At 31.5% G+C, this 56,286-nt stretch carries 68 protein-coding genes and 1 pseudogene (1 of these 69 cut by a window edge); 17 read left to right on the top strand and 52 right to left on the bottom strand.

Going from position 1 to position 56,286, the window contains the following annotated elements:
* From OIF36_03475 to OIF36_03610, 28 genes are all read right to left on the bottom strand, one after another.
* Positions 1–570: the 5' portion of an asparaginase domain-containing protein gene (locus OIF36_03475; protein ID MCV6599520.1), read on the bottom strand. 501 nt of this gene lie to the left of the window's left edge; only the first 570 of its 1,071 coding nucleotides appear in the window; it begins with the start codon at positions 568–570; the stop codon falls past the left edge of the window.
* A gap of 96 nt (positions 571–666) precedes the next feature.
* Positions 667–1,038: a hypothetical protein gene (locus tag OIF36_03480; protein MCV6599521.1), complete on the bottom strand. Its 372-nt coding sequence runs from the start codon at positions 1,036–1,038 to the stop codon at positions 667–669.
* Between the two features lie 379 nt (positions 1,039–1,417).
* Positions 1,418–1,948, bottom strand: a complete 531-nt coding sequence (rplF, locus tag OIF36_03485) for a 50S ribosomal protein L6 (protein MCV6599522.1) — start codon at positions 1,946–1,948, stop codon at positions 1,418–1,420.
* 14 nt (positions 1,949–1,962) lie between these two features.
* Entirely contained in the window at positions 1,963–2,361 is a 399-nt protein-coding gene (gene rpsH / locus OIF36_03490) for a 30S ribosomal protein S8 (GenBank protein MCV6599523.1), read from the bottom strand.
* Positions 2,362–2,379: 18 nt separating this feature from the next.
* On the bottom strand, positions 2,380–2,682 hold the full coding sequence (rpsN, locus tag OIF36_03495; GenBank protein ID MCV6599524.1) for a 30S ribosomal protein S14: 303 nt from the start codon (positions 2,680–2,682) through the stop codon (positions 2,380–2,382).
* A 9-nt stretch (positions 2,683–2,691) separates the two neighbouring features.
* Positions 2,692–3,234: a 50S ribosomal protein L5 gene (rplE, locus tag OIF36_03500; GenBank protein MCV6599525.1), complete on the bottom strand. Its 543-nt coding sequence runs from the start codon at positions 3,232–3,234 to the stop codon at positions 2,692–2,694.
* A 12-nt stretch (positions 3,235–3,246) separates the two neighbouring features.
* Positions 3,247–3,561, bottom strand: coding sequence for a 50S ribosomal protein L24 (gene rplX / locus OIF36_03505; GenBank protein MCV6599526.1), 315 nt, complete (start codon positions 3,559–3,561; stop codon positions 3,247–3,249).
* A 1-nt stretch (position 3,562) separates the two neighbouring features.
* Entirely contained in the window at positions 3,563–3,937 is a 375-nt protein-coding gene (gene rplN, locus OIF36_03510) for a 50S ribosomal protein L14 (GenBank protein MCV6599527.1), read from the bottom strand.
* Positions 3,938–4,441: 504 nt separating this feature from the next.
* Positions 4,442–5,119, bottom strand: a complete 678-nt coding sequence (locus OIF36_03515) for a HEAT repeat domain-containing protein (protein ID MCV6599528.1) — start codon at positions 5,117–5,119, stop codon at positions 4,442–4,444.
* A gap of 71 nt (positions 5,120–5,190) precedes the next feature.
* Positions 5,191–6,141 carry a D-alanine--D-alanine ligase gene (locus OIF36_03520; protein MCV6599529.1) on the bottom strand — a complete coding sequence of 317 codons (951 nt, stop codon included), beginning with the start codon at positions 6,139–6,141 and terminating at the stop codon, positions 5,191–5,193.
* A 309-nt stretch (positions 6,142–6,450) separates the two neighbouring features.
* Positions 6,451–6,678: a 30S ribosomal protein S17 gene (gene rpsQ / locus OIF36_03525; GenBank protein ID MCV6599530.1), complete on the bottom strand. Its 228-nt coding sequence runs from the start codon at positions 6,676–6,678 to the stop codon at positions 6,451–6,453.
* Positions 6,678–6,872 (bottom strand): 50S ribosomal protein L29, encoded by a 195-nt coding sequence (gene rpmC, locus OIF36_03530; GenBank protein MCV6599531.1) that lies wholly within the window; start codon positions 6,870–6,872, stop codon positions 6,678–6,680. The genes rpsQ and rpmC overlap by 1 nt, the downstream gene beginning before the upstream one ends.
* Before the next feature lie 15 nt (positions 6,873–6,887).
* Complete coding sequence (rplP, locus tag OIF36_03535) at positions 6,888–7,298, bottom strand: 50S ribosomal protein L16 (GenBank protein MCV6599532.1); 411 nt, start codon at positions 7,296–7,298, stop codon at positions 6,888–6,890.
* Between the two features lie 9 nt (positions 7,299–7,307).
* Entirely contained in the window at positions 7,308–7,988 is a 681-nt protein-coding gene (gene rpsC / locus OIF36_03540; protein MCV6599533.1) for a 30S ribosomal protein S3, read from the bottom strand.
* A complete protein-coding gene (gene rplV, locus OIF36_03545; GenBank protein MCV6599534.1) occupies positions 7,988–8,365 on the bottom strand; it encodes a 50S ribosomal protein L22 in 378 nt (125 codons plus the stop codon). Before rplV ends, rpsC begins: the two co-directional genes overlap by 1 nt.
* A gap of 2 nt (positions 8,366–8,367) precedes the next feature.
* Positions 8,368–8,646: a 30S ribosomal protein S19 gene (gene rpsS / locus OIF36_03550; GenBank protein MCV6599535.1), complete on the bottom strand. Its 279-nt coding sequence runs from the start codon at positions 8,644–8,646 to the stop codon at positions 8,368–8,370.
* Positions 8,647–8,660: 14 nt separating this feature from the next.
* Positions 8,661–9,485, bottom strand: coding sequence for a 50S ribosomal protein L2 (rplB, locus tag OIF36_03555; GenBank protein ID MCV6599536.1), 825 nt, complete (start codon positions 9,483–9,485; stop codon positions 8,661–8,663).
* A gap of 17 nt (positions 9,486–9,502) precedes the next feature.
* Positions 9,503–9,811 (bottom strand): 50S ribosomal protein L23, encoded by a 309-nt coding sequence (locus OIF36_03560; protein MCV6599537.1) that lies wholly within the window; start codon positions 9,809–9,811, stop codon positions 9,503–9,505.
* 1 nt (position 9,812) lies between these two features.
* Positions 9,813–10,433, bottom strand: coding sequence for a 50S ribosomal protein L4 (rplD, locus tag OIF36_03565; protein MCV6599538.1), 621 nt, complete (start codon positions 10,431–10,433; stop codon positions 9,813–9,815).
* A 495-nt stretch (positions 10,434–10,928) separates the two neighbouring features.
* Positions 10,929–11,702 (bottom strand): 50S ribosomal protein L3, encoded by a 774-nt coding sequence (gene rplC / locus OIF36_03570; GenBank protein ID MCV6599539.1) that lies wholly within the window; start codon positions 11,700–11,702, stop codon positions 10,929–10,931.
* Between the two features lie 150 nt (positions 11,703–11,852).
* Complete coding sequence (rpsJ, locus tag OIF36_03575) at positions 11,853–12,161, bottom strand: 30S ribosomal protein S10 (GenBank protein ID MCV6599540.1); 309 nt, start codon at positions 12,159–12,161, stop codon at positions 11,853–11,855.
* A 116-nt stretch (positions 12,162–12,277) separates the two neighbouring features.
* A complete protein-coding gene (gene fusA / locus OIF36_03580) occupies positions 12,278–14,353 on the bottom strand; it encodes an elongation factor G (protein ID MCV6599541.1) in 2,076 nt (691 codons plus the stop codon).
* A gap of 21 nt (positions 14,354–14,374) precedes the next feature.
* Positions 14,375–14,848: a 30S ribosomal protein S7 gene (gene rpsG, locus OIF36_03585; GenBank protein MCV6599542.1), complete on the bottom strand. Its 474-nt coding sequence runs from the start codon at positions 14,846–14,848 to the stop codon at positions 14,375–14,377.
* Positions 14,849–14,861: 13 nt separating this feature from the next.
* Positions 14,862–15,233, bottom strand: coding sequence for a 30S ribosomal protein S12 (rpsL, locus tag OIF36_03590; GenBank protein MCV6599543.1), 372 nt, complete (start codon positions 15,231–15,233; stop codon positions 14,862–14,864).
* A gap of 338 nt (positions 15,234–15,571) precedes the next feature.
* On the bottom strand, positions 15,572–17,335 hold the full coding sequence (locus OIF36_03595) for an ABC transporter ATP-binding protein/permease (GenBank protein MCV6599544.1): 1,764 nt from the start codon (positions 17,333–17,335) through the stop codon (positions 15,572–15,574).
* Entirely contained in the window at positions 17,336–17,788 is a 453-nt protein-coding gene (locus OIF36_03600) for an SH3 domain-containing protein (protein MCV6599545.1), read from the bottom strand.
* Positions 17,781–18,239: an RNA pyrophosphohydrolase gene (locus OIF36_03605; protein ID MCV6599546.1), complete on the bottom strand. Its 459-nt coding sequence runs from the start codon at positions 18,237–18,239 to the stop codon at positions 17,781–17,783. Before OIF36_03605 ends, OIF36_03600 begins: the two co-directional genes overlap by 8 nt.
* 75 nt (positions 18,240–18,314) lie before the next feature.
* A complete protein-coding gene (locus tag OIF36_03610; protein ID MCV6599547.1) occupies positions 18,315–18,473 on the bottom strand; it encodes a hypothetical protein in 159 nt (52 codons plus the stop codon).
* A gap of 104 nt (positions 18,474–18,577) precedes the next feature.
* On the opposite strand from OIF36_03610, the gene OIF36_03615 reads away from it, so the two are divergent.
* From OIF36_03615 to pnp, 4 genes are all read left to right on the top strand, one after another.
* Positions 18,578–19,558 carry a glycosyltransferase family 4 protein gene (locus OIF36_03615; protein ID MCV6599548.1) on the top strand — a complete coding sequence of 327 codons (981 nt, stop codon included), beginning with the start codon at positions 18,578–18,580 and terminating at the stop codon, positions 19,556–19,558.
* Complete coding sequence (locus OIF36_03620) at positions 19,545–20,039, top strand: nucleoside 2-deoxyribosyltransferase domain-containing protein (GenBank protein MCV6599549.1); 495 nt, start codon at positions 19,545–19,547, stop codon at positions 20,037–20,039. The genes OIF36_03615 and OIF36_03620 overlap by 14 nt, the downstream gene beginning before the upstream one ends.
* A gap of 163 nt (positions 20,040–20,202) precedes the next feature.
* Positions 20,203–20,472, top strand: a complete 270-nt coding sequence (rpsO, locus tag OIF36_03625) for a 30S ribosomal protein S15 (GenBank protein MCV6599550.1) — start codon at positions 20,203–20,205, stop codon at positions 20,470–20,472.
* 428 nt (positions 20,473–20,900) lie between these two features.
* Positions 20,901–23,171, top strand: coding sequence for a polyribonucleotide nucleotidyltransferase (pnp, locus tag OIF36_03630; GenBank protein MCV6599551.1), 2,271 nt, complete (start codon positions 20,901–20,903; stop codon positions 23,169–23,171).
* A gap of 208 nt (positions 23,172–23,379) precedes the next feature.
* Here the strand turns inward: pnp and OIF36_03635 are convergent, their stop codons facing one another.
* Entirely contained in the window at positions 23,380–23,847 is a 468-nt protein-coding gene (locus tag OIF36_03635; protein MCV6599552.1) for a hypothetical protein, read from the bottom strand.
* 118 nt (positions 23,848–23,965) lie between these two features.
* On the opposite strand from OIF36_03635, the gene OIF36_03640 reads away from it, so the two are divergent.
* Together OIF36_03640 and OIF36_03645 are read left to right on the top strand one after the other, a co-directional pair.
* Entirely contained in the window at positions 23,966–24,556 is a 591-nt protein-coding gene (locus OIF36_03640) for a superoxide dismutase (protein MCV6599553.1), read from the top strand.
* 3 nt (positions 24,557–24,559) lie between these two features.
* Positions 24,560–25,459 carry a glucosaminidase domain-containing protein gene (locus tag OIF36_03645; GenBank protein MCV6599554.1) on the top strand — a complete coding sequence of 300 codons (900 nt, stop codon included), beginning with the start codon at positions 24,560–24,562 and terminating at the stop codon, positions 25,457–25,459.
* A gap of 2 nt (positions 25,460–25,461) precedes the next feature.
* Here OIF36_03645 and OIF36_03650 read toward each other — a convergent pair whose 3' ends face one another.
* Entirely contained in the window at positions 25,462–25,734 is a 273-nt protein-coding gene (locus OIF36_03650) for a hypothetical protein (GenBank protein MCV6599555.1), read from the bottom strand.
* Between the two features lie 309 nt (positions 25,735–26,043).
* Between OIF36_03650 and mraZ the strand changes: the two genes are divergently transcribed.
* Genes mraZ through OIF36_03675 form a run of 5 tightly spaced genes read left to right on the top strand, consistent with a single transcriptional unit; the run spans position 26,044 to position 30,957 of the window.
* A complete protein-coding gene (gene mraZ / locus OIF36_03655) occupies positions 26,044–26,499 on the top strand; it encodes a division/cell wall cluster transcriptional repressor MraZ (protein MCV6599556.1) in 456 nt (151 codons plus the stop codon).
* Positions 26,500–26,510: 11 nt separating this feature from the next.
* Positions 26,511–27,431, top strand: a complete 921-nt coding sequence (rsmH, locus tag OIF36_03660) for a 16S rRNA (cytosine(1402)-N(4))-methyltransferase RsmH (GenBank protein MCV6599557.1) — start codon at positions 26,511–26,513, stop codon at positions 27,429–27,431.
* 13 nt (positions 27,432–27,444) lie between these two features.
* On the top strand, positions 27,445–27,786 hold the full coding sequence (locus OIF36_03665; GenBank protein MCV6599558.1) for a hypothetical protein: 342 nt from the start codon (positions 27,445–27,447) through the stop codon (positions 27,784–27,786).
* Positions 27,787–27,788: 2 nt separating this feature from the next.
* Positions 27,789–29,489, top strand: coding sequence for a penicillin-binding protein 2 (locus OIF36_03670; protein ID MCV6599559.1), 1,701 nt, complete (start codon positions 27,789–27,791; stop codon positions 29,487–29,489).
* Between the two features lie 25 nt (positions 29,490–29,514).
* Entirely contained in the window at positions 29,515–30,957 is a 1,443-nt protein-coding gene (locus OIF36_03675) for a UDP-N-acetylmuramoyl-L-alanyl-D-glutamate--2,6-diaminopimelate ligase (GenBank protein ID MCV6599560.1), read from the top strand.
* Between the two features lie 52 nt (positions 30,958–31,009).
* On the opposite strand, the gene OIF36_03680 is transcribed toward OIF36_03675, so the two are convergent.
* From OIF36_03680 to OIF36_03725, 10 genes are all read right to left on the bottom strand, one after another.
* On the bottom strand, positions 31,010–31,723 hold the full coding sequence (locus OIF36_03680; protein ID MCV6599561.1) for a hypothetical protein: 714 nt from the start codon (positions 31,721–31,723) through the stop codon (positions 31,010–31,012).
* Positions 31,724–31,862: 139 nt separating this feature from the next.
* The gene (locus OIF36_03685; GenBank protein ID MCV6599562.1) at positions 31,863–32,780 is read right to left on the bottom strand and encodes a hypothetical protein; all 918 of its coding nucleotides are present in this window, start codon (positions 32,778–32,780) and stop codon (positions 31,863–31,865) included.
* A gap of 141 nt (positions 32,781–32,921) precedes the next feature.
* Positions 32,922–33,572, bottom strand: coding sequence for a nucleoside monophosphate kinase (locus tag OIF36_03690; GenBank protein ID MCV6599563.1), 651 nt, complete (start codon positions 33,570–33,572; stop codon positions 32,922–32,924).
* Positions 33,573–33,673: 101 nt separating this feature from the next.
* Positions 33,674–35,023: a preprotein translocase subunit SecY gene (gene secY / locus OIF36_03695; GenBank protein ID MCV6599564.1), complete on the bottom strand. Its 1,350-nt coding sequence runs from the start codon at positions 35,021–35,023 to the stop codon at positions 33,674–33,676.
* Between the two features lie 95 nt (positions 35,024–35,118).
* The gene (locus OIF36_03700) at positions 35,119–35,682 is read right to left on the bottom strand and encodes a DnaJ domain-containing protein (protein MCV6599565.1); all 564 of its coding nucleotides are present in this window, start codon (positions 35,680–35,682) and stop codon (positions 35,119–35,121) included.
* On the bottom strand, positions 35,672–38,653 hold the full coding sequence (locus tag OIF36_03705; GenBank protein ID MCV6599566.1) for a type IV secretion protein IcmB: 2,982 nt from the start codon (positions 38,651–38,653) through the stop codon (positions 35,672–35,674). The genes OIF36_03700 and OIF36_03705 overlap by 11 nt, the downstream gene beginning before the upstream one ends.
* Complete coding sequence (locus OIF36_03710) at positions 38,646–39,311, bottom strand: hypothetical protein (GenBank protein MCV6599567.1); 666 nt, start codon at positions 39,309–39,311, stop codon at positions 38,646–38,648. The genes OIF36_03705 and OIF36_03710 overlap by 8 nt, the downstream gene beginning before the upstream one ends.
* A 13-nt stretch (positions 39,312–39,324) precedes the next feature.
* A complete protein-coding gene (locus OIF36_03715; protein MCV6599568.1) occupies positions 39,325–39,681 on the bottom strand; it encodes a hypothetical protein in 357 nt (118 codons plus the stop codon).
* A 2-nt stretch (positions 39,682–39,683) separates the two neighbouring features.
* A complete protein-coding gene (locus tag OIF36_03720) occupies positions 39,684–40,055 on the bottom strand; it encodes a hypothetical protein (protein ID MCV6599569.1) in 372 nt (123 codons plus the stop codon).
* 24 nt (positions 40,056–40,079) lie between these two features.
* Positions 40,080–40,742 (bottom strand): hypothetical protein, encoded by a 663-nt coding sequence (locus OIF36_03725; GenBank protein ID MCV6599570.1) that lies wholly within the window; start codon positions 40,740–40,742, stop codon positions 40,080–40,082.
* A 200-nt stretch (positions 40,743–40,942) separates the two neighbouring features.
* On the opposite strand from OIF36_03725, the gene plsY reads away from it, so the two are divergent.
* Genes plsY through topA form a run of 3 tightly spaced genes read left to right on the top strand, consistent with a single transcriptional unit; the run spans position 40,943 to position 45,211 of the window.
* The gene (plsY, locus tag OIF36_03730) at positions 40,943–41,533 is read left to right on the top strand and encodes a glycerol-3-phosphate 1-O-acyltransferase PlsY (protein MCV6599571.1); all 591 of its coding nucleotides are present in this window, start codon (positions 40,943–40,945) and stop codon (positions 41,531–41,533) included.
* Complete coding sequence (gene dprA / locus OIF36_03735; GenBank protein ID MCV6599572.1) at positions 41,534–42,676, top strand: DNA-processing protein DprA; 1,143 nt, start codon at positions 41,534–41,536, stop codon at positions 42,674–42,676.
* A gap of 60 nt (positions 42,677–42,736) precedes the next feature.
* Complete coding sequence (gene topA, locus OIF36_03740; GenBank protein MCV6599573.1) at positions 42,737–45,211, top strand: type I DNA topoisomerase; 2,475 nt, start codon at positions 42,737–42,739, stop codon at positions 45,209–45,211.
* A gap of 49 nt (positions 45,212–45,260) precedes the next feature.
* Here topA and OIF36_03745 read toward each other — a convergent pair whose 3' ends face one another.
* Both OIF36_03745 and OIF36_03750 read right to left on the bottom strand, forming a co-directional pair.
* Positions 45,261–45,440: a hypothetical protein gene (locus tag OIF36_03745; GenBank protein MCV6599574.1), complete on the bottom strand. Its 180-nt coding sequence runs from the start codon at positions 45,438–45,440 to the stop codon at positions 45,261–45,263.
* A 9-nt stretch (positions 45,441–45,449) separates the two neighbouring features.
* Positions 45,450–45,827, bottom strand: coding sequence for a hypothetical protein (locus OIF36_03750; protein ID MCV6599575.1), 378 nt, complete (start codon positions 45,825–45,827; stop codon positions 45,450–45,452).
* Positions 45,828–45,977: 150 nt separating this feature from the next.
* Between OIF36_03750 and OIF36_03755 the strand changes: the two genes are divergently transcribed.
* Both OIF36_03755 and OIF36_03760 read left to right on the top strand, forming a co-directional pair.
* Positions 45,978–46,310 carry a YbaB/EbfC family nucleoid-associated protein gene (locus OIF36_03755; protein ID MCV6599576.1) on the top strand — a complete coding sequence of 111 codons (333 nt, stop codon included), beginning with the start codon at positions 45,978–45,980 and terminating at the stop codon, positions 46,308–46,310.
* A gap of 21 nt (positions 46,311–46,331) precedes the next feature.
* The gene (locus tag OIF36_03760) at positions 46,332–47,912 is read left to right on the top strand and encodes a hypothetical protein (protein MCV6599577.1); all 1,581 of its coding nucleotides are present in this window, start codon (positions 46,332–46,334) and stop codon (positions 47,910–47,912) included.
* 48 nt (positions 47,913–47,960) lie between these two features.
* Here OIF36_03760 and OIF36_03765 read toward each other — a convergent pair whose 3' ends face one another.
* The 8 genes from OIF36_03765 to OIF36_03800 all read right to left on the bottom strand — a co-directional run bounded on the left by OIF36_03765 (position 47,961) and on the right by OIF36_03800 (position 54,992).
* Positions 47,961–48,629, bottom strand: a complete 669-nt coding sequence (locus tag OIF36_03765; protein MCV6599578.1) for a hypothetical protein — start codon at positions 48,627–48,629, stop codon at positions 47,961–47,963.
* 12 nt (positions 48,630–48,641) lie between these two features.
* Positions 48,642–49,259 (bottom strand): ABC transporter substrate-binding protein, encoded by a 618-nt coding sequence (locus OIF36_03770; GenBank protein MCV6599579.1) that lies wholly within the window; start codon positions 49,257–49,259, stop codon positions 48,642–48,644.
* Between the two features lie 11 nt (positions 49,260–49,270).
* Positions 49,271–50,023, bottom strand: a complete 753-nt coding sequence (locus OIF36_03775) for a VacJ family lipoprotein (protein MCV6599580.1) — start codon at positions 50,021–50,023, stop codon at positions 49,271–49,273.
* Positions 50,024–50,027: 4 nt separating this feature from the next.
* Complete coding sequence (locus OIF36_03780; GenBank protein MCV6599581.1) at positions 50,028–51,419, bottom strand: nitronate monooxygenase; 1,392 nt, start codon at positions 51,417–51,419, stop codon at positions 50,028–50,030.
* Between the two features lie 21 nt (positions 51,420–51,440).
* A complete protein-coding gene (locus OIF36_03785; protein MCV6599582.1) occupies positions 51,441–52,433 on the bottom strand; it encodes a glycerophosphodiester phosphodiesterase in 993 nt (330 codons plus the stop codon).
* Positions 52,434–52,699: 266 nt separating this feature from the next.
* A complete protein-coding gene (locus OIF36_03790; protein MCV6599583.1) occupies positions 52,700–53,050 on the bottom strand; it encodes a hypothetical protein in 351 nt (116 codons plus the stop codon).
* 75 nt (positions 53,051–53,125) lie between these two features.
* Positions 53,126–53,569: a hypothetical protein gene (locus OIF36_03795; protein MCV6599584.1), complete on the bottom strand. Its 444-nt coding sequence runs from the start codon at positions 53,567–53,569 to the stop codon at positions 53,126–53,128.
* Between the two features lie 103 nt (positions 53,570–53,672).
* Positions 53,673–54,992 (bottom strand): hypothetical protein, encoded by a 1,320-nt coding sequence (locus OIF36_03800; GenBank protein ID MCV6599585.1) that lies wholly within the window; start codon positions 54,990–54,992, stop codon positions 53,673–53,675.
* A gap of 110 nt (positions 54,993–55,102) precedes the next feature.
* Between OIF36_03800 and OIF36_03805 the strand changes: the two genes are divergently transcribed.
* Positions 55,103–55,294 carry a hypothetical protein gene (locus OIF36_03805; GenBank protein MCV6599586.1) on the top strand — a complete coding sequence of 64 codons (192 nt, stop codon included), beginning with the start codon at positions 55,103–55,105 and terminating at the stop codon, positions 55,292–55,294.
* Between the two features lie 444 nt (positions 55,295–55,738).
* Here the strand turns inward: OIF36_03805 and OIF36_03810 are convergent, their stop codons facing one another.
* Together OIF36_03810 and OIF36_03815 are read right to left on the bottom strand one after the other, a co-directional pair.
* On the bottom strand, positions 55,739–55,876 hold the full coding sequence (locus OIF36_03810; GenBank protein ID MCV6599587.1) for a hypothetical protein: 138 nt from the start codon (positions 55,874–55,876) through the stop codon (positions 55,739–55,741).
* A 57-nt stretch (positions 55,877–55,933) separates the two neighbouring features.
* A pseudogene (locus OIF36_03815) lies at positions 55,934–56,251 on the bottom strand (phage portal protein).
* Positions 56,252–56,286: the final 35 nt, after the last annotated feature.

The raw sequence follows: 56,286 nt of genomic DNA on the forward strand, positions 1-56,286 counted from the left end.
TGAGAATATATTATTTGTTACAGCAAAGTCATCTTTATTAAAACTAGAAAAAGAATCCAAACTGATTCTAGAAGTTCTAGTTGCCCTAGTCCCTAATATTATTTTACTCCCGAACACAACAAAAACTCCCGATAGATTTGTTATAGCAACACAAAGTGAATTAATTAAATTAATTTTAGCATCTGTTTTAATCTCATATATTGAATTTCTTGCTCCAGTTAATATAATAGGCTTACCTAAGTTCTGAATAACAAATGAAAGAGCTGAAGATAAATACCCCATAGTATCTGCCCCTGTTGTAATGACAAAACCATCATATTCATTATATTTTTCTTCAATAATATTAATTATTTTATTCCACTTATCAAGTGTTACATTATGAGAAAAACCTTGAGAAACGACTTCTACATCCATAGAAGCTATATGATCAATACCTGGAACATGATTCATTATATCTTTTGCTACATCATTATCTTCAATCCTACTATCTAAGACAGGACTATCATCAACAGATGGCTTCATTGTTATCACACCACCACAAACCAGAACTAAAACTTTTTTATTAAACAATTTAATCCTCCTGTTTTTTTAAATTATACTTATACAAAATAAATAATTTTGCAAGAAAAAATTATTTTTTATAAAATAAAATGATTAAATAAATATTTAAGATTTAGAAAAATATATAACTCTGCTACTATCTTTTTTTCTTTTGATGAAAATGCCTTTTTTTCTAAGAGATGACTCTCTGAACTTATCATCTGCATTTTTTATGAATTTATCAAATTTTGCTTTATTAGTTGAGGTGTTAGCATTACCAGAAACACCCATTTCTCTAAAGTAAAATTTAACACCACTAGCTATAATAGATTTAAAATATTTAAAGTCTTTATGAGACATCGATCTACTATGATTATCAAAATGCTCTTCAACAGAGAATCTATCTTCTGACATTTTTATAGTGCTATTTCTCAGTTTAAAAGTTACATTTTGAATCTGATTATCATAAATTTGAACATGTATAGTTTTATTTTGCATTTTTACCTCTTATATAACTAATATTAAAAAGCTATAATATCATAAAAAAGAGCTTTTTTCAACAAAAGATATGTCATTTAGCATAAAAAATGCAGAAATTAATTTTAGCATCAAACATATGATTTATGATATAAAAAAACATCCATTAACAGGGATACTCCCTTAAATATAAAAAATATATTTATCTGAATTTTAGATTTGATTTCAACGACCGCGGTGTAAAATAAATTAACCATAAAAAAATCCCAACATAATGTCGGGATTTAGTTCTTTGGAAAGAAATATATTTATATAAATTTCAGATTTTGTTTCAATGGCCGTGGTGTAGAATACACTACATGAGTTAGCCATTGAAACAAAAAAATAAAATCTATAAAAACTATTTCTTTTTACCTTCTTTTCTGATAATAACTTCATCAGAGTATTTAACACCTTTACCTTTATAAGGCTCTGGTTTTCTCCATGCTCTGATATCAGCTGCTACTTGACCAACTTTTTGTTTGTCAGCACCAGATATTACTAATACAGTTGGTTTTTCAGCTTTAGCTTCAACACCTTCTGGTAACTCATAGTTAACATCATGTGAGAAACCTAAGTTTAGTTTTACAACTCTACCTTGAACTTGAGCTTTATAACCAACACCATTGATTTCTAATGTTTTTGAAAAACCTTTTGAAACACCTTCAACAAGATTATTAATTAAAGCTCTTGTTGTTGCCCACATTGGAGTAGGCTTTGCTTCATTTGCTGGTTTTACAACGATTTCATTTTCGTTTTTCTCAACAACAGCATCAGCATGTATAGGCATTGATAATTGACCTAATTTCCCTTTAACAGAGATTTCGTTATCAGCAATAGTAACTTCTACACCTTCTGGAATAGCTACAGGACGATTTCCAATTCTTGACATAATCTTCTACCCTCCTAAAATACTTTTGCTAGAACTTCGCCACCTAAGTGAGCTGCTCTTGCATTGTGGTCACTCATAACACCTTTTGGTGTTGATACGATACAGATACCAAGTCCGTTATAGTATTTTGGTAAATCTTTAATTTTTGAGTAAACTCTTCTTGAAGGTTTTGAAACTCTGTGAAGTTCTTTAATAGCACCTTCATCATCAAAGTATTTTAATACTACTGAGATTTCATCGAAACCTTTATCATTTTTAGCTACTGAATAATCAGAGATATAACCTTCTTCTTTTAACACTGCTAAAACAGACAGTCTTAGTTTTGAAGATGGACTTGTAATTGTTTTTAACTTAGCTTGCTGGCCGTTTCTAATACGAGCTAGCATATCGCCTAATGGATCTATAATTGCCATAATTTTGTGCTCCTTTCCTTACCAGCTTGATTTCTTAACACCTGGAAGTAAACCAAGTGAAGCTAATTTTCTTAAACATATACGACACATGCCGAATTTTCTGTAAACAGAATGAGGTCTACCGCATATACGACATCTTCTTTGATATCTAATTGGATTTCCATCTTTTGGAAGATTATTTAATTCTTGACAAGCTGCGAATACTTCAGCTGGATCACCAGATCTTTTAATTTTAGATTTGATTCTTGATCTTTTAGCTTGTTGCTTAAGAATTTTAACACCTCTTTTTTTATTTTTATCAGCCATACTTACTTTTGACATAGCTACCTCCTAATTTTTAAATGGAAGCTTGAACTTTGATAACAAAGCTTTTGCTTCTTCATTTGTTTTTGCAGTTGTACAAATCACAACGTTTAAACCACGGATTTGATCAACTTTATCAAAATCGATTTCTGGGAAAATTATTTGCTCTTTGATACCCATAGAGTAATTACCTCTACCATCAAAAGCTTTTCCTGAAATACCACGGAAGTCTCTAACTCTTGGTAAAGAGATAGTAACTAGTCTATCTAAGAAATCATACATTCTGTCTTTTCTTAGAGTAACTTTAGCACCGATTGGCATACCTTCTCTAAGTTTGAACTGAGCTATAGATTTTTTAGCTTTAGTAACAACAGCTTTTTGACCAGCAATTAAAGTTAGCTCATCAGCAGCATTTTGCACTTTTTTCTTATCATTAATTCCTTCACCAACACCCATGTTTAACACGATTTTAGTGATTTTTGGAATTTCCATAACATTTTTATAACCAAATTCTTCTTGAAGTTCTTTAGCTATTTTATCGTTATATAATTCTTTTAATCTTGATGTCATTTGCTATTCTCCTTAATCAATAACTTCGCCAGATTTTTTTGCAAATCTCACTTTTTTACCATCTTTAAGAACTTTAAATCCAACTCTTGTTGGTTTTTTAGTTTTTGGATCGATAATAGCAACATTTGAAACATCAATAGCCATTTCTTTTTCAACGATTCCACCAGCAGACATTGGAGATGGTTTTACATGTTTTTTCACCATGTTTACACCAGCAACAATAACTTTGTTATCTTTTGGTAGAGACTTAACAACTTCGCCTGTTTTTCCTTTATCTTTACCAGATAAAACAATAACATTATCACCTTTTTTAATTTTAGAAGCCATATTATAGCACCTCCGAAGCTAGTGAAACGATTTTCATCATACCAGGAACTTCTCTCATTTCTCTTGGGATAGGTCCAAAGATACGAGTACCAATCATTTCTTTTGAGTTTTTATTAAGAATAACAGCTGCATTATTATCAAACTTGATAGTTGAGCCATCTTTTCTTTTAATTTCTTTTGTAGTTCTAACTACAACAGCCATAACTACATCACCTTTACTTACTTTACCGTTTGGAGCAGCTTCTTTAACAGATGCCATAATGATATCGCCCACACGAGCATATCTTCTATGAGATCCACCTAAAACTTTAATGCACTGCACTCGTTTTGCGCCTGAGTTATCAGCAACGGTCAAGTTGGTTTGCATTTGAATCATATTTTTATTTCCTAATCATTATTAAATGCACGAATAAATGCAGACAGAAAAAAGAAATATTTTGTCAAGCAGTCAAATACCTATATGTATGTGACACTTGCCAAAACTTTTTTTGTATACATTTCTCGCACATTTTCTAACGATTAACCATGCAAAAATTGCAAACAAAATTCTTTTCAGCGAACACATTTTTAAACTAGTCTCTAATAACAATTAACCTTTCTTAGTTAGTTTTAAAAATATTTATAGATTATCTTAGAGTAATTCTAAAAAAATCTAACTTGTTGCCATTTTAAGGTTGACAAAACCTTTATTTTTTTCAAAAAAAGAATCTTAAGAAAAACCAGCTACAACTTAAATTGCACGATGTTAATCTTATTATTCTTTTATTATCAATGACTTAAGTAAGATGAAAACCTCACAAAAACCATCTATTTGATTAAAGAAAATATACTATATTTTAGATTAAAAGTCAAGAGAAATACAAAATTATATTTAGAGCGCCTAAGGATATATATTAGAAGAAATAGAGCTTTTTGAAGTTACAAGTAAATGATCTTTTGAATACTTTGATATATATTTTAATGCTAATTTTACTACATCAGAATCACTATCTTTTAACTTTTGCTTTACAGCTAAAAAAACTCTTTCATCATTTATCTCTGATGATAAAGATTTTAATGCAGACTCTCTAACAAAAAAATCATCATCATTTAAACTATTCAAAAGAGCTTCTTTAATATTTTTTCTATGAGATACAGGAGATAAAGCTTGTACTATATTTCTTCTTACATCTGCATAAGAGAATTCATCCCCTAATTCTTGCAGTAAACATTTTTGGACATTTTCATTATTTACATTATAAGAAAGAGATTTTATTGCAGCTCTCCTTATAAGAAAATCATCATGCCCTGCATTATACTTAATTTTATCAAAGATTTCTTTTTCACAACTCACTGGCGATAAAGCTATTAAAGCACACTCAAGCATATGAGAAGAAGATGTTTCATCAACAATCTTAATAAGAGCATCTCTAATCTCTCTATTATCTTTAACAAATAAAGATAATTCAGCAAATAACTCGTTTCTTTTTTCAGGAAAAAATATAGGATTTATGCTTTTTAACCTCTGCAGAAGGTGCTTGTGTTTATTTTTATCATTTTTCAATACTCTCTCCTCCATAAAAATCTCCTTAATAAACATTATAATAACATAAAAGAATAAAATTTTCAAATGTCTAATATTAAAGCATTCTAAGCCTTATTAAGCAAAGCAGAGTGAAGCATTAAGTTAACCAAGTTTCTTTTATTTATTCCAAAAGATTTAGACTGACATGGTAAATCACTAGTATTTGTCATCCCAGGCAATGTATTAACTTCTAATACATAAAACCTACCCTCTTCTGTAAGTATAAAATCAACTCTTGAAAATCCCGAGCAGCTTAACTCTTTAAAAGCTTTTACAGCTATACTCTTTATTTCATTACTTATAAAGCTATCTATATTTGCTGGAGATGTATGTATTAAAGCTCCTTCTGTATATTTATTATTATAATCATAATTACCATTTTTAACTTCAACCTCTAATATATCAGTTGCAAAAATATGATTATTTAACTGCAAAACACCTACAGTTAACTCTCTACCAATTAATAACTCTTCTATTATAGGCTTAGAATTGCAATTCTCCACCTCTTTTAATATAGTTTGCAATTCTTGTTTATTATTAGCTACACCAGAAGCAAGGCTTGAGCCCTGATCTATAGGCTTACAAAAAACAGGATAATTTATCTGACTAGAGTCAGAATATGACTTAGGAACTAAAACACCTGCTTTATTTAAATGTTTTTTAGTCTTCTCTTTATTCATACATAAAGAACTAGCTAATACTCCTGAGCCTGTGTAAGGAATTCCAATATTTTCTAGAATTGATTGAATATAACCATCTTCACCATATGTTCCGTGTAATGCAAGAAAAGCTATATCTATTTCAAAGCATTTGAGTTCACTTTTATAATCACCTTTTAAATCAACTATAAAAGAATTATAATACCCTAAACCTTTAAGAGCCTCATAACAATTCTCACCACTTTTAAGAGAAACTTTTCTTTCTCTTGATTTTCCACCACATATTACCGCTATTTTTGCATTTTTACTTATATCATTTAAATTATTTATAACATTTAAAAGTAATTCTTTTTCCATATAAAATCTCCTTAATAAATATTAATAACATTATATTAATAACTTTTTTAAATTCAATAATAAAAAAATAAATAAATTATTTATTGTCGCGGAGATGTATTAACTTCATAATAAAAAATTATATAGACTAAATATAAAAAAAGCCCCGCTATCGCTGAGGCTTTTATTATTTGTAATATCTAAAAAAAGTTTCTAACTTAATTTATTAAGTAATTTTTAAATTGATTTAGACTGTGAAGCGAGCCCTTGCCTATACATTAAAGTATTGCTATGAGGGTAAGCTTCACAAAAATAAATCAAGAATAAAAACTATTTAATAACTTTAAACTTTTTCTTTTTAGAAATTGGAGCACATTCTTCAATTCTAACAACATCTCCCACTTTACATGAATTATCTTCATCGTGAGCAGAATATTTTTTAGATTTCTTAACGAACTTCTTGTATAAAGGATGCATAACTTGTCTAGTTACTAGAACTGTTACTGTTTTATCAGCTTTGTCTGATACAACTTCTCCTTGTAGTATTCTTTTAGGCATTATTTTTCACCTTTCTTTTCTGATAATACTGTTTTGATTTTTGCTACAGTTTTTTTAACTTCGCTCATTCTAGCAGTATTTTCAAGTTGGCCACTAGCTTTTTGGAATCTAAGATTGAAAAGTTCTTTTTTCAAAGAAACGATTTCCGCTTTTAATTCATCGATGCTTTTAGCTCTAATATCTGTAATTTTCATTTTTAAATTCCCTTTCTAGTGGTTTCTAGTTATGAATTTAGTGTTAACAGGAAGTTTAGCAGAAGCTAAAGCAAAAGCTTCTCTTGCGATTTCTTCTTCAACACCGTCTAATTCAAACATAACTCTTCCAGGTTTAACTCTAGCTACCCAATGATCTACAGAACCCTTACCTTTACCTTGTCTAACCTCTAAAGGTTTTTTAGTCACAGGAACATCTGGGAAGATTCTAATCCATAATCTACCTTTTCTTTTCATGTGTCTAGTAATAGCTCTTCTAGCAGCCTCGATTTGTCTTGAAGTAATTCTCTCAGGAGAAAGTGCTTTAAGACCATAAGCCCCAAAGTTCAGAGTAGTTCCACCTTTAGCGTTACCATGAATTCTACCTTTATGAGCTTTTTTAAATTTAGTTCTTTTTGGTTGTAACATTTACTTCTCCTATCTTACTTTGCTATTTTTCATAGCACGATTGTCTCTAGCTTGAGGGTTATGTTCCATAACTTCACCTTTGAAAACCCAAACTTTAACACCGATGATACCGTATGTTGTTAAAGCTTCTGAGAAACCATAGTCAATATCAGCTCTTAGAGTAGCTAGAGGAACTCTACCTTCTCTGTACCATTCTGTTCTAGCAATCTCAGCACCGCCAAGTCTACCTGCACAGTTAATTCTGATACCACCAACACCTAACCTCATCGCTGACTGTTGAGCTCTTTTCATAGCTCTTCTGAAAGAAACTCTTCTTTCAAGTTGGTTAGCAATTGTTTCAGATATAAGTTGAGCATCTGTTTCTGGTTTTCTGATTTCGATAATGTTTAGAGCTACAGGAGTTCCAAATTTCTTAACGATTTTCTTTTTAAGAGTTTCGATATCTGCACCTTTTTTACCGATAATAATACCAGGTCTTGAAGTGTGGATATTTACTTTAACTTTATCAGCTGCTCTTTCGATTACAACTCTAGAAACACCAGCTTGCTTAAGTTCTTTTTTGATAAATTTTCTTAGCTCTAAGTCTTGGTGAATTTTATCTGCATAGTCTTCTTTACCTGCATACCAAAGACTTTCCCAAGTTCTGTTGATACCAAGTCTAAGACCGATTGGATTTACTTTTTGTCCCATTATTTTTTCTCCTCAACTTCTTTCACAACAATAGTAAGATTACTGAATGGTTTCAAAATTCTAGCACCACGACCTTTAGCTCTTGCTCTAAATCTTTTCATAACGATAGATTTACCAACGAAAGCTTCGCTCACGATTAATTTATCAACATTTAAGTTGTGATTGTTTTCCGCATTAGCAATAGCTGAGTTTAAAACAGCTTTTACTTCATTTGCAACTCTTCTTTTACAGAAGTCAAGAGCTCTTAAAGCTTCAGCGACATTTTTACCTCTAATTAAAGCTGCTACTAAGTTCATTTTTCTTGGGCTAGTTCTAATGTGTTTAGCAAAAGCTCTAGCTTCATTTTTCTCTACTCTTGGAGCATTTGTTTTCGCCATAACTAACCTCTTTTCGCTTTCTTGTCTGCACCGTGACCATAGTATGTTCTAGTCGGAGCAAATTCACCAAACTTATGTCCAATCATATCTTCAGTCACTAGAACAGGAATAAATTTCTGCCCGTTATGAACACCGAATGTTAGACCAACGAATTGTGGTAAGATTGTAGATCTTCTAGACCATGTTTTAATAACATCACTTCTTCCAGATTCTCTAACTTTCTCAGCCTTTTTAAGTAAGTAGCCATCAAAGAAAGGCCCTTTCCATATAGATCTTGTCATAATAAAATACCTTTCTATTTAGTTCTTCTTCTGATAATGTATTTATCAGTTCTCTTATTTTTACGAGTTTTGTAACCTTTTGTTGGAACACCCCATGGAGTAACAGGATGTCTACCACCAGAAGTTTTACCTTCACCACCACCGTGAGGATGATCTACCGGGTTCATAGCCACACCACGAACTTTAGGTCTATTACCTTTCCAACGGTTTCTACCAGCTTTACCCATATTTTGGTTAGAGTTATCAGCATTTGATACAGCACCAATTGTTGCCATACAATCTGAATGAACTAATCTTAATTCACCTGAAGTTAGTTTGATTTGAGAGTATTCTCCATCTCTACCAACTAGTTGAGCATAAGCACCAGCAGATCTAGCTAGCTGACCACCTTTTTTGATTTTCAATTCAACATTGTGAATAATAGTACCAACAGGTATACCTTTTAGAGGCATAGCATTACCAGGTTTAATATCAACTTTTTCACCTGCTATAACTTTATCGCCAACATTTAGTCTTTGTGGAGCTAAAATGTATGCTTTTTCACCATCTTTATACTCTATAAGAGCAATGAAAGCTGTTCTATTTGGATCATATTCAATTCTAGTAACTGTAGCTTCGATATCAAATTTTCTTCTTTTGAAATCAACAAGTCTATATCTTTGCTTGTGTCCGCCACCTTTACCTCTTACTGTAAGTCTACCTTGAGAGTTTCTACCACCAGTTCTTTTTTTACCAACTGTTAGAGATTTTTCAGGTCTACCTTTCCATAACTCAGATCTGTCAATTAACACTAATTGTCTTTGACTAGGAGTCATAGGTCTATATTTTCTTAAAGCCATTTAATTTTCTCCTTTTCTTAAACATTAGTGCCAAGATCAAGTTGAGCTCCGTCTTCTAATCTAACGATAGCTTTCTTGTAATCAGATCTTGTTCCTAGATGTCCTTTAAATCTTTTTGTTTTACCTTTAACGTTAACTGTGTTTACAGAAACAACTTTAACACCAAAGATGCTCTCAATAGCCTCTTTAATTTCAGGCTTAGTTGCTTTCAATGATACTTTGAATACAACTTGATTGTTTTCAGAACCCATAGTTGCCTTCTCGGTGATTACCGGAGAAAGAAGGATATCATAGCTTTTCGGGTTCACTTCTTTTTTCTTTACCATTTTAGTTTAGTCTTTCTTCTAATTTTTTAACAGCATCTTCTGTTAATACAAGAGTATCTCTTCTTAAGATATCATAAACATTTGCACCTTGAACTGGAAGAACATCAATTAATGGGATGTTTCTTACAGATTTAGCAAAGTTTGTATCAACTTCTTCACCACAAACAAATAAAGCAGAATTTAATCCTAATTTATTCATAGCTACAGCCATTTCTTTAGTTTTAATATTTTTAGCAACCGCTTTATCAAGGATTACTATTTTTTTCTCTTTTGCTTTTGCTGACAGAGCAGTTTTTAAACCTTTAATTCTGAACTTTTTAGTTAAGTCATGAGAATGAGATCTAACAACTGGACCGAAAGCAATACCACCACCTCTTCTTTGAGGAGCTTTTTTATTACCAGCACGAGCAGAACCTGTACCTTTTTGACGGAACATTTTCTTAGTAGTTCCAGCAACCTCACCTCTTTGTTTAGTTTTGTGGTTACCAGATCTTCTTTTAGCCAATTGCCAGTTAACCATTCTGTGAAGAATGTCAGCTCTTGGTTCCAAGCCGAAGATATCTTTAGATAAAGTAATATCTCCTACTTTTTCGTTTTGTAAATTTACTACTGCAAGTTTCATTTACTTACCTTTCTTTATTGTCTTCAATTTACTTGCCGTGAAGACTTCAGCAATATTTTAAGTTTCTCGTCCCTAGAATCGGTGCTCTAAGGATATGTTATCCAAGAAAGCTTAAAAGGTTTACCCAATTTTCACAACAAATAAAAAAGATTTTATCGTGCGAAAACAACATCTTAGCCCTTAATGTCATAAATACATCAGAGTTGTAAGATGTTGGGAGATTGAAATATAACACTAAATTATTAAAAATGCAAGCTTTTTTTAATAACTTATAATCGATATTATATTATATATTATTCAATCAAATACATCTCTCAAATAACAGCTTAATACAACTATAAAACAAAACTTATACCCCTACCCTTTCTTAAAAAGACTATATAAAGAATTCTAAAAAATAAAAAAAAAGAGTCGATTCAAAAATCGACTCTTTAATTATATAAAATAAATTATTTTTACATCGTTTTAAATTTTGAAAAACGAAAATAAAACTATTTATTCAGCTGTTGTTTCAGCTACTGCTTCTTCAACTGGAGCTTCTGTTTTTTCTTCTTTAACTGAAGCTTCTGTTTTTTCTTCTTTAACTGGAGCTTCTTTAACTTTTAAACCAGCTGGGAATGGTAGACCTTCTTGGTTTAGTTTTTTGATAGCATCTTTAACCAAAACGAATTTACCTTTTGATCCAGGGATACAACCTTTTACTAAAATTAAGCCTTCATCAGCATCTGTAGCAACAACTGTTAAGTTATGAGCAGTTCTTTGAACATCACCCATGTGACCAGCCATTTTTTTACCTTTGAAAACTCTTCCAGGGTCTTGACATTGACCTGTAGAACCGTGAGATCTATGTGAGATTGACACACCATGAGTAGCTCTTAAACCACCAAAGTTATGTCTTTTCATACCACCGGCAAAACCTTTACCAATTGATACACCAACAACATCTACATATTGACCTTCTACAAAGTGACTAGCACATAGCTCATCACCAATATTTAATAAAGCATCTTCTGACACTCTAAATTCAACTACTTTTTGCTTTGGTTCTACTTTAGCTTTAGCAAAGTGCCCTTTCATAGGAGCAGAAACATTTTTCAGTTTAGCTTTACCAGCACCAAGTTGAACAGCAGTGTAACCATCCTTTTCAGCTGTTTTTAAAGCAGTAACTTGACAGTTATCAACTTTAAGTACAGTTACAGGAATATGATTTCCGTCTTTATCGAAGACACGAGTCATACCTACTTTTTTTGCGATTAATCCTGTTCTCATCTTTTTACCTTTCGTTATTAATCATTTTCTGTTTTAAATTTATTTTACAACAAATCTAAACATTGATTTTTGAAGTATAAAACTTCATTTTTTAATTATATATTTATGTGAATAATTAGATGAATTAATCATATAATTATTACATAAACCTTATAATTTGATTTCAACATCAACACCAGCAGCTAGGTTTAGCTTAGATAAAGCTTCTATAGTTTGTGGAGTTGAGTTAACTATATCAAGCAATCTTTTATGAGTTCTCATTTCGAATTGCTCTCTTGAATTTTTGTTTACATGTGGACTTCTAATAACTGTAAACTTGCTAATTTTTGTTGGTAGAGGAATAGGACCCTTAACTTGAGCTCCTGTTCTTTCTGCAGTATTAACAATTTCACCAGTTGCTTGATCTAGAATTCTATGATCAAAAGCCTTTAGTGTAACTCTAATTGTTTGTGTTTCCATTATTATTTTCCTTTTTAAAATTTCAGGGATAGTAACATATTTTTCATAATCTTACAACCCCTAAATGAGTTAAAATTGAATGCTAGCTTGACTGATGCCAAGCTAGCATTTAAATATTATTTTCTTTTTTCTTTAATTTCTTCCATCACGTTAGCAGGAACTTTTTCATAATGATCGAATTGCATTGTGTATTGAGCTCTACCTTGAGACATAGATCTTAAAGTATTAATGTAACCAAACATATTTGCTAAAGGAACTTTAGCAGATATAACTTGAGCATTACCTTGAGCTTCCATACCAGCAACCTGACCTCTTCTTGAGTTCAAATCTCCGATAATATCACCCATGTACTCTTCTGGAGTAACGATTTCAACAGCCATCATTGGCTCAAGAATCACAGGGTTAGCATGAGGAATACCTTCTCTGAAGGCAGCTTTAGCAGCAATTTCGAAAGCCATAACAGATGAGTCAACATCATGATATGCACCATCTATAAGAGTTGCTTTAAAGTCAATTGTTGGATAACCAGCTACAACACCATTGTCCATTTGCATTTCTAGACCTTTTTGAACACCTGGGATATATTCTCTAGGAACATTACCACCAACAATTTTAGATTCAAATTCAAATCCAGAACCAACTTCACCTGGCTCAAGAATCAATTTAATTCTAGCAAATTGACCAGCACCACCAGATTGTTTTTTATGAGTATAATCAACTTCATAAGATTTAGTGATTGTTTCTCTATATGCAACTTGTGGAGCACCGATGTTTGCTTCAACTTTAAATTCTCTTTTCATTCTATCAACGATGATATCTAAGTGAAGCTCACCCATACCAGCGATAATTGTTTGTCCACTTTCGTGATCAACTTTAACTCTGAAAGAAGGATCTTCTGCAGCCAGTCTTTGTAAAGCTATTGACATTTTTTCTTGGTCACCTTTTGATTTAGGCTCAACCGCAATGTTAATAACTGGATCTGGGAATTCCATTCTTTCAAGAACAATAGGCTTATCAACTGCACATAAAGTATCACCTGTTGTTGTATTTTTCAATCCAACTAGAGCAACAATATCACCAGCATAAGCTTCTTTTATTTCTTCTCTTGAGTTTGAATGCATTAATAACATTCTACCAATTCTTTCTTTCTTACCTTTTACTGAGTTAAGAACATAAGAACCAGCTTCTAATTTACCTGAGTAAACTCTGAAGAATGTTAAGTTTCCTACGAATGGGTCGTTAGCAATTTTAAATGCTAGACCTGAGAAAGGAGCATCATCGCTAATTTCTCTTTTATCTTCTTTTTCTCCATCAACTGAAGTTCCTTCAACAGCATCAACATCAACTGGAGAAGGTAAGAAATCAACAACAGCATCTAACAATGGTTGAACACCTTTGTTTTTGAAAGCTGTACCTGAAAGAACAGGAACTAATTCATTATTAATAGTACCTTTTCTGATACATGCTTTTAGAGTTGCTTCATCTGGCATTACACCTTCGAAGTAAGCTTCCATAGCAGCATCATCTTGTTCAACAGCCATTTCAATCATTTTTTCTCTAGCTTCTTCTGCTTTAGCTTTTAATTCTTCACGAATTTCTCTTTCTTCATAAGAAGCACCTAAATCTTCAGCTGTCCAAACGATTTCTTTCATTTTGATAAGATCGATAACACCTTCGAATTCTGCTTCAGCTCCAATTGGTAATTGAATAACTAATGGATTACACCCTAGCCTTTCTACCATTGTTTGGATACAGTAATCAAAGTTAGCACCAATTCTATCCATTTTATTAATGAAACACATTCTTGGAACACCGTATTTATCTGCTTGTCTCCAAACTGTTTCTGATTGTGGTTGCACACCAGACACAGATTCAAAAACTGCAACAGCACCATCTAGAACTCTAAGAGCTCTTTCAACTTCAATTGTGAAGTCAACGTGACCAGGTGTGTCAATAATGTTAATTCTATGATCGTTCCAGAAACAAGTTGTAGCAGCTGAAGTAATTGTAATACCTCTTTCTTGCTCTTGTTCCATCCAGTCCATAGTAGCACCACCATCATGAACTTCACCGATTTTATAAGACTTACCTGTGTAATACAGGATTCTTTCTGTAGTAGTAGTCTTACCAGCATCGATGTGAGCCATGATACCAATATTTCTATAGTTTTCTAAACTAGTTTTTCTAGCCATAATTTAATAACTCCTTTTATTTTACCATCTAAAGTGAGAGAATGCTTTGTTAGCATCTGCCATTCTATGTGTATCGTCTCTTTTCTTGATTGCATTACCTCTTTCGTTATAAGCATCCATGATTTCATTAGCTAGTCTTTCTTGCATTGTATGCTCAGATCTTTTTCTTGAGATTTCAACTAACCATCTAAGAGCAACCACTTGAGCTCTATCAGCTTTAACTTCAATTGGAACTTGGTAAGTAGCACCACCAACTCTTCTTGATTTAACTTCAACTTTTGGTTTAATGTTATCTAGACCTTCATGAAATACTGCTAGAGATTCTTTACCTTGAACTTTTTCAGATATAAGGTCCAAAGCACCATAAACAATTTTCTCTGCAACAGATTTTTTACCATCAAGCATAATAGCATTGATTAGTTTTGGAAGAACTATATCTCCAAATTTAGCATCTGGTAAAACTTTTCTTTTTTCAGCTTGTCTTCTTCTTGACATATTTTAGTTCTCCTTATTTCTTCTTCTTAGTTCCGTATTTAGATCTACGTTGGTTTCTATCAGCAACACCTTGAGTATCAAGTGTACCACGAATAATATGATATCTAACACCTGGTAAATCTTTTACTCTTCCACCACGAATCATAACAACACTATGTTCTTGTAGGTTATGACCTTCACCTGGAATATAAGCAGTTACTTCAAAACCATTTGTTAATCTTACCCTAGCAACTTTTCTTAAAGCTGAGTTAGGTTTTTTAGGAGTTGTTGTGTAAACCCTAGTACAAACACCTCTTTTTTGAGGACAAGCTTCCATAGCAGGAGTCTTGCATATTTTTCTTTTATCTTTACGTCCTTTACGAACTAATTGATTGATTGTTGGCATTTAATTTTTCCTTTTTCAACAATTTTAACTTTGAAGCCGGCACAACCAATACAGACAAGTTAAAAAAACTCACGAGGTTAAACAATCTATTTTACATAAGCTTATTCAACCTGCCTGTAGCGATTCGTGGATCGACTCCGCTATTCTATTAGCTAATCGGGCTCATAGAACAATAAAATAAAACATTAGGTAACCCACTGATTACCAATGTTTTTTATCATTATTCAACGCCGACTAAAACCGACAAAGCGAGTTTAAGTATCGACTATATGAGAATCTTTTCACTAAAAGATTGTCAATTTTATATCATTTTATTTTAAAAAAGTCAAGTTATTAAATTATTTTTGAAGCAAGTATAAACCTTCGTAAATACCCTTATGCTTAATCAGCTCATTGTGAGAACCTTTTTCTACAATCTTACCATCTTTAAGCACATATATCACATCACTATTAACAATAGTGGAAAGCCTATGAGCAACAACTAAAGTAGTTCTATTAGTAGCTAAACTATCTATAGCCTTTTGCACTTCTCTTTCTGATTCTGTATCTAAAGCAGAAGTCGCCTCATCAAGAAGTAATATTGGAGCATTCTTCAATAAAGCCCTAGCTATTGATATTCTTTGCTTTTGTCCACCAGATAAATTACTACCAGACTCACCAAGAACAGTATCATAACCATCTAATAAATCATTAGTTATAAAATCATGTGCATAAGCAGCTTTAGCTGCAGCAATTATCTCTTCTTCTGATGCAGAAGGTTTTGCATATGCGATATTATTTCTTACCGTATCATTAAAAATACAAACATCCTGAGATACCAAAGCAATATTTTCTCTTAAGGACTTAAGCTTAACATCTCTAACATCTTTCCCCGCAATTTTAATAGATCCTTCCTGTAAATCATAAAACCTGGGCACTAAATTTAATAGAGTTGATTTACCAGAACCACTACCTCCTACAAAAGCAACGGTCTTACCTGCAGGAACCTTTAAAGAAACTCCATCTATAGCTTTATCATCCACACCATCATAGGAAAACTCAACATTATTGAATTCAATCTCCGGAGACTTAGAAATAAGCAAATCTTTAGCACCCTTTTTATTTTTTATTTTTGGCTTATTATCAATAATTGCAAAGACTCTTTCAGCAGCACCTAATCCTGTTTGAATAGATGAGTTAACATTAGAAAGTTTTTTAATTGGCTCATAAGCTAAACCAAATGCTGTTAAAATTGATGTCAATTCACCAGGAGTTAAAGCTCCAACCTGACCATATTCTTGAATAATTCTATACCCACCATAAAAAATAAGCACAGCACCCGCTCCACCGCTTAAAAGCTCATTAACAGGAGTTGTTAACTTAGATATTTTAAAAGACTTATTAGCATATTTGAATAACATATTTATAATCTCTTTTGCCTTGCTTTCCTCATGCTTTTCCATACAGTATGACTTAACCTGCCTTATACCTTGAAAAGTCTCTGTTAAGAAGCTAGCAAAAACCCCTTGTTGAGCAAGGTTTTGTTTTGAAATCTTTCTTATTCTTTTACCTATCCAAGCAATAGTAACACCCGCAATAGGAAAAACAAAGAAAGTCAATAAAGACAACTTCCAATCCTTATACAGCATTAACCCAACCAAGAAAACAAGAGTCAAACTACTTTTTGCTAATTTTGTAATACTGTCAGCAACTGCACTTCTCATTGTATTAGCATCAGCAACCATATTAGCCACAAGATTACCAGTATTATTACTATCAAAGAAAGACATGTCTTCTCTTATTATATGAGAATATAATTGTTTTTGAATATTAGCTACAATTCTTTGACCTACTCTATTCATAATTGTATTATGACCATAAGTAGCAATCCCCTTAAAGAAAAACACACCAATCATTGCCAACGATATAAATCTTAACATATTTATATCTCTATCAATAAGAACATCATTAGTTATCTTCTCCATAATTGAGGCAGTCATGGCAGTCATCAAACCAGAAACCAACATCAACAATATAGATATAAACACTTGAGGCAAAAACGGCTTCAAGTATTCTCTCATAATCCTTTTTAACAAATCTTTACTTTTATTATCCTGTTTCATTTATTTATTACCCCATATGGATGCCTGAGGAACAAATCCCTCCCAACCATCTACATCAATTTTACAAACATCTTTAAAACACTCATCAACGAAACCAATAACACCTTTTTCAAGCTTTGCTATATGTCCTGACTCTTTATTTGCATTTTTATTTAAGAAAACCTCTTTATCACTAACTATAAATGACTTTCTACCAGAAACCATAGTTGGGTGCAACCACCCTTGAGCTCCTTCTATATCTTCAACTTTAATCCAACTATCATAAATAGCTATAACCTTCATAGGCATTCTTGCTCTTTTATAAACCCACTTAATAGGATATCTTTTACCAGGACCCGTTCTAACATTAACAGTATTTGACTTTAAAGAGCACCATTTCGCACCTTTGTCCAGAGCAAAACTATTTAAACAAACACTAAAACTAAATACAAATATTAAAAATATTTTAAACATTAAAAAAATCCTTTATAACCTTTCTATAACAATCTTTTTTAAATTCCACAGCAGATTCTATAGCCTCTTCTGGAGACACCCACTTATAATCACAAAACTCTATCTCCTCAGGATGAGTTTCAAAATCTATTTCACTTTCATCACCTGTAAACTCCATTAAAAACCAAGTTTGCTCTTGACCTTCATACTTACCAAAAGGCAACAAAACATCTGGGAACCTATACCTAACCTTTTCTTTCATCTGTTTTAGAACTTTAAAGTTCTTTATACCAGTTTCTTCTCTAAGTTCTCTTTTAGCAGCTTCTAACAAATCTTCATCCGAATCAATTCCTCCTTGAGGGAATTGCCATAATTTAACTTCATCTAATTCTTTTGATACATTCGTTCTTTTAAATAAAAGAACTTGATTGTCCTCATTTTTTAAAACGATCCCAACACCTTGCCTAAACATAAAAACTCCAATAAAAGAAGATTAACCCTGTCTTTTATATATAACATATTTTGTTTTTCGTCAATTTTTAATTACTTATATATGTATCTTTTCTTTAAACACTCTTGTAAACTCTAAAAGCACATCATCTATAAAAACTTTAAAGCTCGCACTCTCTGAATAACCCCAAACTATAGCTATCACCACCAAAGCCAACAAAAACATCCAAAAAGCAAACTCTAAGAACCTAAACATAGCAACCTCCTAAAAACTATATACTTTATAGTTATACAATAAAAACAAATTAAAAATCAATATATTTATTGAAAAATAAAACATAAAGTGTTATTAATTTTGCCATGAGCGAGTTTTTAAGTATTTTAGCATTCATATTAAGTTTAGTAACAACTAAACTAAGCATAAGCTTTTTTAATCACAAAAAAATACTCGACATACCTAACAATAGGAGTTTTCATTCTAAGCCAACTCCAACTGGTGGAGGTTGGGCAATAATCATACCTACAATAACTCTTGCAATTATAAGCAAAGCAATGACTCCGTCAATTCTAATAGGAGCCCTTATATTAATATCCATATCATGGTTAAACGACTTAAAACACATAAAACCTTCTGTTAGATTAATATTTCACTCTATAGCCATAGGAATAGCATTATTATCATTAGACTTAACAGGAAATATATTACTGCCAAATAATATACCTAATTTTATTGATAGAGCTATAATATTTACTGCTTGGTTATGGTTTATAAATTTATATAATTTTATGGATGGAGCTGATGGTATGACCGCTTCAGAAACACTATGTTTATGCTTTGGAGTTCTATTTATATCTCTATTTATATTTATGCCAACAAGTATAATTAACTTATGCTTAATACTAATAGGAAGCTGCTCTGCCTTTTTGATATTCAACTGGCATCCAGCAAAAATATTCTTAGGGGATACTGGTGCTATATTTATAGGCTATATAGTTGGGTATATTTTACTAACTATAGCTAAAAATGGATATATCGCCATAGCTATTATACTACCCTTATATTATATAATGGATACCAGCTTAGTTTTATGTAAAAGAATCTTAAAAAGAGAGAAAATATTTGAAGCTCATCAAAAACAATATTTTCACAGATCTATAATTAAAGTAAAAAGAACTCATTGCCAAACAGTTAAAAAAGTTATACTATTTAACATATTATTAATACTGACTGGGATATATTACACAATCACAAAAAGCTATATTGTTTTTATATTAGCTGTACCCGCAACATACATATTTATGAAATACTTAGCAAAAGGAATTAAAAATGAACGAAATTAAATCACCAAACAAATATAATAGAGATAAATTCTCTGTATTTTTAGCTGGAAGTATAGAAGGCGGTACTGCAGAGAATTGGCAAGATAGAGTTTCTAAAGCTTTATCTGATTTTGACATACAAATACTAAACCCTCGTAGAGATGATTGGAATTCATCTTGGAGCGAAAGCATAGAGAATGAAGAATTTAAAAAACAAGTATTCTGGGAGTTAAATGCTCAAGAGCATGCTGATTTAATAGTTATGTATTTTGACAAAAACACATCCTCTCCTATTACCCTGATGGAGTTAGGCTTATTTATTAAACAAACCCCTATTATAATCTGCTGCCCAGAGAAGTTTTGGAAAAGAGGAAATGTAGAAATAGCTTGCAGAAAATACAAAGGCATATTTACTGATAACGAGAACGATTTTATCAAAGAGATAAGCAAAAGACTAAAAGATAAGAGTATCCGAAGACTAAGCGAGATCAAAAAACAATAATATTATTTCTTGACTTTTTTCATAAATCAAGTTATAAACTAATCTCTTAATCTTTAAAGGAGATAACTAAACATCTTAGCTATCGATATTATGGCTGTTTGCTTGGTTCCTTTTTCAAGAGATTATGAATAAACTAAAAAACAAAAGAAAGGTAAATATCGACATGTCTATAGAAGCAAAAGTAAAGACAAAAATCATGAAAGAATTCGCTACAGTTGAAGGAGACACAGGTTCTCCAGAAGTTCAAGTAGCTGTTTTAACAGAAAGAATTAAAAACCTAACAGAACATGCTAAAGTTCACAGAAAAGACAATCATTCAAGAAGAGGTCTTTTAATGTTAGTTAGTAAAAGAAAAAAACTTTTAGGTTACCTAAAATCAAAAGATGAAGAAAGATATCTGACTCTAATCAAAAAATTAGGATTACGTAAGTAATAACTTTCAAGATTCAATAAAAAAAGCCTCTTATGAGGCTTTTTTTTATTTTACACATAAATACTATAGTTGTAATACCTTAGATAAAAAAATAAATAAAACAACTTATATTATATTTATAATCAATTATGACTGTACAAACTATTAATTTGACTTTTGAACTCAAAACCTGTATACTCTCGCCTGAGTTTTAATTAAAGAAATATGTTTGCTGGATTTATTTAAGACCCTAGCAATGTCATCTTAAGCGAAGTGCCATAGGCACTAAGTCGAAAAGCCTCACAAATCACAAGAGATTTCTCCACTAGCCGTGCTTGGTAGAAATGACATAAAGGTTTTTAAACAAGTTCAGAAAAACAGATTTCCAAAATTAAAAATTATATTAACCGTTAAAGCAATGGGGCTTTAACACATAGAAAGGAACTTTAATGTTCAAAGAATTTAAAAAAGAAATGCAATGGGGAGGCAAAACTCTATCTATTGAAACAGGTAAAATTGCTCGTCAAGCAGACGGTGCTGTTTTAGTTAAATATGAAGGCACAACAGTACTAGCTACAGTTGTTGCAGCCAAAAAACCAATGGAAGGTGTAGATTTCTTCCCTTTATCAGTTCATTATCAAGAAAAAAAATATGCTGCTGGTAAAATTCCAGGTGGATTCTTCAAAAGAGAAGCTAGACCATCTGAGAAAGAAACATTAATCTCAAGACTTATTGATAGACCAATTCGTCCTCTATTCCCAAAAACATTCAAGAACGAAACTCAAGTTATTTGTACAGTTGTTGAACATGACGGAGAACATGATTCTGATGTTGTAGCAATGATTGGTGCATCAGCTGCTCTATCTATCTCAGGCATTCCATTCATGGGACCTATTGCTGGAGCAAAAGTTGGTTACAAAGATGGAGAATATATCCTTAACCCAACAATGTCTCAATTAAAAGAAACAGAACTAGAGCTATCAGTTGCAGGAACAAACGAAGGTGTTCTTATGGTTGAATCAGAAGCTAAAGGACTAACTGAAGAAGTTATGCTTGGAGCTGTTATGTTTGGTTGGGAATCTTTCCAAGATGTTATCAAAATGATTGAAGAGTTAAAATCAGAATGCGGTAAAGAACAAAGAGAAATCCCTGCTCTACCATATAATGAAGCTGAAGTTAAAGCAAAAATGAAAGAATTAGTAGATGCAGATTTACAAGATGCTTTCACAACTGCTGATAAAGTAGCTAGAGGTAATAAAGTTGGAGATGCTCATGCTAAAGTTCTAGAAACAATGATTGATGAAGAGGCTGGATTAAATGAATCTGCAGTTTCTTCAATATTCAAATCTGTTGAGTCAGATGTTGTTAGAGGAAATATCCTATCAGGTAAACCAAGAATTGACGGTAGAGATACAAAAACTGTTAGAGCAATTAAAGCTGAAGTTGGAGTGCTACCAGGAACTCACGGTTCTGCTTTATTCACAAGAGGAGAAACTCAAGCTATTGTTGTAACAACTCTAGGAACAGGTTCTGATGAACAAATAATCGATGGTCTAACAGAAGAATATAAAGAAAACTTTATGTTACACTATAACTTCCCTTCATACTCAGTTGGAGAATGTGGAAGAATGTCTGGACCAGGAAGAAGAGAAATCGGGCATGGTAAACTAGCATGGAGAGCAATTAAAGCTCAAATGCCAAGCAAAGAAGATTTCCCATACACAATCAGAGCTGTTTCTGAAATCACAGAATCAAACGGATCATCATCTATGGCTACAGTTTGTGGTACATCTCTTGCTCTTATGGATGCAGGTGTGCCAGTACCAGCTCCAGTAGCAGGTATTGCTATGGGTCTTATTAAAGAAGGTGACGACTTTGCAGTTCTTACAGACATTCTAGGTGATGAAGATCACTTAGGTGATATGGACTTTAAAGTTGCTGGTACTAAAGAAGGTATTAATGCTCTACAAATGGACATTAAAATTACTTCAATCACTAAAGAAATTATGGAACAAGCATTAGCTCAAGCTAAAGATGCTAGAATCCACATCTTAGGTGAAATGGCTAATGCTATTGAGCAATCAAGATTAACAGTTGCTGCTAATGCTCCAAGAATTGAAAGCATTACTATACCAGCTGATAAAATTAGAGAAGTTATCGGTACTGGCGGTAAAGTTATTAAAGAAATCGTTGAAGTATCTGGTGCTGTTGTTGAAGTTGAAGAACAAGGTAAATACGGTATCGTTAAAGTTGCTTCGTCTGATGCAGAAAGCCTAAATACAGCTCTTAAAATGGTTAATGACATCGTTGCAGAACCAGAAGCAGGAACAATATACACTGGTAAAGTTGTTAAGATTATGGACTTTGGTGCATTTGTTAACTTTATGGGTAAAAATGACGGACTTGTTCACATTTCTGAAATTGCTCAAGAAAGAGTTAATAAAGTTGAAGACTACTTAAAAGAAGGTCAAGAAGTTAAAGTTAAGTTTGTTGGAACAGATAATCGTGGTAAATTTAAATTATCAATGAAAGTTGTAAACCAAGAAACTGGCGAAGAAATTAAAATTGAAAAGCCTACTAGAGATGATAAAGGTGGTAAAGGAAAAGGCGACAAAGGCGGTAAAGCTCCTTCAAAAAAGGAAGCTCCAGCTAAAGTAGCTAAATCTGAAGAGAAAGTTAAAGAAAAAACTGAAAAAAAGCCCCTAAAGCCTCACTTCTAGGCAAAATACTTAAGAAGTAATTAGTCTTATTTTGACTAAACAAAAAGCCTTGTTTTTTAGCAAGGCTTTTTTGTTTATATAAATATTTGATACTATGAACTTAACCGTTTTAAATAAGACATATATTAAAATAATTTAAAAACTCCTCACTATATAAATAGTGAGGAGTTTTGTTTACAATAATAAATTTATAATATATTAAAGAACTTTATTTTTGCAACCAATAAGTAACAGCTAAATTACCACTATTAATAGAGAAATCATTAACAGTTGCTCCACAAGTACTGTTCACTATAAATTCACTATCCATACCATCTCTTAAATCAGAAAAACCTTCTTTAGCAGCACTTAAATAAGCACCAGAAAAACAAAAGTAGTATCTTCTTGTTCCTGTAAGCTTACCATAAGACCAGTCAAAACCATTTTTAAAGCTTTCGGGTACATGTATTTTTGAGGAAATAGAATTTAATTCGTTTTTCCAATCAGCAACACTAGGTCTCTCTTTTCTATAAGAAACATTCATATCATATAAAACCTTTAGGTTTACAAACCCTGATTCTGCATAATGTTTATACTCTTTTGCTTTAAAAACATCCGTATTTACATACATCGCCCCCATAGTTGAGACAATAACTGCTAGAGATATACACATTATAGTTATTATTAGATTAGACATTAAAAGCCCCTTTCTTTGTTACAAACCCTATCATAAAGAAAAATAAAAAACAATAAAAAAACACTTTACTTTTGTTTCTAAAAATATGATAATAATTAATATAGCAAAGGAGGATGTTATGAAATTTGAATTACCAGAACTAAAGTTCTTACCTGAAGACATTTCTGATTTCATGTCTGAAGATACAATATTTTATCATTATGAAAAACACCACAGAGCTTATGCCAACAAGGCTAATGAAGCAGTAAAAAACACTCCTTATGAAGCTCTAGATATAGATTTAATCTTAAAGGATACTTATAGAAAGAACTCGTTTATATTTAATAATGTAGCACAATTCTATAATCATAATTTATTTTGGGAGATTATAGGAAATTCTAAAGATAAGTCTCCAAGTAAAGAATTTAAAGAAAAAATATCAAAAAAGTTTGGCTCTTTTGAAAAATTTAAGGATGAATTTTGTGCTCTAGCAGCTTCTCAGTTTGGAAGTGGTTGGTGTTGGCTAGTTCAAGAAAAAGATGGTGCTTTGGAAATTTATAAAACATCAAATGCAAAAAATCCTTTGATTTACGATCAAAATCCTTTAATGTGTTGCGATGTATGGGAACATGCATACTATTTAGATTATCAAAATGATAGATTGAAGTACATCAAAAGATTTCTTGATAATGTAGTAGATTGGAAACAAGTAGAAAAGAGAATGAAATAATTAATGAGAAAACCACTTATTATAACAATAATAACTTCAACACTATTGTCAGCTTGCCATAGTGTAAAGGTTCACAGTAACAAACATCACTCTAAAGATAATATAACCATATCTAAGGAAGTTACGAAGCCAATAGACAATGAAAATAAAATTGATTCTATAGCAAAAAAAGATATAAAACCTGTTAAAAAGTATGAAGAAGTAATAAAATCTGAAATTAAAGTTAAAAAAGCTTCATTCCCTAATGGCATAGAAGTTAAAAGCATAAAAGACTTACAAAAACTTTTTAATAGCAGTGATTATGACATTGATGCCAAAACATCTAACTTAATAATATCAAACATATCTAAAGATTTATTTAAAACAAAAGATGTTAAGTTAAAGAAAGACATGTTCTTTAAAACTATATACCCTATTGCTTATCAAATAAATAAAGAAATAGAACAAGAAAGATATGATTTAGATCATAATAAGAATCTAGTTCAATTAATGATGAAATACAAAGTGAAGAATATTGAAGACTTACGATTAAGATTAAACACAATTCCTATACCTATGCTATTAGCTCAAGCTGCTATTGAGAGTGCTTACGGCACTTCTAGATTTGCTGAAGAAGGTAATGCATTATTCGGGCAATGGACTAGAGATAAAAACGGGATGACACCTAAGGAAAAACCTAATTCTATTTGGAAGGTAGCTAGGTTTGATACACCGTTAGACTCTGCTAGAGCTTATGCTTTTAATATGAATACTAACAGAAGCTATGCTAAATTTAGAGAGCTTAGAAATCAGGGTAAAGACCCTATATTTGGCTTAGCTAAATACTCTCAAAAAGGTGAAGAATATATAAATATTGTTAATTCTGTAATAAAAGTAAACAATCTAAATAAATATAAATTCTAGTACTAGATACTATAGCAAGCTACTTTCTTTAAGAAACTGTTTTTAGTTTTTTTATTTGAATGAATAAATCTATTACCATCTTTAGTATAATACACTTTTCTTTTATTATGCACAGCAACATAAACTCTACATCCCATAACTTCTCCTGTTTTAACAACTTCTTCAGAGTTATTTACGATCCATTTTTTTAGAAAAGGATTACATATACCATGACGAATTTTTTTTAACTCATTTTGATATTTAATTGATGTATGGAAAATACTAAGATTTTGCATTCTATTTCTTTCTATTTTTAAAAACAAACAACCATTTATTGATAGATAAAAACTCTATTAAAATCAAGAAAAAAATTATTTTCCTGAAAAAATAACCAATTGAATAATAAGGATTTTTTTAAAAACCATTAATTTTTTATGTTTTTTTAATGTTTTTCCCTTGACATCCCATTCTTTCCCATGGTATCCCATAAGTATCTAGAGGGAAAAATTAAACACTCTTTACACTCTTAATTATGTTTATATACTCTCTTTTTGCATGATTTGTTTTAATCTTTCTCTCTAGACATTTTAATTAGGAGTTACAAAATGAAATTATTTTTATCAACATATATAAATAAAATTGATAAAAAAGGCAGAGTATCTGTACCTGCTTCATTTCGCAGTGCTCTAAAAGATGAAAATTTCAATGGAATAATCCTATTTAAATCACATAAAAAAGAAGCTTTAGAAGGATGGAGCTACTCTCGAATAGAGCAAATAAGTGAAAGTCTTGATAACTATGATGTATTCTCAGAAGAACAAGACTATTTAACAACAGCAATATTCTCAGAGTCCCAACAATTATCGTTTGATAAAGATGGAAGAATTACATTACCTTCAACCATGATAGAATATTTGGGAATAACAGATAAGATTGCTTTCGTAGGATTAGGAAAAACATTTCAAATATGGAATCCAGATAATTTAGATAAACATAAAGAGAAATCTAGAAATCAATTAAAAAAACAAGGCATAACAATAAAAATTAACAATACAAACTAAGGAGAAAAAAAATGACAACATATGAAAAACATTATCCAGTGATGTTACCTGAGGTTGTCGAGGCTCTGTCTCCAAAAGATGGAGAAGTTATTGTTGATGGAACATTTGGAGCTGGAGGATATTCAAGCAAATTCTTAGATATATCTAACTGCCAAGTTATAGGCATAGATAGAGATTTAAATGTTATCAATGAAAGCAAAGAATTAATCTCTAAATATGACGGGAGATTAAAATTACTTAAAGGTAGATATAGCCAAGCTAAAGAATTATTAAAAGCACAAGGTATATTTAAAGTTGATGGCATTGTTTTAGACTTAGGAGTTTCATCAATGCAAATTGATAGAGCTGAAAGAGGATTCTCTTTAAAACAAGATGGACCTCTTGATATGAGAATGTCTGAAGATGGTCAAACAGCAGCAGACTTTTTAAACTCTGCAGATGAAGAAACTATAGCAAATGTAATATACAAATATGGAGAAGAGAGAAAATCTCGACAGATAGCTAAAAGAATTGTAGAACATCGCCCTATTTCTACAACAAAACAACTAGCTGATATAGTTCATAGTGTTGTAAAGAAAAAGCCTAAAGATACAGGAGATACAGCAACCAGAACATTCCAAGCTATAAGAATATATATAAATGAAGAGTTAAAAGAATTAGAAGATCTTTTAAACTCTGCAAAAGAACTTCTAAATCCAGGAGGAAGGTTAGTTATAGTAACATTCCATTCTTTAGAGGACAGAATAGTTAAACATTTCTTTAAAAAAGCTAGTGGTAATATAGCAAATGCAAATAGATATATGCCTGATGTACAAAAACCAGAAGCATTTTTTAAATTAACAAACCGAAAAGCTATTTTACCTAGTGAAAAAGAAGTTGAAGAAAATTATAGATCAAGAAGTGCAAAATTAAGATTTGCGATAAAATTGTAGAAAGGAGTTTATTATGAAAAACAAAGTATTATTTAGTCTTTTTTTATTAATATCAATATCAGCTTACCAAACAAGCATTTCTACAAGAGAGAAAACGAAAGAGTTAAGTATAATTAAGGAAACTCTTAGAGTAGAAAGAAATAGAAAAAATGTATTAATAGCTGACTGGGCTTATCTAAATAGATTAGAAAGACTAGAGAAGTTATCAAATAAGCATTTAAATCTTACTAGCATAAAACCTAGTCAAACTCTTACTTTTTCTGCAGATAACAAATCTATAAACTTTTCTAATTTAGGGTTTAAACAAAAGCTAGCATTGGCTACTCCTAGTAAAAAACCTAAGAAGCTAACATAAATATGAATAAAGCATATAGAGATTTTGCTCCGTCTATAATAAAATCTCAGGGTGGAACATCCTTGAGTGCTACTGATTATCATCATTATAAAGAGGCAAAATTAAGAGTCTATATAATAGTTTTATGTTTTATATTATGTTATTTAATTGGAATGCTAAGAGTTATAAGTTTATCTCTTAGTGATTACAAACCTAGAGACTATGCTTCTACATATAATAAGAATCTAATTGAACACAGAGCTAATATAACAGATAGAAATGGAAATCTTTTAGCAACATCTCTTAAAATACCTTCAGTTTATGCAGACCCAGCTAAGATTATTGATTTAGATGAGGCTGTATATAAATTGCATTCAGTTCTTAAAGACATACCTTTATCTACATTAAGAGAAAAGCTAAAAAACCCAAAGAGAAGGTTTGTTTGGATTAAGAGAAAAATAACTCCTGAGGTTCAATATAAAATAAACAAACTTGGCATACCTGGAGTATTCTTTAAGGAAGAAGAAAAAAGATTTTATCCTCAAGGGCATTATATGTCTCAATTTCTGGGGTTCACTGATGTTGATAACATTGGTATATCTGGAGTTGAGAAAAGCTTAAACGAACAGATAAAGGACTCTTATGAAGATTTAGAACTATCAATAGATACAAGAGTTCAAAATATTTTAACAAAAGAACTAAAGTATGCGATTGATAGATTCTCTGCCATAGGAGGAGCTGGTATTGTCATGAATATTCAAAGCGGTGAGATATTAGGAATAAGCTCACTGCCCGACTTCAATCCAACAAATATTAAAAAAGCATCTAAAGATCAAAAATTTAATAGAGCGACCTTAGGAATATATGAATTAGGATCAATATTTAAGATTATAAACAATGCATTAGCCCTTGAAAATGGGATTACTATGGAAGACACTTTTGATGTAGGTCAACCTCTAAAAATAGGTAGATTCCGTATAAAAGATTATCATCAAGAGAAAAAAGGAACAAAATTTAACCTCTCAGAAATTTTAAGAGAGTCTTCTAATATAGGTTCTGCCAGAATAATAGATCAATTAGGAGTAGAAAAACAAAGAGATTTCTTTAGAAAATTAGGCTTGTTAGATAAAGTAGATATAGAAATTCCAGAGGTTGGCTCCACTATAACCCCATATAAATGGAGGCTTGCAAATGCAATGACAATGAGTTATGGGCACGGTATAGCCGTTTCTCCTTTATCTGCGACCACGGCTATTGCTAGCATATTAAATGATGGACTTGAAGTAAAGCCAACTCTATTAAAAGGTAAAAAAGTAGAGTATAAAAACAGAGTAGTATCTAAAAAAACATCTAATCTAATCAAGAAGATGATGAGAATAGTCGTTAGAGAAGGAACCGGTTCTCAAGCAGAATCTAAAGGATATTTTATTGGAGGCAAAACAGGTACAGCAGATAAACTTGATGAAAATGGAGGATATAAAGGTAAAGAAGTAATATCATCTTTCATTGGGGCTTTCCCTATGAATAAACCTCAATATATAATATATATAATGGTTGATGAACCTCAAGATAGAAAAGACACTTGGGGATTTGCGACAGGTGGTTGGGTTGCTGCTCCTGCAGTTAAAAAAGTAATAGAGCAAATAGCTCCTATACTCGGCATTTTCCCTGAAAATAATGAATTTGATATTGCAAATATAGAAAAAAATCTTATAATAGAATAATTAATAATAAAAGAAGGTATAAAATATGATTTTGTCAAAATTATTAGATAACGATAACTTACCAAAAATAGAAATCAAAGATATAACTTGCGATTCAAGAGCTGTTAAAGAGGGATCTTTATTTTTTGCTCTAACAGGTGTAGATACAGATGGTACAAAATATATAGAACAAGCTTTAGAAAAAGGAGCTGCAGCTGTAGTAGCTAGATATGGTGCCTTTAATAAAGATATGAATAACCTAATAGAGTCAAGAAATCCTAGAGCAGATTACTCAAAGGCATGCTTTAACTTTTATGGCAAAAAACAGCCTGCTCATTTAATAGCAGTAACAGGTACAAATGGTAAAACATCTATAGCTAATTTTACTAGACAAATATGGGAATTACTTGGCTATGAATCTGCAAGCATAGGAACTATTGGAGTTGTAACAAGAGATTCATATAAATATGGCGAAAGAACTACTCCAGACTCTAAAGAGTTATATAAAGAAATAGCAGACTTAACCGATAAAGGTATAACTCATTTGGCAATTGAAGCTTCATCTCATGGTATAATACAAAATAGATTAGATGACTTACATATATCAGGTGCTGGGTTTACAAACTTAACTCCAGAACATCTAGACTATCACAATGATATGTCTAGCTACTACCATGCAAAAGCTAGATTGTTCTCTGAGATATTGCCCTCTGGTAAATATGCTGTCCTAAATGCAGATATAAAAGAATATAAAAGCTTGAGAAATATCTGTTTATTAAAAGGTGAAAAAGTTATAAGTTTTGGAGAAAATGGTGATGATATAAAAATATTAGAAACTACTCCTCTAAAGCATGGGCAAAAAGTAAAACTTAATATATTTGGCAAAGAGCACACTGTAGATTTACAATTAATTGGAAGTTTTCAAGCTTCAAATCTTGCTTGTGCCATAGCTTTAGCTATTTCAACAAATCCAGAATTTATTAACAAAACTGATGAAATAGCTAAAACACTTCCATTAGTTAAAGGTGTTGATGGAAGAATGGAGTTTATAGGTAAAAAGTCAAATGGAGCTACAATATATGTTGATTATGCTCATTCTCCAGATGGTTTAGAAAACATGCTTAAATCTATTAGACCACATGTTGAAAGCAATGGAAGGTTAATTTGTGTCTTTGGTTGTGGTGGAGATAGAGACAAAACTAAAAGACCTATAATGGGAAAAATAGCAAATGATTTATCTGATATAGCTATTATTAGTGATGATAACCCTAGAACTGAAGATGCAAGCATTATAAGAGAAGAAATTAAATCCTCTTGCCCTAAAGGCATATCTATAGGCAATAGAGCAGTAGCAATAAAGCAAGCTATAGAAATGTTAGAAGAGCATGATTTATTAATTATAGCTGGTAAAGGTCACGAAACTGGTCAAGTTATTGGCAAAGAAGTAATACCTTTTAATGATAAAGAAGAAGTATTAAAAAATATATAATATTAAAATAATAAAAATAGGTGCTTTTCAGCACCTATTTTTATTCCTAATTTTAGAATAAATGATCTAACAATCTATCCCCACCTTTTTTATAAGCCTTATCTAAAAACTTATTTTTTCTTTTCTCTTGCTTTCTGATATCTTGTTTTTTCGCTTCAATATGAGCACCTCTTATTACAGCATTTTCTTTTATATCAAGTTTAGCATTACTATGAACTAAAGCTTTATCTCTTTCTTCTTGAATTAATTCATCATAGTATCTTAAAGGTATTCTTTCTTTGTTCCCTCTAGAATCCATAAAATAAATTTTATCAGGCCTATATTGATATAAATAATCCTTAGCACTATGTCTTTCAAGATTCCAATGTGAAATAGTATTGTTATAAAAGTTCTTACTAAAATAATAATTATGATAAACATTATCACTAGAATCTTCTCTTAAAACAACAATCATATCCTCTTTTTGCTTAGGATCTACAGAAACCTTTTCTCCAGCAACATTCCTATGACTAACATTGTTATTATCAATTTGGTCTAATTTAGATATTTGTTTATTAGGCTCAACAGATTTTACACCATTATACTGAGCAACGGCTTCTTCTTTATTTATTATTTTAGGTTTATTTAAACCATACTTATCTGCTACACTATCAGTCGCTAACGATAAACCACCATAAACAATAGCAACAGCTGAAACTGTTTTTGCAGCAAACCACATAGATCCTGCAACAAAACCGTATTTACCTATATCATGCATAAGATTCATAATTATCTCCCTTTTAAAATCTTTTTCTTATAAAAACAATTATATCATAAAATCGACAAATAATCAACATCTCAATAAAATATCATATCCAAAACAAATTATTTTATGGAAATAATATTTTAACACCCTTAATTTTATCTTATGGATTAAGAGTTTTCTGATATTCAAGTGCCTTATAATAATTATCATCTTTTAATCTAAGCGACACTCTTTCTTGATAAACTTTGTTATGATTAAACATAAACAAAGATTTATAAACATCACTATCAATAGACTCTTTTTTACCATCTTTTATAACACTTACCTCATCTATACTAGCCCCAAATAAATATCTAGGGTCTTGCTTCAAATAAGAATCTAAGTTTCTTAAGAATTTATCATTAAAACTATATTTAGTATAAATAGAATTGCTCTTTTCATCTAGTTTGAAATTCACTGTTAATCTATTTCTCTGATTATGATCAACACTATAGGGTGAATCATCCCCCTCTATAGATTTTTTTATATCTCTATATAGAGCCCCTCCTGTTTTATTCTGAGAAATAAGATTATCATACTCTTCAAATGAAACAGATCTTTTTGCTCCATTTTGATATACAATAACTTGTTCTAAATCCACTCCATAAAGCTTGTCTTTAGAATTATCAATAGATTGTGGATTATTAAAATAATCTAAACTAAATCTAAAATGAGGAGAACTCTCATTATCTTTATAAATAACTAATAAAGGCTCTTCTTGACTATTTGATATTGAAAACCTAGAACCCTCAACATATGAATATTTATCTTTATTAGATAATTCCACATCCTTAAAATCTGCAGATTTCAAATAACCTGTTTCTGCTATTATAGTCGGTTTATTAATAAATTCACTTACAGGGACATCATTCTGATTACCAACATTCTCTTTTTGTTTTAACTCATTTGTTTGTTTATAAACATCTTTAACAAAGTCCCCATCATCATCTGAATCAAACAAGTTATAACCCGCCAGAAAAAGACCTGCAGTAATAGTAGTTTTAAAACTAAAATTTGCTACCTTTTTAAAAACCCCCATTATTCCCTCCTAATTAAATCTTAATTACAGTTTAATAACAAAATTATATCATAATATGACCAATAAATCAATAAAATGTAAAAAAAAACGACTCTAAATCAAGAAAAACTTAGAGTCGTTAATAATGTTTTAATAATACTATTATTCTTTTCCTATTATGTCTCTAACTATTGACTGGACTTCTTCTGGAGTGCCCGATGCATCAATCACAGAAACAGTATGTAAATCCTTATAGTATTCAATAACAGGATTAGTTCTTGTATGATATCTCATCATTCTTTCTTTTAAAGCCTCTTCTGTATCTTCTTCTCTCTTACAAAGGTCTTCAGAACCACAAAAATCACAAACACCTTCTTTTTTAGGAGGATTAGCTGTTTCATGGAAACTAGAACCACATGAAGGACAATTAATTCTTCCTGTTATTCTGTTTATAATCTCTTCATCACTTACATCTAAACTTATAATAAAGTCTATATCAAGACCTCTTTTTTTAATGATTTCTTCAAAAGCTTTTGCTTGATCTAAATCTCTTGGGAAACCATCAAATATTATTCCGCCTTTTACTCCCACTTTATCTAGCCATTCTTCAACAAGCTTAATAACTATATCATTACTAGCAAATTTACCTTGCTCTAAAGCTTCTTTTAGATCTTTAAATTCGGGTCTATTATAAAAATCGCTTCTAAATACATGACCGGTTGATAAATGCTTCCAACCATATCTATCTGCTAAATATTTAGCAACTGTACCCTTACCCGCTCCTGGAGCACCAAATAAAACAACGTTTTTCATAATTTTTCCTTTTTAAATTGTTAAACATAAAAGATTTAGAAAAAGAGTATTCACACTAACAATGTTAGATACATATTTTTATAAAATCTTTATGGTAATTATTATCTTCTGCTTTTAATTCTTGTTTTCTTTAATAAACCTTCATATTGATGAGATATTAAATGAGAATGAATTTGAGCTACTGTATCCATCATAACAGAAATAACGATTAGTAAGCTTGTTCCACCTAAATAGAAAGGAACATTAAACTTAGCTATCAAAAACTCTGGCAATAAACATATAAAAATTAAATATACAGAACCAATAACAGCAAGTCTATTTAATAGATAATGCAAGAAATCTGCTGTATTTTTACCAGGTCTAATACCAGGAACAAAACCACCATATTGTTTTAGATTATCAGCAGTTTCATCTGGATTAAATACTATTGTAGCATAGAAGAATGTAAAGAATAGCACTAATAAAGAGAATACTATCATATACATTGCAGAGCCTCTTTGGAACATAGCAGATATATCAGCTAACCACTCAGGGCCTGTTCCATTTTCTCCACCTAAGAACCCTATTAAAGTCAAAGGCAATAATAAAAGAGATGATGCAAAGATTGGAGGGATAACACCTGAAACATTAATTTTTAAAGGTATATGAGAAGCATCTCCACCAAACATTTTATTTCCAACCTGTCTTCTTGGATATTGCACAAGAACTCTTCTGTGAGCTTTTTCCATAAATACTATGAAGAAAACCAGCCCTACAGCCAGAGCCATAACCATCATCATAACCAATGTAGAGATAGCACCTGTTTTACCCATTTCGAAAAAACCAGCTATTGAAGCAGGCAATGCTGCAACGATACCTGAGAAAATTATTAAAGATATACCGTTTCCAATACCTCTAGCAGTAATCTGCTCACCTAACCACATTAGGAAAACTGTACCTCCTACAAGGTTAACCATTGTAGAGAACCTAAAGAAAAAGCCAGGATTAACAACAGCTGATCCCATTGGTCCAGTCATAGCTTCCATACCTACAGCTAATCCCCAACCTTGAAGCATAGCTAATATGATTGTTGCATATCTTGTGTATTGATTAATTTTTTTGAATCCCATTGCACCTTCTTTTTTTAGAGCAATGAATGGAGGATATATAGCAGTAAGAAGTTGGAAAACGATACTAGCAGAGATATATGGCATAACACCAAGAGCAAATATTGTCATTCTTCTTAAAGAACCACCAGAAAACATATCAAACATTCCTAGAATACCACCTTGATTTTGCTCAAAAATGCTTGCTAGAATACCAGCATCAACACCTGGAACAGGAACAAATGAACCTAATCTAAATACGATTAAAGCCAGTAATGTGAATATAATTTTTTTCTTTAAATCTGTTGCCTTAGCCATTGATGCGAAGCTAAAGTTATTTGCTAGTTGTTCTGAAACACTTGACATCTTTTTATTTTCTCCATTTTTTTAAGGGATAAACCCTATTTTATCTAACATAGATTTATAGCTTAAAATCATTAAAAATTCAAGCTATTTTTGCATTATTGATAAACTTTTTTTAAGATATGATAAGCATTATTTATCTTTTTAATCTTTTCTTCGTAAGCTTTATTATTTTTATTAACATCTGGATGGTACTTTTTAACTAATTTTCGGTACCTATTTTTAATTTCTTTAAACGACACAGGAGGTTGCAAACCTAAGTCCAATAAAGCTTTAAGCTCAGGAGTATTTTTCTTCATCTCTCTTTGATGAGGAGTATCATCATCTACACCAAAAGACCTAAAGACTCTGTTAAGCAAATCATCTCTAGATATATTCCTTCCCGCTTGATTCCAAGTTGGTCTATCTCCATAAAGACTTTTTCTTCTCTCTAATTCAATTTCTATCTCACTTAAACCATCATAGTAATTCCAAGATTTATTATAAGCAACAACATGCTCTAAACAGAACCAATAATAATCATTTATAGATGTCCTACTTTTAGGAGCTTTATATTCTCCCTCGCACTCACAGCCCGGATAATCACATCTTTTTTTCTTAGGGATAGTCTCATTTTTTTTCTTTGAAAAGAAATCAAGCGGAGATTTTTTACTATACTTCATTCAAATTAGTTAGAGAATAACTTATTAATTCCTCAGCTATTTCTTGTATAACACTTGGAACTTTAGCTTTTTCTAGCTCTCCTTTTTCAGTGTAAATAGTAACTCTTCTGGTTATTTCTTTTCTACAAGAACCTCCTGGGAAGTTCATTGCAAGAACTTTTCTAGCCTTCACCGCACCTAATCTTTCATACAATTGGTTTCTTAGCACCACATCTTCGGCAGATGTTGAAAGAGCCCATAATTCAATAGGACCCAAAGTATTCATTAAGAATTGCTCATATTTACCCTCATTAGTAGCAAGAACCATCAAACCAGGAGCACCAGCTGCTGTAGGACCTGTAAGCCTATGTTTCATAATCCAAGTAGATGTCTCTGAAAGACCAAATACTTCTGCAGCTTTAACAGTTGCAACCTCTGAAGCGGCAGCACCTAAAATCCAAACACCAGTAGCCAAATCAATCATATCATCAGAGAAGTCAGCAAGCAATTGAGAAGCTAAGATGATTTGAACACCCCATTTTCTTCCTTCACGAACATCTCTAATAACTTGAGCTCTAACCTCTGTTGATTTACTTGTTCTATGGAATTCATCATAACAAATTCTTTTTGGTGTTTCTTTTACTTCTTTTACTCTTGCCTTATGGTAATCTAAGTATTTTTCAGGGAAGAATTTAAGCAAATCTTCTCCAATCCACCAGTTTTTAATTAGAGTTTGTCTAGCCATCATATACATAATAGCGGTTTGTTTATCAGCAGTTTCATCTCCTTGAGGACAAACATCTCCTAAATCTAAAGAACAAACTCTAGCATTTGCAACATCAAATTTTGTAATCGATGATAAGATACCATACTCTTTAATTGCAGATGAAATCATTCTTTCAAAAGCATGTATAACATCTTCTGAAGATGACCCAATAGTAGTACCTTGTAATAAGTCTTTAATTTGAGGACGACGAGAAGCAATGATAGCATCTGTCAGTATTGGAGAAGCATATCTTTGTGCTAAAATAGCAAAGTTATACAATCCTTTTTCAAAGAAAGCATCTACAACATCCCACCAGTAAACATTCTTTTCTTTTAAAATAATATTATTAGCCAATAATGCTTTATCAATATCATCATCAACTTTTGGCATATAAGGTCTAGGCTCTATATTTGACCCTTGATCTGACCTCCACCTATACATTTCATCAACAACTAGTTCTGCTAAATCCGCGATACCATCATAAGGCTTATTTTGACCTGGAGGAGTACATATTAATGATAATAATGATATTAAGAAACTTCTTTCTTGAGGCAGAGGAAGTCTGCATCCCAATTGTGTATCAAATGGATTAACAGCATAATCTTCTGTCATTTTTAATCTATAATGAGCGGCCTCATGTCTTCTCTCTGGAGGAAGAGCATCTTTTATCATTGAAATCAACCCAGCCGAAGAAGGTCCAATATCAATAATAGCCACAAAAGGCAACTTAGCATTACCTGCTTGCAAACAAGTAGATAAGTTCATAGAGTTCATTAAAACAGATTTACCAGCACCAGGTTGCGCAAAAACTAAATCAAACCATGTTGTTGTAAGAGCAGATCCTGTTTGATAAGGAAAAACCCTTCCATCTGTTGTTCTTAGCAACATAGATCCATTTTCAAATGGACTTGCAGGCCTTTGCCATGGTAATAATTTAACCACATCATAGAATGGAGCGATAGCAGCTGGAGCTGTTGAAGCACAAGCTATTCCTAAAGCTGAAGACATAACACAAGCTAGCGGATCACCAGTAACTTGAGACACTTGACAATAGCCCCAACTTTCAACAGATTGAATTAAAGAAGAAACTCTCTCTTCTAAAACTTCATCTTCTCCTTCTGGAGCCCAAGTAGCTAGAGACACTCTAAGTCTAACAACTGGCTCTGATTGAGCTAAGTCAGTTAACCATTCGATTGAATCTTTTAATAATTTATTTGAAGCATTTGAAAACCCTAAAATACCTGCTAAGAATTTTCTCATTTGCAATCCTGAAGAACCACCAGATTCAATTAAGAAAGATATTCTAAATGGAACATTTTGCTCTGTTAGCCTTCTTAACAACACTGGAAATGGTGACGGAGTTATAGGTGCTAATGTCATATCAACACCAGACCATATAAATTTACCAATTTTTGCATTTTCTTTTGATACATTTTCAGCACCATCAATACAAATTTGAGACCTTAATGAAGGCCATAAAATTTCTGAATAGTCAAATTTTTCTGATAATTGTCTAGGTTTAATTTTATCTCCTGGAAGATTTGGTTTCCAATCTTCATTTTTTCTATAAGGATATATTGAACCTCTAACCTCTTGTATAGCACTATGAGAGTCTAAAATATAACTATCTATATCCATTTCTTTAAGAGAAGATACTATAGCATTTACATAACTTAAGTGTTTTGTATGTAAAGCTTCAAATCCTGAATGAGGAAATTGAGATTTCTGAGCTCTAACCCATTCTTTATTTAAAGCCTCTTTTTTAGCATGTTCTGATTCTGATGCTGTTAAGCTTGACGGTCTTGTCCATAGAACAAAAAAGATATCTTCATGAACTAAGTAATTAGATATATGCTTTATTTTTTCGTCTAAAACATCTTGCATATTTAAATTAATATTTCTTATTGTATTCTTACTAGGCTCTACTAATCTTTCAACATCTCTTTGAGAAGCAAAAGGATCTCTAGAAAAATACACTTGAAGAGCATAACCTGGCTGGTCAAACTTTGTTCCCAGTTTAAGAGTTGCATCAGAAACTATTTCTCTATACTCAGCATCTCCTATAATTCTTCTACTACCTTTAATTTTAACAACAGAAACCAAAGAGCCGTCATTTGCAGCTAATGTAACATCATCAACAGCAGTTTCTAAATTAACAAAAGACTCCATATTTTGTTTTAAAGCAGAATAAAATCCTTCCGCAATTGTCTTAAAAAAGCTACTCATTTACATTAACCTCTTCTTCAGCTGTTTTTTCTTCTTTTATTTCTTTATCTAAAACTTCTTCTATACTATTCCAAGTAGAGCATGGCTGTTTTAAAAAGTCAACATTACTTTTCCAGTAATTTAACATTTGAGGAAACTCATTAAACTCCATTCCATCTTCTACTTCTATTTTTTTATCTAATGACATTAATCTAATTCCTTTTAATTTTTCAGGAATCATATTTCTTTCTTCATCACTCATAAATGAATTTATTATTTCAGCTAATATTTTAGGGTCATCAGTTCCTAAAATATCTTCAGCAATAGCTCTTCTTGAGCTTAAAACATCAAAGCATTTTCTCGCTTTATTAGCTATATTTGAATTATCACTTGACCTTGCAACATAAATAGCTCTTAACATATGATTTAACTCTGCTTGTGTGAATTCTGGGAGGTAAATCAAATACCCTGCTCTTCTTCTAGCACAAGCCAATAAGTTTAAAGTTTGGTAACAAAAAGAGCATGCTACATAATTTTCGTTACCACACTTTATAACTTCTTGGAATTTTTCAGATTTAAAACCACAAAAATGACAACAATTATCTTCACAATCTGATAAAGTGCAAATTTGCTCTTCATCTGATAACTTCTCATCAAATATCCCTAATCTTAAATCCATTTAGAACCCCTTTTTAATCAAGACCACCAACCAATAAATCCATTCCACCACCTTGACCAACTGTTGAGTTTATAATCACATTGATTAAGGCTGGTAAATATATAAAGAATGCCCCAGCACAAAGTCTAGACACCACATCTTTAGTTGACATCTTACCCCCCATGGAGGCATGTTCTTTTATCTTCATTATTCCGCTCATAGTAAATCCCAAACCAGCTATATAACAAGAAATTCTAAATAAACCTCCTGTGCTTCCAAGCTGATCGGACACTCTTTCTAGCATTTCACCCAAAGTATCAACTTGTGCAAAAGACAATTCTGGATGCAATAGCATAAATAATAAATAGTAGAACTTAAATTTATTCTTCATAATTAGCTAATACCAATCTCATCTATTGAAATATTTCCAGCATCTCCTACAGTAGAACCTCCAAAAACTTTTAATAGTGTTGGTAGAGATAAGAATAATGCACCAATTAGTAATCTACCCATTGGCATTTGAATTCCTGTATTTTGACCAGGCTTATCCATGTATTCTTTAAGTTTTAATAAACCAGCAATACCAAAAGAAAGCCCCGCTATATAAGAAACAACTTTAATTACATCAATAACACCTTTTAAATTTTTAGAAACATTCTTTGTAACCTCTACAATATCTTCAGCCGCTAAAACATTACCAGAAGCTAAAACACTAACTGTTAATGCTGCACATGATTTATAATATATATTTTTTAAGTTTTTCATATTTTTCCCTTTCTAAAAAAAACTTTATCCACTAAGCATTGTTTGGTGGAATATCCTAATTACCGGAGCCACATTCATTGCCATGACCCCACCTATCATATGAAGAGAAGCCGCTAAAACAGAAGCTTGCCCTCCATCAACATGAACTTTAAACAAGAAAAGACCTCTTATAAAAGCAATCAAACCAAATATTCTTATATATTGAAAAGTTGCATTCATAGCTCTTAAGATTCTATCAGCCTTTTCTGAATCTTTTTTCTGCACATAACTTAAATCACTTGTTGTCCAAGATTGTTGATCACTCATATCAATTTGATCCTCTCCAAAAAGAGTATTCTCTATTGTATTTACAGTAGCTGGCAATGACATTAACATAGAACCTATTATTAACATAGCCAAAGTTCCAGAAGCAGTACCTCTTTCTTTAAATCCAGGCTTAGTCATTCTATTAATAGATTTCATAACCATACCAAGCCCCATAATAAAAGCTATCATTCCAATTAAAAATATTAATGGCTTTCTTATATTTTTAATAAAATTAATGAAATAAACATCCATAGCAGCGATTTTTTTCTTCCAACCTGGCTTACCGGATTTTCCTTTAAAAGCCACTTTTAAATCGGCCCAGAAACCACTACTTTCTCCAGAATCTTTAGCATATGCTACAGAATTACTGAATACTGGCATATTGGGAGTTATAACTGTTCCCATAAAAAAGAACAGGCAAAAAATCATTAAAAATTTTCTAAAAGCTTTCATAATCAACTCTTTTTCTTTAAACCTACTAAAGAATTTAATATAAAAAGTAAGGCAAGTCAAACAATTTCTTTATTTTTTTAGATTTTTATGATAAGAAATATTAAGAAAAAAATTTAAAGGAGAAAAATATGAATGAAATTACTCAATATTTAATACTGACTTTACTTGGATATGCTTTTGGTAGCATACCATTTGGTTTAATATTTGCTAAGCTTTTAGGTCACGGAGATATAAGAAAAATTGGATCTGGAAATATTGGAGCAACAAATGCTCTAAGAACAGGAAGTAAAAAGCTAGCTTTACTAACTTTAATATGTGATATGTTAAAAGGTGTTGCTCCAGTATTAATAGCTAAGTCCTGTTGTCCTGAATATATTATTATAGCTGGTATCGGAGCGATTATTGGACACTGTTTCCCTATCTGGTTGAGATTCAAAGGGGGAAAAGGTGTTGCAACAACACTTGGTGTTTTACTTGCTATTTCTCCAATATTAGGTTTATTAGTTTGTTTAACTTGGTTAGTTGTAGCTATTACTTTTAAAATCTCATCATTGTCTGCTTTAGTTGCTATTTTATTAGCACCTATTTATAATTTTTTCCTATTAGATGAAAAAAGTGCAATTTTAGCAATGGGAATAACTATTATAGTTTGGCTAAGACATAAAGATAACATCATTAGAATAATAAAAAGAGAAGAGAAAAAGATAGGTAAAAAATAAATGCCACATTTTAAGAATAAGATAGAGTTAAGCGAAAAAGAAAAACTAGAGTGGTTAAAATTAATAAGAACAGAGAATGTTGGCCCGATAACCTTTTATAAATTAATAGATAATTTTGGATCTGCAAAGAAAGCTTTAGAAGAAATTCCTAACATAGCTAAAAGAGGTGGAAAATTATCAAAAGTAAAAATACCTAGCGATAAAGAAGTGCTAGATGAATATAAAAGGCTAAAGAAACTAGGAGGAGAAATAGTTTGTGCTTGCGAGCCTCAGTATTCAGAAGCTTTACTTGCATGTGATGACTGCCCTCCTGTTTTAATGTGCTTAGGAGACACATCTTTATTAAATAAGAAAAACATAGCTGTAATTGGGAATAGAAACCCTACAATAGTATCTAAAAATATGGCAAGAAGAATATCTATGGACTTAGGTGAAAAAGGTTTTGTTATTGCCTCAGGGTTAGCTAGTGGCATAGATACATGTGCTCATGAAGGAGGCTTAGCTAACGGAACTATAGCCGTTCTTGGAGGTGGAGTCGATGTAATTTATCCTAAGGAAAACCTTAACATTTATAACGAAATTAAAACTAAAGGATTAATTATATCAGAAGTTCCTATGGGTACACAACCTATAGCAAGACACTTCCCTAAAAGAAATCGTATCGTTGCAGGCTTATCTAGAGCAACAGTTGTAATTGAAGCTAAATTACAATCAGGCTCTCTAATAACAGCAAAACAAGCTCTTGATTATGGTAGAGATGTAATGGCAGTCCCTGGTCATCCAATGGAACCTAAAGCAAAAGGCACTAACAGCCTAATTCAGAGACAAGGAGCAAACTTAGTAACCTCTGCTAATGATATTATTGAAGCAATGGACAAAATGATAAAACCTCTATTTAAAGAGGAGGACTTACTTTCATTTGATTTTGAGCCCATACAAACAAAAGAAGTAAATATTGAAGATTTAGATGAAACTAAAGATATTTTATTAAATGAATATATAAATTATGTACCTATAGAAATAAACTCTATAATTTCTGATAGCAAAATGCCTGTTAACCTAATATTAACAGCTCTTTTAGATTTAGAGCTTGCGGGCAGGATTGAAACTCACTCCGGGAACAAAGTTAGTTTACTCTCTTGACATTGAGAAAAAAAAATGCAATACCAAAAATAAATTTAACAGTTTAGAGAAAGAATAATAATGAGCAAAAAGTTAGTAATAGTTGAGTCACCAGCAAAATCAAAAACAATTGAGAAATATCTAGGGAAAGACTTTAAAGTATTGGCCAGTTTTGGACACATAAGAGACTTACCTTCAAAAGATGGCTCTGTAGATACTGAAAACCAATACAAAATGAAATGGGCATCAGACACTAAAAGCAAAAAAACTATATCTGATATAGCCAATGCCATGAAAGAAGCTGATGAGCTTTATCTTGCTACCGATTTAGATAGAGAGGGAGAAGCTATCTCTTGGCATGTATATAAAGTGCTTGAAGCTAAAAAGCTCTTAAAAGGCAAAACTGTTAAGAGAATTGTATTTAATGAGATTACAAAAACGGCTATTTTAGACTCATTTAAACATGCTAGAGAAATAGATAAAAAAATGGTTGAAGCTTATTTAACAAGAAGAGCTCTTGACTATTTAGTTGGGTTCAATATATCTCCTGTTCTTTGGAGAAAACTACCAGGTGCTAAGTCTGCAGGAAGAGTACAGTCTGTAGCTCTAAGGCTAGTATGCGATAGAGAACAAGAAATTGAAGACTTTAAACCAGCAGAATATTGGGATGTGCTAGCTAAATTTACAACAGAAAATAAAGATTTAGTTGAAGCAAAGCTATACAGCTTCGAAGGGAAAAAGCTTAACAAATTAGATATAAACAATGAGGCTCAGGCTAAAAATATTTTAGATAAATTAAACAATGCTAAAGAATATAAAGTTATATCTATGGAAGACAAAGTAGTTTCTAGAAATCCTGCGGCTCCATTTATAACATCCAGCTTACAAATTGATGCCTCTAGAAAATTAGGCTTTGGAGCAACAAAAACAATGCAAACAGCCCAAAAATTATATGAAGGTGTTGATATCGGTAAAGAAGGAACTGTTGGTTTAATCACATATATGAGAACTGATAGTATAAATTTATCTAATGAGGCAATCTCTGGTGCTAGAAAGCTAATTGAAAAAGAATATGGTTCAAACTACCTTCCTGCAAAACCAAGAGTATATAGCAAGAAGGCGAAAGGGGCTCAAGAAGCTCATGAGGCAATTAGACCTACTAACTTCTTGAGAAAACCTCAAGATTTAAAACCTTACCTAGATGAAGATCAATTTAAATTATATGAATTAATTTGGAAGAGAACTGTTGCTTGCCAAATGGCTAGTGCTAAATTTAATCAAGCTACATTAAATATAGCTGCTGATAACCACGGAATATTTAGAGCAACTGGGTTTATTACAATATTTGATGGTTTCAGAAAATTATATGCTATAGAAAATGATGAAGAAAAATCTTTACCTAAATTAAATGAAGGCGAAAATCTAAATAAAGATAAAATTGAAATTAATCAACATTTCACAAAACCTCCAGCAAGATTTTCAGAAGCAAGCCTTGTTAAAAAACTAGAAGACCTAGGAATAGGAAGACCTTCAACTTATGCAAGCATAATGAGAGTTCTAAAAACTAGAAATTATGTAAGAGTTGAGCAAAGAAGATTTATACCAGAGCAAAAAGGTAGATTAGTGAACTCTTTCTTAACAAACTATTTTAAAGATTATGTTGAGTATGAATTCACATCTGATATGGAAAAACAACTTGATTCAATATCAATGGGAGAAAAAGACTGGATAAAAACTCTTGATGAGTTCTGGACAGGATTTAAAAAAGCTACTGAAGCAGGAATGGAACTAGATCATCAAGATATAAAAGAGAAAATAACTCAAGACTTATCACACTTACTATTCGCCGATGACAATAGAGAATGCCCAAAATGTAAAGAAGGCAAACTTGAGCTTAATTTCGGAAAATATGGAGAATTTTTAGGTTGCTCAAGATACCCTGATTGTGATTACAAAAGAAGCTTTACTCATCACAAAGGAGAAGAAGACAAACCAGACTTTGAAGATAACATATTAGGAAAAAATGAAGAAGGAATAGATGTTTGGTTCAAAGAAGGTCCTTATGGTTTCTATATTCAATTGGGTGCAGCAAATGGTAAAGGTAAAAACAAACCTAAAAGAGCCACTTTACCAAAAGGAATAAAAGTTGAAGATGTAAATCTACCCCTAGCTTTAAACCTATTATCTTTACCTAAATCTCTAGGTGAGTACGAAGGTGAAGAAGTTAAAACAGGTATTGGAAGGTACGGTAATTACATTTTATACAAAGGAGCATTCACTACTTCTAATAAATCTGCATTAGAGGTTACTTTAGAGGAAGCTATTGAAATGCTGAAAGAAGCAGAGAAAAATCCTAAAGCAAAAGGAAGAGCAAAAGCCGCTCCTCTAAAGGAATTAGGGAAATATGAAAAGAATGATATAGCTGTTTACTCTGGCAGATACGGACCTTATGTAAAATGTGGAAAAGTAAATGCTACCATACCAAAAGACAAGAAACCTGAAGAAGTTACTTTAGAGGAAGCTATTGAACTAATAAAGGCTAAAAAAGCAAAATAAAAAAAAGGCTCTTAAAAAAGAGCCTTTTTATTTGATAAATAAGATTATATTAACATGAGCAAGATGTAGTTATAGGGCAAAACAACTTACCATTTTTTCTACATTTAGAACAAGAAGACTTGACCCTAATAGCAGGGATAACTCCTGTATTATCTTTTTTTCTCTTCCCTATTTTATCACCTGAAGTAATTTTTGTTAAAATAACTTTCTTTTTTATATTTTTTTCCATATTAAACACCTAGTTTATTGTAATTTTACGAGTATTAGCAGCTTGTATGCTTTTATCAACTTGTGAGCTTTGCAATTTCGGAGTATTAACCTTTACAACCATACCCCCTTTAGGAGATAAGCGAGTTCCATTAACATCAAAAAGATGCCTTTTATTCAAACTTGAAGCAACATAAGCCTCTATATTTCCAACACTTGTTTTAAATTTTCTAACTCTAATAGGAGCATCAGATCTACATAATACCTTTTGAATGCCTTCATCAACAATCATATAGCTACAATCTTCCTTATTAAAAGGTGGATATTGACTATCTCTATATTTAAGTTGAACATGGTTCTCATTCAATAATTCATACGAATCTAATTCCTCTATTATTTTTAATGTCATAAAAGCATTTTCCTTTCTTTATTTTTCAAAAACTTAGAATAATAATATCACAAAATAAAAATAAAAACAATTATTTTTTTATATTGAATTATATTTTTTAATATGCTAAATTTTTTTAAGATATAAAACATATAATGAAAGGGAAAAAATATGAAAAACATGGGAAATATGATGGGAATGATGAAAAAAGCTCAAAAGATGCAAAGCGATATGAAAAAAATGCAAAAAGAGCTAAAGAAATTAACATTTACAGGAGAAGCTGCATCAGGAGCTGTTAAAGCTGAAATTAACGGTGAAGGATACTTAAAAGCTTTAGACATCAATGAAGATTTGGTAGTAGCTGAAGACAAGGAAGATTTAGAAGATTTAGTTATCGTAGCAGTTAACAATGCAAAAGATGCTTTAAACAACCATGTAGAGACAAAAACAAATGAAATAATGGGAGGACTTCAACTTCCTGCTGGAATGAGTTTACCATTTTAATATAAAAAAGGAATGAAAAAAATGAAAAGAAATATTTTACTAATGATAATATTTACTTTTATTATAAAAGTAAATTTAGCTAATGCTAGAGTATATTACTACTTTGATAATCTAAATGGAGTAATGAAATCATCGCAAACTCATCCATTTGATATTAATCCAAGCGGTCAAGGAAAAGTTAGCATAAATATCGAATCTGTTAATATGACATTGTCAGATATAGATAAAATATTCTCTATAAGCTTAAGTTATCCTCAAGATATAGAATCTGAAGATATATCTCTGAGCTTTAAATTAGAGAATGAAGAAATAATATCAAAAGATGATATAAGCATATCCGGAACAGGTAATAATAGAACTCTTACAATATCAAAAGCTAAAAAAGCGGGGAATGTTAGTATAACTTTATATGCGGTATTAAAACACACCCAAGAAGGAATCGTTTCTACAAATATAAATGTAAACAATGCTGTATGCTCTAACTCTATAACTGGTTATGGACATATTATATATTGTGATAATGATGGTTATTATTTAATATCCAGTGCAAAAGATTTATTACATATATCAGAACATCAATATGGTCCGTGGGAAGAGTTCATTTTAAAAGGAAAGTTTAGAATGACAAATGATATTTATTTCCCTAGTAATACTGATTGGAATAATGATGGAGTTATAGATAGTAATGATAATAATGGATGGAATCCTTTAGGTAAAAGTTTCTCCTCAAGTTTTTCTGGAGAATTTGATGGACAAAATCATATAATAGATAATATTAAAATTAATATTGATCGAAGTAACAAAGGTTTTTTTGGTTATACAAAATTAGCTAATATCAAAAACCTAACAATTCAAAATTCTTCATTTAATACAGGAGGATATACAGGTGCTTTAATTGGAACATCTAATACAACAGAAATATCTAGAATTAAAGTTATAAATACAGATATATCTAGTGGAAATGTAACCGGAGGTATAGTTGGATATTTTTTATTTTCTAAAATAACAGATAGTTATGTTAATAATAATTCTAATATAGATATCTACGGCAGCGGTGGAACTGGAGGTCTAATTGGATATAGCTATAAATCAGAAATATCTAAATGCTATACTAAAACAGATGTACACACTCCTTCAGACAATCGTGTTGGAGGACTAATAGGAGAGACTCATGACTCTATAGTTAAGAACACATATGCAACTGGAAATGTATATGGAGCGAGTTTTGATAATGGAGGTCTGATTGGATATAGCTCTAACTCCTCTGTAACTAATAGCTATGCAACTGGAGATGTTGGACTAGTCGATGATAGTTATGTAGGCGGTCTTATTGGTGGAGCTGAGAACAATAATACCATTACCAACAGTTATGCAGATTGGACAAATGCTCCAATAGGAAGTCCAAGGAGTACTGGCGGTCTAGTGGGTAAAGTTTATAGTGGGGGAACATTATCTGTAATAAATCAAGATAATGCATGTAATTTTGTAGGAGTTAACACAAAGTGTCAACCAGCAGATATTGCAAAAATATACAATACCTGGCCTTCAGATATATGGGATACAAGTGGCTCAAAACCAAAATTAAAAAATATATCTAACTAAAATAGTATATTACAAATAAAAAAAGATGCTTAATTAAGCATCTTTTTTTTAACCATTAATAAAATTATTACTATCTATATTTTTTCCTCGGTTTTGAATTAGGTTGATTTTATTAATATCAAATAACAATAAATCTTCACCATATATATCTTTTTTAAGATGAGATAAAAGCTCTACCTTTTTATCTATTCTTTTCCATAATGAGGCTTTAACAGCATCTGTAAATATATCAGAGAAATTAGATCTGTTATCTTTAATAGATATACCTCTACTTTCAAGCTCTTCAAAGAAAGAAAAATCCACTATATTAACACAAGCTTTTAAATAGCTTTTATTATCCTCATCCCCCAATTCAGCAGCAGAAAACTTAACCTTTTTACAAACACCTAAAAAGAATCTTTCTAAATCTTCTTTAGTAGTTATAAAGTTTACAGATTCAATAGTCATAAGCAAAGGCATCATTTCTATAAAATCTTTTCTATAATCATTAGCAACTGTGAATAAATCTCTGAACAGATCTACATCAACTAGATTTCGTTTTATTTTATAGAAACCAAGACAGAAATCCATAATTTCTCTTTTAGGAGACATAAGCAAAACATCTGATAAATCTTTTATATTCTTAATTAAAGAGTCTTTAATTTCATTATAGTTTTCACCTAAAAAACCAAATTCTTCACTTAAGAAAGTATCCAGTCTTATGTATGTTGCATCCATAGCATTTTCTCCCTAGTTGCTGTCTATAGCTTTTCTCAATTCCTCTATTAGAGCTGATATTTTACCACCATTCTTCTCTATTATAGCTTTATATTCATTTTTTTGAGTTATAAGCATTGAAACACCTGCTACAGTTAAATCTATAATTCTATAAGAACCGTCTTTCTGTAACCTTACTCTCCAATTTAAATCTAAAGGAGGCTGCTCATTATCTAAAGAAAGAATCTTAGAGAAAACTATAACATCACCTCTACCTCTAACAGAAGATTTCACAATCTTGATTGTTTGCTCTTTGTAGTCTTTAAATCTCAAAGAATAAACTTTTACTATATTTTCTCTAAAAGTATCTAAGTATCTTTTTCTATCATTAGAATTAGCTTTTCTCCAATATTGACCAAGAGATGCTTTACCTATATAATCAATATTAAAATACTCTTCTAATAAAGTTGCGAATTTTTTCTCTACCACAGCAGAGTCCCATTCTTTGTCAGCTCTAGAAGAGAGAAAGCTTAAAGCTTCTCCTGATAAACTTGAAACAACATTTTCTGCTTTTTCCTTTGATACTGTAGCAGCATTAACATTAAGAGACATTAAGCAAAAAAACAAAACAGTGAAAAGTATCTTTTTCATTTTAATTCTCCTTAAGATTCGTATTCTTCATCAAATTCATCTGGGAATTCAGGTTCATAAGAACCATCAGATATAGCATCTGCTCTTCTCTGTTTATATATAGATCTCATTGTTGAATAGAAATCTATAGATGTTTCCTTTAAAGAAGATAAAGTTTCTATATTTTCTTCTCTAAGAGAAAGCCCTTCTAAAGCAGCTTTAGTATATACAATACCATCTCTATCAGTGTTATCAGCATATATATTAACAGGATCTGTATTCCATGTTACACCCAGACCCGCTGTATCTCTAGCATTTGATGGTCCTAATATTGGTAACACAATATAAGGCCCTGCTCCTACACCCCATGTTGCAAGAGTTTGACCAAAATCTTCTTTGTCATTATCTACTCCATAACTTGTTGCTACATCAAATAAACCTGCAACACCAACTGTTGTATTAACAACAAATCTACTTAAATTAAGACCTGCTCCCCCGATATCTGCTTGTAATAAATTATTAGCAAAATATAAAGGTTGCTTTAAGTTATCTAAGAAGTTTTTAACAGATTCTCTAATACTTTCTGTTGTTATATATCTATAACCTTTAGCAGCTGGCTCTATAACATACTCATCAAGAGTATTGTTAACTGACATCATGCCTCTGTTATAACCTTCAAAAGGGTCATAAACTTCAGAATTACCTGAAAGTTCATGTGTCCCTGCACAAGCTGATAAAGATAGCATTCCCGCTATAACAATAGACTTTTTAAAACTTCTTTTCATAACATTATTCTCCTGTTTTAATTTTTTCAAATAACTCTTTTACTGTTGGGATAAATCCATCTTTATAAAAAGGATCTTGCCCAAATTTATAAGCTGAATGTCCTGAGAACATTAAATACTTCTCAACATCTCCACCATGAGCCATTGCTTGTAAAGATTTTTGAATACAGAATGATCTTGGGTCTGGCAATCTGCCTGTAGATTTTTTATCTCCTTGAGCGAAGTTTGAAAACATACATTGAGATAGACATCCCATACAACCAATTTGATCTTTTTTAATTTCATTAGCTTCTTCATCTGATACAAACACAATAGTATTATCAGGAGTCTTCATAGCAGTTAAGAACCCTTTAGCTAGCCACTCTTCAGCTTTTGAAGCATCTTCTTGAGTAACAAAATATTTTCTTCCTTTTACTTCTATTTCTACACTTAAATCTTCATTTGCTTCATTAGTAAAAGATATTTCCCTAGATTTTCTAGCATATAGATTTTTCATAAACTCATTATTAACTGCTGAACTATAAAATCCTGTTGGAGAAAACTTATTTAAAACAATATCTCCATTTTTAAGACTCATAAGCTTTTTATGCCAATAATTACCAACTGGGCTTTCTTTTGTTAATAAAGGTCTTGTACCAAATTGGAATGCAATTTTTCCAAGCTCTTCATTTTCCATATAATCTTCCCAATCTTTTAAGTGCCAAACACCACCAGCGATTATAATCGGAACATCCTCCATACCTACAGAATTTAAAACTTTTCTTAGCTCTGCAACTCTACCGTATGGGCTTTGAGGAACATTTGGATCTTCGCTATTAGATAAACCATTATGCCCACCAGCTTTCCACGGATCTTCATAAACTACTCCACCTAAAAATGTAGGGAATTTTTTATAAGATCTTCTCCATAAAGCCATAAAAGCTCTAGCTGAAGAAACTATTGGAAAGTAAAAAGTATCGTGAGAAGCACAGATTTCTGCTAATTTATAAGGCATACCAGCTCCACAAGTAACTCCATTGATAAGATTTTTTACTTTACTTAGAACACCTTCTAAAACTTCTTCACAACCGCCCATTTCCCATAAAACATTCATATTTACTAAACCCTTGCCATCTGCTTTTTTATGAGCAATTTTAGCTTGAGCAATAGCTCCATCGATTGCATATTTAATTAATTCTTTTTGTCTTTCGTATCTATTTTTAGATTTGTAAACTTGTGGGATAGGATTACCATTTTCATCATAAGACTCGGCATTAACACCTGAAAAAGTCCCTACTCCACCAGCATTAGCCCAAGCTCCTGCTGTTTCTCCAGAAGATACAGAAATACCTTTTCCACCTTCAAATAGAGGCATAACCATTTTGCCACATATTTTCATCGGTTTTAATTTTTCCATCATTTTTCTTTCTCTTTTCTATTAAGCTCTTGACATCAATACCTTAGGGTTATCTGATATAATACCATCAACTCCAGCAGATATTAATTCATGAGCAGTTTTTAAATCATTAACTGGCCATGTCTTTATAGCAAAATTATTTTGTTTACACAAGATAATTTTTTCCATCTGATTAAGCTGTAATCCCATTAAATGGAAATTAACATAATCAGCATTAGCCCATTTTGCATTTTTCAACCAATCGAATTCTACTCCATAGCTAATGTAGCCGGTTATTATGTCTGTTCTTTTTTCTTTAATATATTTAACAATTTTTTCATCAAATGACGATATAGATAACTTTGTTCTATCACAATATTTATCAACCATTTGTAAAAACATGTCTATTTCTTTATTTTTTAATTTTTTGTCAGCTTTAACCTCAAGATTAACAATCAAGTCTAGCTTATTAATTAATTTCAGAGCAGCTTCTAAAGTAGGTATTTTTTCTCCTTTAGTTTTTAGCTTTGCCAATTCTTCAAACTTCATGTTTCTGATAGACTTTTCTCTTGAATACTTTTTACCCTTAACTGTTCTGCTGATTTTAGGGTCATGCATTAATACAGGAACGGAATCCTTCGTAAACCTAACATCTATTTCCACACCATGAGCTCCATGCTCTGCAGCTGTTTTTATAGCCTTTAGTGTGTTTTCAGGAGCTCCATTTCTAACACCTCTGTGCCCAAGAACTTCTGTATTTTCTATTAAAGAGTATTCAACTCCATTAATTTTTTTACCACTTCTAAGTCTTCTTCTTAATTCTGACCTAGCGGGATTTGCTAACATGCTCAAAAAGAACATAAATAGAACAGCAATCGCTAGATGTCCAGAAAAAAGACTAGCTAATGCTACTTTTGCAGACAAATTAAAATATTTAAACCTTTTGCCTGTTTCTGGGTTATTTAATCTCAAAGAGAAGAAGTGTTTAGTAAAGTATTTAACTTTATTTTTTTTATTTTGTTTTTTCAAATTCATATCTCACTTTTTTTATTTATTTTGTTGGTCAGATAATAGAACACTTTCTAATAAAAGTAAATAGATTTAAAGAAAAAAAATATACTTTGTTTTTGAATAACATAAGTTTTTATAAAAACAGATTTTTATAGAGTAAAAATTTTTAAAAAAGCTTATTTATAATAACCATTGCTATTTATAAAAAACTATACTATAACCGTTACCTAATCAAAAAAAGCTCTTAAAAAAAGAGCTTTTTTTGATTACACTATAAAGAAAATAATATCTTATTTCATATTAGGGATAGATATATCTAAATGACCGTTTTTACAAAATATTACTTTATTAGCTCTTTGCTTTGTTATATATGAGCAAATTTCATTACTTATATCTGGCGATGTTAAGTTTAACTCACAATCTCCATCTGAACAACCACTACCGACACTCAACCTTGATAACTTGTTGTTTTTTAGGTCTGGGGCTCCAAAGAAATCTCCACCAGAAGCATAATGCTCTTTTGTTTCCATTACATATTTATCTATGCTTTTTAGAATTAAATCCGCATCCTTCATACTGTTTCCAGCCAAAGCTGGAGATGCAACTAACAATACAATTAAAAATAATATTTTTTTGTTCATAAAAACTCCTTTATAAAAATTAACGCAAACATATTATTGTAATAACCTAGATTAATTGTCAAGAGAAAAAAACAATTAAAAGTTATCTTTATTTATTTTAATTTCTGAAAGATTTTTACTAAGTCTCGATAACAAACCAAATCTAGCATCCAAATAAACATAACACTGAGGAGCTGTAGTTCCAAAACTTCTCAAACCTTCTAAACTTAAAGGATTATCTACTTTCCAAATTTTTTCAATTATCAAAGCATTTTTTGCTTTTTTACGACCTTCAATAAAATCTAAACTTCCATGTCCACCAACTTTTCTAATTTCTTCTAAATCTTTTGCAGGAGCTTTCAAATCTAAAGCTAAAGAAACTTCACGGTCTCCTTTTACATATACAAATGCTCGAGTGCTACAATTCGGATAAACTTTTCTAAACTCTATTTTCTTTTCCCCTGATAATATCATTTTAACTGTTTCTTCATTTAAACTTAGGAGTAAATTTTTTCGATTTTCAAATAACTCTACCTGCATAACATCTCCTTATATTTTTTAACATTAACACATCTTCTATAAAAACACTCTATACTAAAAAACACTCTGTTTTCACAGAGTGCTTTTTAGATTTTAAGATTATTTATTTTTTAAGTTCTGTCCATTCTCCAGATCCTATAGTTCGATTTATATTAGGTCTTTTAGATAAGACTTCTCTAACAAATTTTTCTTCTAATACAGGTGATAGATTGATCAATAATGGTATATTAACATTACCCGTACTAGTTAATAATTGTTTTCTAAGACTTTCTTGACCCTCTGGGGTGCTTGCATCTACTTTTCCAGCTGCTGTTTTTATAACATTTTCATCACTATCATTTATGACAATCCTTATAAGCCTTTCTTGACCCTCTGGGGTGCTTGCATCTATTTTTCTAACTACTTTTTGCCTTACTCTCCATGAGTCATTTTTTGTGGCAATCCTTATAAGCCTTTCTTGACCCTCTGGGGTGCTTGCATCTATTTTTCCAACTGCTCCGATCCTTGTATTCTCATATTTTGAGTTTATGGCAATCCTTACAAGACTTTCTTGACCCTCTGGGGTGCTTGCATCTATTTTTTCAACTGCTCTGAAGCTTGTACCCTCATATTTTGAGTTTATGGCAAGCCTTACAAGACTTTTTTGACCCTTTGGGGTGCTTGCATCTATTTTTCCGACTGCTTCAAGGCTTGTAATCTCATGTTTTGAGTTTATGGCAATCCTTATAAGACTTTTTTGACCCTCTGGGGTGCTTGCATATATTTTTTCGACTGCTTCTTGACTTACTCTCCATGAGACATCTTTTGCGGCAAGCCTTACAATTGTTTTTTGACCTTTTTTTGTTTTGGCATTTCTATTTTCAATTGCCAATTTTCTTACAGCTACATCTAAATCCTTTTTTGCAAGCCTTATAATTGTTTCTTGACCCTCTGGGGTGTTTGCATTTATTTTTTCAACTGCCAATTTTCTTACTCTCCATGAGTCCTCTTTTATGGCAATGCTTCTAAGGCTTTCTTGACCTTTTTTTGTTTTGGCATTTATTTTTTCAACTGCCAATTTTCTTACTTGCCATGAACTATCCTTTTTTGCAATCCTTATAATTGTTTTTTGACCTTTTTTTGTTTCGGCATTTACTTTTCCAACTGCCAATTTTCTTACATCTTCATTTGAATCCTTTTTTGCAATCCTTATAATTGTTTTTTGCCCCGCTGGGGTGCTTGCATCTATTTTTCCAACTGCTCTAAGCCTTACTTCCCATGAGGCATCTTTTATGGCAATCCTTATAAGACTTTCTTGACCCTCTGGGGTGCTTGCATCTATTTTTCTAACTGCTTCAAGCCTTACTTCCCATGAGTTATCTTTTGTGTCAATACTTATAATCTCATTATCTGTTAATAAATCGTATATTTTTTGTAATTCCATCTTTTTTCCTTATACTAATATAATTAAAACTCAAAACTATAAATACATTATATCACAAAAACTGACATTATACAAACACTATCTTTCAATCATTTCTTTCATCTTCATTTGTGATAATTTCTTCATCATCTGCTTGTATAGGATTATTACTAGGAGGACCTGGGCTTATAGTTGGAGCAATGCTAGGTGGGAAAAAGAAAGACAGAACCTTTATTGGAACTTTTAAAGATGGTAGAAGATTTATGGCAACAGCTGATAAAAAAACCTACATGTCTCTGCAAATGGCATCTTTAAATAATTAAAGTCTTATAAAAAATATATTTTAAGAGTGTCTGTGGAATCGATACAGCGCCCTATTGTCTTTTGCATTAATATCATACCTAATGTGCGGAGAGACCGCCCTAAGAGCCCCACATACCTCCTTATAGGAGTATTCCCCACTATTTAGCATTATATGAACATGAGGCATTTTTTGAAAAAAAATTTTATCTAATAAGGTTTTGCTCATTTCGCACTTATAATAATTTACATACTGTCGTTCACAGCCTTTGGGAATTGCCATTATTAAAGATTATCCATCGTATATGTTGCTGGCACAGCTACTTAGAGCCATCGCTATTAGCATTATTAATAGCTTTTTTGGTTTTCTTAATAAGTTCATTTGATTTACCCTTTGCTTTGTTTGCTCCTAAATTTTGACCTTCAACTAATCCTACCAATTTACGAAGCCTATGCTCCTTTGCTCGTTATGGGTGGTTGTTTTCCCAATCCCCCCCAGTAATTTGAGCGATTTCTTCGGCAAGAGTTGTTATTCCTAAATCTACTCTCTGTTTTGCTGCTTTAATTTCTTTTAACTGGTCGATTTGTCCTCGAGGAGGCCCCATCCATTCTGTTTGCAAATATGCAGACCTCAAAAAAGGAGAACTAAAAAATCCCGGAGCCTATAAAATGCCTTTAGCAATTGCTTCTGTAATAACCATTTCATAAACTGGTTGACAAAATTGACTAGCAATCCAAGATCTCCTAGTTGAAAAGAATTTCCAAGCTTCCACAATTGCCGCCTGTGCCGCAAAATAACTTGCCGTAAAGTGTTTTATTAAAATCTCAAATAGTATTTCTAAAGCTACACCTATTTGTCTCAATACTGCTTGCACGAACGGATCAAAGGCTTGATTTGGTCTTTTAGGGTCGGCAATCTCAATTGCTTCGTTAGGTTGTAAATCTAAAATTACTCCCGGAGAAACCTTATAATCATTTCCTCGGTCAGGAGCTTTTTCATATAATAACTATAATA

It is taken from the genome of Alphaproteobacteria bacterium (assembly GCA_025800285.1).
Lineage (GTDB): Bacteria > Pseudomonadota > Alphaproteobacteria > JAOXRX01 > JAOXRX01 > JAOXRX01.

What these genes read in the sequence shown, in the direction of transcription:
- OIF36_03520 (MCV6599529.1), bottom strand. Translation starts at nt 6,141, where the DNA reads ATGGAAAAAGAATTACTTTTAAATGTTATAAATAATTTAAATGATATA.
- rpsG (MCV6599542.1), bottom strand. Translation starts at nt 14,848, where the DNA reads ATGTCAAGAAGAAGACAAGCTGAAAAAAGAAAAGTTTTACCAGATGCT.
- OIF36_03765 (MCV6599578.1), bottom strand. Translation starts at nt 48,629, where the DNA reads ATGGATGCAACATACATAAGACTGGATACTTTCTTAAGTGAAGAATTT.
- rplN (MCV6599527.1), bottom strand. Translation starts at nt 3,937, where the DNA reads ATGATTCAAATGCAAACCAACTTGACCGTTGCTGATAACTCAGGCGCA.
- OIF36_03720 (MCV6599569.1), bottom strand. Translation starts at nt 40,055, where the DNA reads ATGAAAAACTTAAAAAATATATATTATAAATCATGTGCAGCATTAACA.
- rpsC (MCV6599533.1), bottom strand. Translation starts at nt 7,988, where the DNA reads ATGGGACAAAAAGTAAATCCAATCGGTCTTAGACTTGGTATCAACAGA.
- OIF36_03775 (MCV6599580.1), bottom strand. Translation starts at nt 50,023, where the DNA reads ATGAAAAGAAGTTTTAAAAAGTCTATTGTTATAGCGGGAATGCTATCT.
- OIF36_03745 (MCV6599574.1), bottom strand. Translation starts at nt 45,440, where the DNA reads ATGGAAAAAAATATAAAAAAGAAAGTTATTTTAACAAAAATTACTTCA.
- OIF36_03615 (MCV6599548.1), top strand. Translation starts at nt 18,578, where the DNA reads ATGAGCGAGTTTTTAAGTATTTTAGCATTCATATTAAGTTTAGTAACA.
- OIF36_03780 (MCV6599581.1), bottom strand. Translation starts at nt 51,419, where the DNA reads ATGGAAAAATTAAAACCGATGAAAATATGTGGCAAAATGGTTATGCCT.
- rplF (MCV6599522.1), bottom strand. Translation starts at nt 1,948, where the DNA reads ATGTCAAGAATTGGAAATCGTCCTGTAGCTATTCCAGAAGGTGTAGAA.
- mraZ (MCV6599556.1), top strand. Translation starts at nt 26,044, where the DNA reads ATGAAATTATTTTTATCAACATATATAAATAAAATTGATAAAAAAGGC.
- OIF36_03595 (MCV6599544.1), bottom strand. Translation starts at nt 17,335, where the DNA reads ATGAAACAGGATAATAAAAGTAAAGATTTGTTAAAAAGGATTATGAGA.
- rpsL (MCV6599543.1), bottom strand. Translation starts at nt 15,233, where the DNA reads ATGCCAACAATCAATCAATTAGTTCGTAAAGGACGTAAAGATAAAAGA.
- rpsH (MCV6599523.1), bottom strand. Translation starts at nt 2,361, where the DNA reads ATGGCAATTATAGATCCATTAGGCGATATGCTAGCTCGTATTAGAAAC.
- OIF36_03700 (MCV6599565.1), bottom strand. Translation starts at nt 35,682, where the DNA reads ATGAAGTATAGTAAAAAATCTCCGCTTGATTTCTTTTCAAAGAAAAAA.
- OIF36_03620 (MCV6599549.1), top strand. Translation starts at nt 19,545, where the DNA reads ATGAACGAAATTAAATCACCAAACAAATATAATAGAGATAAATTCTCT.
- topA (MCV6599573.1), top strand. Translation starts at nt 42,737, where the DNA reads ATGAGCAAAAAGTTAGTAATAGTTGAGTCACCAGCAAAATCAAAAACA.
- rplB (MCV6599536.1), bottom strand. Translation starts at nt 9,485, where the DNA reads ATGGCTTTAAGAAAATATAGACCTATGACTCCTAGTCAAAGACAATTA.
- OIF36_03750 (MCV6599575.1), bottom strand. Translation starts at nt 45,827, where the DNA reads ATGACATTAAAAATAATAGAGGAATTAGATTCGTATGAATTATTGAAT.
- rpmC (MCV6599531.1), bottom strand. Translation starts at nt 6,872, where the DNA reads ATGAAAATTACAGATATTAGAGCTAAAAGCATCGATGAATTAAAAGCG.
- OIF36_03790 (MCV6599583.1), bottom strand. Translation starts at nt 53,050, where the DNA reads ATGAACAAAAAAATATTATTTTTAATTGTATTGTTAGTTGCATCTCCA.
- rpsS (MCV6599535.1), bottom strand. Translation starts at nt 8,646, where the DNA reads ATGACAAGATCTATATGGAAAGGGCCTTTCTTTGATGGCTACTTACTT.
- rplD (MCV6599538.1), bottom strand. Translation starts at nt 10,433, where the DNA reads ATGAAACTTGCAGTAGTAAATTTACAAAACGAAAAAGTAGGAGATATT.
- OIF36_03645 (MCV6599554.1), top strand. Translation starts at nt 24,560, where the DNA reads ATGAGAAAACCACTTATTATAACAATAATAACTTCAACACTATTGTCA.
- secY (MCV6599564.1), bottom strand. Translation starts at nt 35,023, where the DNA reads ATGTCAAGTGTTTCAGAACAACTAGCAAATAACTTTAGCTTCGCATCA.
- OIF36_03755 (MCV6599576.1), top strand. Translation starts at nt 45,978, where the DNA reads ATGAAAAACATGGGAAATATGATGGGAATGATGAAAAAAGCTCAAAAG.
- OIF36_03515 (MCV6599528.1), bottom strand. Translation starts at nt 5,119, where the DNA reads ATGGAGGAGAGAGTATTGAAAAATGATAAAAATAAACACAAGCACCTT.
- OIF36_03560 (MCV6599537.1), bottom strand. Translation starts at nt 9,811, where the DNA reads ATGGTAAAGAAAAAAGAAGTGAACCCGAAAAGCTATGATATCCTTCTT.
- OIF36_03635 (MCV6599552.1), bottom strand. Translation starts at nt 23,847, where the DNA reads ATGTCTAATCTAATAATAACTATAATGTGTATATCTCTAGCAGTTATT.
- OIF36_03480 (MCV6599521.1), bottom strand. Translation starts at nt 1,038, where the DNA reads ATGCAAAATAAAACTATACATGTTCAAATTTATGATAATCAGATTCAA.
- rplC (MCV6599539.1), bottom strand. Translation starts at nt 11,702, where the DNA reads ATGAGAACAGGATTAATCGCAAAAAAAGTAGGTATGACTCGTGTCTTC.
- OIF36_03705 (MCV6599566.1), bottom strand. Translation starts at nt 38,653, where the DNA reads ATGAGTAGCTTTTTTAAGACAATTGCGGAAGGATTTTATTCTGCTTTA.
- rplV (MCV6599534.1), bottom strand. Translation starts at nt 8,365, where the DNA reads ATGGCGAAAACAAATGCTCCAAGAGTAGAGAAAAATGAAGCTAGAGCT.
- OIF36_03785 (MCV6599582.1), bottom strand. Translation starts at nt 52,433, where the DNA reads ATGAATTTGAAAAAACAAAATAAAAAAAATAAAGTTAAATACTTTACT.
- dprA (MCV6599572.1), top strand. Translation starts at nt 41,534, where the DNA reads ATGCCACATTTTAAGAATAAGATAGAGTTAAGCGAAAAAGAAAAACTA.
- rsmH (MCV6599557.1), top strand. Translation starts at nt 26,511, where the DNA reads ATGACAACATATGAAAAACATTATCCAGTGATGTTACCTGAGGTTGTC.
- OIF36_03770 (MCV6599579.1), bottom strand. Translation starts at nt 49,259, where the DNA reads ATGAAAAAGATACTTTTCACTGTTTTGTTTTTTTGCTTAATGTCTCTT.
- OIF36_03685 (MCV6599562.1), bottom strand. Translation starts at nt 32,780, where the DNA reads ATGGGGGTTTTTAAAAAGGTAGCAAATTTTAGTTTTAAAACTACTATT.
- OIF36_03670 (MCV6599559.1), top strand. Translation starts at nt 27,789, where the DNA reads ATGAATAAAGCATATAGAGATTTTGCTCCGTCTATAATAAAATCTCAG.
- OIF36_03760 (MCV6599577.1), top strand. Translation starts at nt 46,332, where the DNA reads ATGAAAAGAAATATTTTACTAATGATAATATTTACTTTTATTATAAAA.
- OIF36_03600 (MCV6599545.1), bottom strand. Translation starts at nt 17,788, where the DNA reads ATGTTTAAAATATTTTTAATATTTGTATTTAGTTTTAGTGTTTGTTTA.
- OIF36_03715 (MCV6599568.1), bottom strand. Translation starts at nt 39,681, where the DNA reads ATGAAGAATAAATTTAAGTTCTACTATTTATTATTTATGCTATTGCAT.
- rplX (MCV6599526.1), bottom strand. Translation starts at nt 3,561, where the DNA reads ATGGCTTCTAAAATTAAAAAAGGTGATAATGTTATTGTTTTATCTGGT.
- OIF36_03810 (MCV6599587.1), bottom strand. Translation starts at nt 55,876, where the DNA reads ATGGGGCCTCCTCGAGGACAAATCGACCAGTTAAAAGAAATTAAAGCA.
- OIF36_03725 (MCV6599570.1), bottom strand. Translation starts at nt 40,742, where the DNA reads ATGCCAGTATTCAGTAATTCTGTAGCATATGCTAAAGATTCTGGAGAA.
- OIF36_03605 (MCV6599546.1), bottom strand. Translation starts at nt 18,239, where the DNA reads ATGTTTAGGCAAGGTGTTGGGATCGTTTTAAAAAATGAGGACAATCAA.
- OIF36_03680 (MCV6599561.1), bottom strand. Translation starts at nt 31,723, where the DNA reads ATGAATCTTATGCATGATATAGGTAAATACGGTTTTGTTGCAGGATCT.
- OIF36_03690 (MCV6599563.1), bottom strand. Translation starts at nt 33,572, where the DNA reads ATGAAAAACGTTGTTTTATTTGGTGCTCCAGGAGCGGGTAAGGGTACA.
- rpsJ (MCV6599540.1), bottom strand. Translation starts at nt 12,161, where the DNA reads ATGGAAACACAAACAATTAGAGTTACACTAAAGGCTTTTGATCATAGA.
- pnp (MCV6599551.1), top strand. Translation starts at nt 20,901, where the DNA reads ATGTTCAAAGAATTTAAAAAAGAAATGCAATGGGGAGGCAAAACTCTA.
- rplE (MCV6599525.1), bottom strand. Translation starts at nt 3,234, where the DNA reads ATGACATCAAGATTAAAAGAATTATATAACGATAAAATAGCTAAAGAA.
- OIF36_03800 (MCV6599585.1), bottom strand. Translation starts at nt 54,992, where the DNA reads ATGGAATTACAAAAAATATACGATTTATTAACAGATAATGAGATTATA.
- rpsQ (MCV6599530.1), bottom strand. Translation starts at nt 6,678, where the DNA reads ATGCCTAAAAGAATACTACAAGGAGAAGTTGTATCAGACAAAGCTGAT.
- rpsN (MCV6599524.1), bottom strand. Translation starts at nt 2,682, where the DNA reads ATGTCAAAAGTAAGTATGGCTGATAAAAATAAAAAAAGAGGTGTTAAA.
- rplP (MCV6599532.1), bottom strand. Translation starts at nt 7,298, where the DNA reads ATGTTACAACCAAAAAGAACTAAATTTAAAAAAGCTCATAAAGGTAGA.
- rpsO (MCV6599550.1), top strand. Translation starts at nt 20,203, where the DNA reads ATGTCTATAGAAGCAAAAGTAAAGACAAAAATCATGAAAGAATTCGCT.
- OIF36_03610 (MCV6599547.1), bottom strand. Translation starts at nt 18,473, where the DNA reads ATGTTTAGGTTCTTAGAGTTTGCTTTTTGGATGTTTTTGTTGGCTTTG.
- fusA (MCV6599541.1), bottom strand. Translation starts at nt 14,353, where the DNA reads ATGGCTAGAAAAACTAGTTTAGAAAACTATAGAAATATTGGTATCATG.
- OIF36_03650 (MCV6599555.1), bottom strand. Translation starts at nt 25,734, where the DNA reads ATGCAAAATCTTAGTATTTTCCATACATCAATTAAATATCAAAATGAG.
- plsY (MCV6599571.1), top strand. Translation starts at nt 40,943, where the DNA reads ATGAATGAAATTACTCAATATTTAATACTGACTTTACTTGGATATGCT.
- OIF36_03675 (MCV6599560.1), top strand. Translation starts at nt 29,515, where the DNA reads ATGATTTTGTCAAAATTATTAGATAACGATAACTTACCAAAAATAGAA.
- OIF36_03795 (MCV6599584.1), bottom strand. Translation starts at nt 53,569, where the DNA reads ATGCAGGTAGAGTTATTTGAAAATCGAAAAAATTTACTCCTAAGTTTA.
- OIF36_03640 (MCV6599553.1), top strand. Translation starts at nt 23,966, where the DNA reads ATGAAATTTGAATTACCAGAACTAAAGTTCTTACCTGAAGACATTTCT.
- OIF36_03665 (MCV6599558.1), top strand. Translation starts at nt 27,445, where the DNA reads ATGAAAAACAAAGTATTATTTAGTCTTTTTTTATTAATATCAATATCA.
- OIF36_03710 (MCV6599567.1), bottom strand. Translation starts at nt 39,311, where the DNA reads ATGGATTTAAGATTAGGGATATTTGATGAGAAGTTATCAGATGAAGAG.